57 protein-coding genes and 3 tRNA genes (2 of these 60 running past the window's edge) are annotated in these 55,711 nt (G+C 70.2%); 37 read left to right on the top strand and 23 right to left on the bottom strand.

The features are described 5' to 3' along the window. Together AC4D2C_RS01345 and AC4D2C_RS01340 are read left to right on the top strand one after the other, a co-directional pair. Positions 1–110 carry the final stretch of a spermidine synthase gene (locus AC4D2C_RS01345; RefSeq protein WP_490911849.1) on the top strand. The gene continues 703 nt to the left of window position 1, outside the view, so only the last 110 of its 813 coding nucleotides appear in the window; the start codon falls outside the window, past its left edge; it ends in the stop codon at positions 108–110. A gap of 87 nt (positions 111–197) precedes the next feature. Continuing rightward, positions 198–1,928, top strand: a complete 1,731-nt coding sequence (locus AC4D2C_RS01340) for a cation:proton antiporter (RefSeq protein ID WP_490911848.1) — start codon at positions 198–200, stop codon at positions 1,926–1,928. A 104-nt stretch (positions 1,929–2,032) separates the two neighbouring features. On the opposite strand, the gene AC4D2C_RS01335 is transcribed toward AC4D2C_RS01340, so the two are convergent. Continuing rightward, complete coding sequence (locus AC4D2C_RS01335) at positions 2,033–2,959, bottom strand: LysR family transcriptional regulator (protein ID WP_490911847.1); 927 nt, start codon at positions 2,957–2,959, stop codon at positions 2,033–2,035. Positions 2,960–3,052: 93 nt separating this feature from the next. Here AC4D2C_RS01335 and AC4D2C_RS01330 point away from each other — a divergent pair, with 93 nt between their 5' ends. Beyond that, positions 3,053–4,459 carry an MFS transporter gene (locus AC4D2C_RS01330; RefSeq protein ID WP_490911846.1) on the top strand — a complete coding sequence of 469 codons (1,407 nt, stop codon included), beginning with the start codon at positions 3,053–3,055 and terminating at the stop codon, positions 4,457–4,459. Beyond that, the gene (locus AC4D2C_RS01325; protein ID WP_490911845.1) at positions 4,456–5,241 is read left to right on the top strand and encodes a 3-hydroxybutyrate dehydrogenase; all 786 of its coding nucleotides are present in this window, start codon (positions 4,456–4,458) and stop codon (positions 5,239–5,241) included. The genes AC4D2C_RS01330 and AC4D2C_RS01325 overlap by 4 nt, the downstream gene beginning before the upstream one ends. 117 nt (positions 5,242–5,358) lie before the next feature. Here AC4D2C_RS01325 and AC4D2C_RS01320 read toward each other — a convergent pair whose 3' ends face one another. Beyond that, entirely contained in the window at positions 5,359–6,810 is a 1,452-nt protein-coding gene (locus AC4D2C_RS01320; RefSeq protein ID WP_490911844.1) for an NCS2 family permease, read from the bottom strand. A 124-nt stretch (positions 6,811–6,934) separates the two neighbouring features. Between AC4D2C_RS01320 and AC4D2C_RS01315 the strand changes: the two genes are divergently transcribed. Next, a complete protein-coding gene (locus AC4D2C_RS01315) occupies positions 6,935–7,546 on the top strand; it encodes a copper resistance CopC family protein (RefSeq protein ID WP_490911843.1) in 612 nt (203 codons plus the stop codon). Between the two features lie 34 nt (positions 7,547–7,580). On the opposite strand, the gene AC4D2C_RS01310 is transcribed toward AC4D2C_RS01315, so the two are convergent. Next, positions 7,581–8,234, bottom strand: a complete 654-nt coding sequence (locus AC4D2C_RS01310; RefSeq protein ID WP_490911842.1) for an FAD-dependent monooxygenase — start codon at positions 8,232–8,234, stop codon at positions 7,581–7,583. Positions 8,235–8,512: 278 nt separating this feature from the next. On the opposite strand from AC4D2C_RS01310, the gene AC4D2C_RS01305 reads away from it, so the two are divergent. Beyond that, positions 8,513–9,532: a universal stress protein gene (locus AC4D2C_RS01305; protein ID WP_490911841.1), complete on the top strand. Its 1,020-nt coding sequence runs from the start codon at positions 8,513–8,515 to the stop codon at positions 9,530–9,532. 9 nt (positions 9,533–9,541) lie between these two features. On the opposite strand, the gene AC4D2C_RS01300 is transcribed toward AC4D2C_RS01305, so the two are convergent. Both AC4D2C_RS01300 and AC4D2C_RS01295 read right to left on the bottom strand, forming a co-directional pair. Then, a complete protein-coding gene (locus tag AC4D2C_RS01300; protein WP_490911840.1) occupies positions 9,542–11,065 on the bottom strand; it encodes a C40 family peptidase in 1,524 nt (507 codons plus the stop codon). A gap of 151 nt (positions 11,066–11,216) precedes the next feature. After that, entirely contained in the window at positions 11,217–11,588 is a 372-nt protein-coding gene (locus tag AC4D2C_RS01295; RefSeq protein WP_490911839.1) for a metallopeptidase family protein, read from the bottom strand. 184 nt (positions 11,589–11,772) lie between these two features. Here AC4D2C_RS01295 and AC4D2C_RS01290 point away from each other — a divergent pair. The 10 genes from AC4D2C_RS01290 (at position 11,773) to AC4D2C_RS01245 (ending at position 16,379) form a co-directional block, all read left to right on the top strand. Next, positions 11,773–11,845, top strand: a tRNA-Glu gene (locus tag AC4D2C_RS01290). A gap of 87 nt (positions 11,846–11,932) precedes the next feature. Further along, positions 11,933–12,006 (top strand) — tRNA-Asp (locus AC4D2C_RS01285). A gap of 70 nt (positions 12,007–12,076) precedes the next feature. Next, positions 12,077–12,152 (top strand) — tRNA-Phe (locus AC4D2C_RS01280). Positions 12,153–12,374: 222 nt separating this feature from the next. Beyond that, positions 12,375–12,851 carry a hypothetical protein gene (locus tag AC4D2C_RS01275; RefSeq protein ID WP_490911838.1) on the top strand — a complete coding sequence of 159 codons (477 nt, stop codon included), beginning with the start codon at positions 12,375–12,377 and terminating at the stop codon, positions 12,849–12,851. A gap of 106 nt (positions 12,852–12,957) precedes the next feature. Further along, positions 12,958–13,440 carry an Asp23/Gls24 family envelope stress response protein gene (locus AC4D2C_RS01270; RefSeq protein WP_490911837.1) on the top strand — a complete coding sequence of 161 codons (483 nt, stop codon included), beginning with the start codon at positions 12,958–12,960 and terminating at the stop codon, positions 13,438–13,440. Positions 13,441–13,447: 7 nt separating this feature from the next. Next, on the top strand, positions 13,448–13,639 hold the full coding sequence (locus AC4D2C_RS01265; protein WP_490911836.1) for a DUF2273 domain-containing protein: 192 nt from the start codon (positions 13,448–13,450) through the stop codon (positions 13,637–13,639). Positions 13,640–13,671: 32 nt separating this feature from the next. Beyond that, entirely contained in the window at positions 13,672–14,052 is a 381-nt protein-coding gene (locus AC4D2C_RS01260) for a hypothetical protein (RefSeq protein WP_490911835.1), read from the top strand. Next, positions 14,049–14,657 (top strand): DUF6286 domain-containing protein, encoded by a 609-nt coding sequence (locus tag AC4D2C_RS01255; RefSeq protein WP_490904725.1) that lies wholly within the window; start codon positions 14,049–14,051, stop codon positions 14,655–14,657. The genes AC4D2C_RS01260 and AC4D2C_RS01255 overlap by 4 nt, the downstream gene beginning before the upstream one ends. Next, positions 14,654–15,301 (top strand): hypothetical protein, encoded by a 648-nt coding sequence (locus AC4D2C_RS01250; RefSeq protein ID WP_490911834.1) that lies wholly within the window; start codon positions 14,654–14,656, stop codon positions 15,299–15,301. The genes AC4D2C_RS01255 and AC4D2C_RS01250 overlap by 4 nt, the downstream gene beginning before the upstream one ends. Positions 15,302–15,368: 67 nt before the next feature. Next, complete coding sequence (locus AC4D2C_RS01245) at positions 15,369–16,379, top strand: LacI family DNA-binding transcriptional regulator (protein ID WP_490911833.1); 1,011 nt, start codon at positions 15,369–15,371, stop codon at positions 16,377–16,379. Positions 16,380–16,401: 22 nt separating this feature from the next. On the opposite strand, the gene AC4D2C_RS01240 is transcribed toward AC4D2C_RS01245, so the two are convergent. From AC4D2C_RS01240 to AC4D2C_RS01180, 13 genes are all read right to left on the bottom strand, one after another. Beyond that, positions 16,402–17,241, bottom strand: a complete 840-nt coding sequence (locus tag AC4D2C_RS01240) for a DUF8083 family protein (RefSeq protein WP_490912998.1) — start codon at positions 17,239–17,241, stop codon at positions 16,402–16,404. Between the two features lie 5 nt (positions 17,242–17,246). Then, positions 17,247–18,056, bottom strand: coding sequence for an exodeoxyribonuclease III (locus AC4D2C_RS01235; protein WP_490904720.1), 810 nt, complete (start codon positions 18,054–18,056; stop codon positions 17,247–17,249). Positions 18,057–18,082: 26 nt separating this feature from the next. Next, entirely contained in the window at positions 18,083–18,907 is an 825-nt protein-coding gene (nadE, locus tag AC4D2C_RS01230; protein WP_490911832.1) for an NAD(+) synthase, read from the bottom strand. A gap of 116 nt (positions 18,908–19,023) precedes the next feature. Next, positions 19,024–20,022: a sugar phosphate isomerase/epimerase family protein gene (locus AC4D2C_RS01225; protein ID WP_490911831.1), complete on the bottom strand. Its 999-nt coding sequence runs from the start codon at positions 20,020–20,022 to the stop codon at positions 19,024–19,026. Between the two features lie 23 nt (positions 20,023–20,045). After that, on the bottom strand, positions 20,046–21,233 hold the full coding sequence (locus AC4D2C_RS01220) for a Gfo/Idh/MocA family protein (RefSeq protein WP_490911830.1): 1,188 nt from the start codon (positions 21,231–21,233) through the stop codon (positions 20,046–20,048). A 32-nt stretch (positions 21,234–21,265) separates the two neighbouring features. Then, positions 21,266–22,105 carry a carbohydrate ABC transporter permease gene (locus AC4D2C_RS01215; protein WP_490911829.1) on the bottom strand — a complete coding sequence of 280 codons (840 nt, stop codon included), beginning with the start codon at positions 22,103–22,105 and terminating at the stop codon, positions 21,266–21,268. Then, positions 22,098–23,081: a carbohydrate ABC transporter permease gene (locus AC4D2C_RS01210; protein WP_490911828.1), complete on the bottom strand. Its 984-nt coding sequence runs from the start codon at positions 23,079–23,081 to the stop codon at positions 22,098–22,100. The genes AC4D2C_RS01215 and AC4D2C_RS01210 overlap by 8 nt, the downstream gene beginning before the upstream one ends. Before the next feature lie 71 nt (positions 23,082–23,152). Then, on the bottom strand, positions 23,153–24,478 hold the full coding sequence (locus AC4D2C_RS01205) for an ABC transporter substrate-binding protein (RefSeq protein ID WP_490911827.1): 1,326 nt from the start codon (positions 24,476–24,478) through the stop codon (positions 23,153–23,155). Between the two features lie 174 nt (positions 24,479–24,652). Continuing rightward, positions 24,653–25,570, bottom strand: coding sequence for a sugar phosphate isomerase/epimerase family protein (locus AC4D2C_RS01200; RefSeq protein WP_490911826.1), 918 nt, complete (start codon positions 25,568–25,570; stop codon positions 24,653–24,655). Between the two features lie 40 nt (positions 25,571–25,610). Beyond that, complete coding sequence (locus tag AC4D2C_RS01195; RefSeq protein ID WP_490905166.1) at positions 25,611–26,849, bottom strand: substrate-binding domain-containing protein; 1,239 nt, start codon at positions 26,847–26,849, stop codon at positions 25,611–25,613. After that, a complete protein-coding gene (locus AC4D2C_RS01190; RefSeq protein ID WP_490911825.1) occupies positions 26,849–27,943 on the bottom strand; it encodes an ABC transporter permease in 1,095 nt (364 codons plus the stop codon). The genes AC4D2C_RS01195 and AC4D2C_RS01190 overlap by 1 nt, the downstream gene beginning before the upstream one ends. Then, a complete protein-coding gene (locus AC4D2C_RS01185; RefSeq protein WP_490911824.1) occupies positions 27,940–29,013 on the bottom strand; it encodes an ABC transporter permease in 1,074 nt (357 codons plus the stop codon). Before AC4D2C_RS01185 ends, AC4D2C_RS01190 begins: the two co-directional genes overlap by 4 nt. Beyond that, positions 29,010–30,527 (bottom strand): sugar ABC transporter ATP-binding protein, encoded by a 1,518-nt coding sequence (locus tag AC4D2C_RS01180; protein WP_490911823.1) that lies wholly within the window; start codon positions 30,525–30,527, stop codon positions 29,010–29,012. Before AC4D2C_RS01180 ends, AC4D2C_RS01185 begins: the two co-directional genes overlap by 4 nt. 210 nt (positions 30,528–30,737) lie before the next feature. Here AC4D2C_RS01180 and AC4D2C_RS01175 point away from each other — a divergent pair, with 210 nt between their 5' ends. From AC4D2C_RS01175 to AC4D2C_RS01165, 3 genes are read left to right on the top strand one after another with little or no spacing between them, the layout of a single operon-like run. Beyond that, a complete protein-coding gene (locus AC4D2C_RS01175; RefSeq protein WP_490912996.1) occupies positions 30,738–31,877 on the top strand; it encodes an ROK family transcriptional regulator in 1,140 nt (379 codons plus the stop codon). Between the two features lie 54 nt (positions 31,878–31,931). Next, the gene (gene pyrE, locus AC4D2C_RS01170) at positions 31,932–32,507 is read left to right on the top strand and encodes an orotate phosphoribosyltransferase (protein ID WP_490911822.1); all 576 of its coding nucleotides are present in this window, start codon (positions 31,932–31,934) and stop codon (positions 32,505–32,507) included. A gap of 28 nt (positions 32,508–32,535) precedes the next feature. After that, entirely contained in the window at positions 32,536–33,576 is a 1,041-nt protein-coding gene (locus AC4D2C_RS01165) for a thioesterase domain-containing protein (protein WP_490911821.1), read from the top strand. A gap of 4 nt (positions 33,577–33,580) precedes the next feature. On the opposite strand, the gene AC4D2C_RS01160 is transcribed toward AC4D2C_RS01165, so the two are convergent. Next, positions 33,581–34,360, bottom strand: coding sequence for an HAD-IIA family hydrolase (locus AC4D2C_RS01160; protein ID WP_490911820.1), 780 nt, complete (start codon positions 34,358–34,360; stop codon positions 33,581–33,583). A gap of 103 nt (positions 34,361–34,463) precedes the next feature. On the opposite strand from AC4D2C_RS01160, the gene AC4D2C_RS01155 reads away from it, so the two are divergent. From AC4D2C_RS01155 to AC4D2C_RS01125, 7 genes are all read left to right on the top strand, one after another. Beyond that, entirely contained in the window at positions 34,464–35,108 is a 645-nt protein-coding gene (locus AC4D2C_RS01155; RefSeq protein ID WP_490905164.1) for a TrmH family RNA methyltransferase, read from the top strand. Between the two features lie 132 nt (positions 35,109–35,240). Continuing rightward, the gene (fbaA, locus tag AC4D2C_RS01150) at positions 35,241–36,260 is read left to right on the top strand and encodes a class II fructose-bisphosphate aldolase (RefSeq protein ID WP_490904698.1); all 1,020 of its coding nucleotides are present in this window, start codon (positions 35,241–35,243) and stop codon (positions 36,258–36,260) included. A 2-nt stretch (positions 36,261–36,262) separates the two neighbouring features. Next, on the top strand, positions 36,263–36,682 hold the full coding sequence (locus AC4D2C_RS01145; protein WP_490904697.1) for a DUF3151 domain-containing protein: 420 nt from the start codon (positions 36,263–36,265) through the stop codon (positions 36,680–36,682). A gap of 319 nt (positions 36,683–37,001) precedes the next feature. After that, positions 37,002–37,205 (top strand): helix-turn-helix domain-containing protein, encoded by a 204-nt coding sequence (locus tag AC4D2C_RS01140; RefSeq protein WP_334208541.1) that lies wholly within the window; start codon positions 37,002–37,004, stop codon positions 37,203–37,205. Between the two features lie 198 nt (positions 37,206–37,403). Next, positions 37,404–37,901: a DUF2975 domain-containing protein gene (locus tag AC4D2C_RS01135; RefSeq protein WP_490911819.1), complete on the top strand. Its 498-nt coding sequence runs from the start codon at positions 37,404–37,406 to the stop codon at positions 37,899–37,901. Then, the gene (locus tag AC4D2C_RS01130; RefSeq protein ID WP_490911818.1) at positions 37,901–38,218 is read left to right on the top strand and encodes a helix-turn-helix domain-containing protein; all 318 of its coding nucleotides are present in this window, start codon (positions 37,901–37,903) and stop codon (positions 38,216–38,218) included. The genes AC4D2C_RS01135 and AC4D2C_RS01130 overlap by 1 nt, the downstream gene beginning before the upstream one ends. After that, complete coding sequence (locus tag AC4D2C_RS01125; protein WP_490911817.1) at positions 38,215–39,087, top strand: oxygenase MpaB family protein; 873 nt, start codon at positions 38,215–38,217, stop codon at positions 39,085–39,087. The genes AC4D2C_RS01130 and AC4D2C_RS01125 overlap by 4 nt, the downstream gene beginning before the upstream one ends. 129 nt (positions 39,088–39,216) lie before the next feature. Here AC4D2C_RS01125 and AC4D2C_RS01120 read toward each other — a convergent pair whose 3' ends face one another. Continuing rightward, the gene (locus tag AC4D2C_RS01120) at positions 39,217–39,819 is read right to left on the bottom strand and encodes a hypothetical protein (protein WP_490911816.1); all 603 of its coding nucleotides are present in this window, start codon (positions 39,817–39,819) and stop codon (positions 39,217–39,219) included. 244 nt (positions 39,820–40,063) lie between these two features. On the opposite strand from AC4D2C_RS01120, the gene AC4D2C_RS01115 reads away from it, so the two are divergent. Next, entirely contained in the window at positions 40,064–41,353 is a 1,290-nt protein-coding gene (locus AC4D2C_RS01115) for an adenylosuccinate synthase (protein WP_490911815.1), read from the top strand. A gap of 81 nt (positions 41,354–41,434) precedes the next feature. Here the strand turns inward: AC4D2C_RS01115 and AC4D2C_RS01110 are convergent, their stop codons facing one another. Continuing rightward, the gene (locus AC4D2C_RS01110) at positions 41,435–42,205 is read right to left on the bottom strand and encodes a SurA N-terminal domain-containing protein (RefSeq protein ID WP_490911814.1); all 771 of its coding nucleotides are present in this window, start codon (positions 42,203–42,205) and stop codon (positions 41,435–41,437) included. Positions 42,206–42,350: 145 nt separating this feature from the next. Further along, positions 42,351–42,857 (bottom strand): DUF427 domain-containing protein, encoded by a 507-nt coding sequence (locus AC4D2C_RS01105; RefSeq protein WP_490911813.1) that lies wholly within the window; start codon positions 42,855–42,857, stop codon positions 42,351–42,353. An 81-nt stretch (positions 42,858–42,938) separates the two neighbouring features. Here AC4D2C_RS01105 and AC4D2C_RS01100 point away from each other — a divergent pair, with 81 nt between their 5' ends. The 10 genes from AC4D2C_RS01100 to AC4D2C_RS01055 all read left to right on the top strand — a co-directional run bounded on the left by AC4D2C_RS01100 (position 42,939) and on the right by AC4D2C_RS01055 (position 55,153). After that, entirely contained in the window at positions 42,939–43,745 is an 807-nt protein-coding gene (locus AC4D2C_RS01100) for a carbon-nitrogen hydrolase family protein (protein ID WP_490904686.1), read from the top strand. A gap of 76 nt (positions 43,746–43,821) precedes the next feature. After that, positions 43,822–44,832 carry a LacI family DNA-binding transcriptional regulator gene (locus AC4D2C_RS01095; protein WP_490912994.1) on the top strand — a complete coding sequence of 337 codons (1,011 nt, stop codon included), beginning with the start codon at positions 43,822–43,824 and terminating at the stop codon, positions 44,830–44,832. A gap of 152 nt (positions 44,833–44,984) precedes the next feature. Next, complete coding sequence (araB, locus tag AC4D2C_RS01090; protein ID WP_490911812.1) at positions 44,985–46,706, top strand: ribulokinase; 1,722 nt, start codon at positions 44,985–44,987, stop codon at positions 46,704–46,706. After that, on the top strand, positions 46,703–47,416 hold the full coding sequence (locus AC4D2C_RS01085) for an L-ribulose-5-phosphate 4-epimerase (RefSeq protein WP_490911811.1): 714 nt from the start codon (positions 46,703–46,705) through the stop codon (positions 47,414–47,416). The genes araB and AC4D2C_RS01085 overlap by 4 nt, the downstream gene beginning before the upstream one ends. Continuing rightward, positions 47,413–48,927, top strand: coding sequence for an L-arabinose isomerase (gene araA, locus AC4D2C_RS01080; RefSeq protein WP_490911810.1), 1,515 nt, complete (start codon positions 47,413–47,415; stop codon positions 48,925–48,927). Before AC4D2C_RS01085 ends, araA begins: the two co-directional genes overlap by 4 nt. Before the next feature lie 58 nt (positions 48,928–48,985). After that, a complete protein-coding gene (gene chvE, locus AC4D2C_RS01075) occupies positions 48,986–50,101 on the top strand; it encodes a multiple monosaccharide ABC transporter substrate-binding protein (protein ID WP_490911809.1) in 1,116 nt (371 codons plus the stop codon). A 116-nt stretch (positions 50,102–50,217) separates the two neighbouring features. Beyond that, a complete protein-coding gene (gene mmsA / locus AC4D2C_RS01070) occupies positions 50,218–51,747 on the top strand; it encodes a multiple monosaccharide ABC transporter ATP-binding protein (protein WP_490904680.1) in 1,530 nt (509 codons plus the stop codon). A gap of 4 nt (positions 51,748–51,751) precedes the next feature. Then, a complete protein-coding gene (mmsB, locus tag AC4D2C_RS01065) occupies positions 51,752–52,987 on the top strand; it encodes a multiple monosaccharide ABC transporter permease (protein WP_490911808.1) in 1,236 nt (411 codons plus the stop codon). Positions 52,988–53,201: 214 nt separating this feature from the next. After that, positions 53,202–53,756, top strand: a complete 555-nt coding sequence (locus tag AC4D2C_RS01060; protein WP_490904678.1) for an RNA polymerase sigma factor — start codon at positions 53,202–53,204, stop codon at positions 53,754–53,756. Beyond that, positions 53,753–55,153: a hypothetical protein gene (locus AC4D2C_RS01055; RefSeq protein WP_490911807.1), complete on the top strand. Its 1,401-nt coding sequence runs from the start codon at positions 53,753–53,755 to the stop codon at positions 55,151–55,153. Before AC4D2C_RS01060 ends, AC4D2C_RS01055 begins: the two co-directional genes overlap by 4 nt. A 127-nt stretch (positions 55,154–55,280) precedes the next feature. Here AC4D2C_RS01055 and AC4D2C_RS01050 read toward each other — a convergent pair whose 3' ends face one another. Further along, positions 55,281–55,711, bottom strand: the 3' portion of a protein-coding gene (locus tag AC4D2C_RS01050; protein ID WP_490911806.1) for a CoA-binding protein. 70 nt of this gene lie beyond the right edge of the window; 431 of the gene's 501 nt are visible here — the last part of the coding sequence; its start codon lies beyond the right edge, outside the window; it ends in the stop codon at positions 55,281–55,283.

Below are 55,711 nucleotides of genomic sequence, written 5' to 3'. Positions count from 1 at the left end.
AGAGCCCGGGGCTCGCCCGCGAGCTGCTCGGCGGGGGAGTGCCGGCACACCTCTGGCAGGACGCCCGCGTGCGCACCTTCGCCGCGGGAGCGCAGGTCCTCACGGACTGAGGCACGACGGCGTCGGGCCCAGCGCCCGCGATCGTCAAGCGCCGCACCCGGCCCGGGCCGTGCGCGCTCGCCCACTAGGCTGGCCGGGTGGAACTGGGATTGCTGGGAATCATGGGGGTCGCCGTCCTGGTCGCCGTCGCCGTGCTCTCGAAGCGCGTGGGCGTGGCGGCACCGCTGATCCTCGTCGTCGTCGGGATCGGGCTGTCCTTCGTGCCGGGCGTGCCGAGCTTCAGCATCCCCGACGAATGGATCCTCACGGGCATCCTGCCGCCCCTGCTCTACGCCGCGGCGATCAAGACGCCCGTGACGGACTTCCGCCGGAACGTCACCCCGATCGCCAGCCTCTCCGTGGCCCTCGTCGTCGTCTCGGCCTTCGCCACAGGACTGCTCCTCCACGCCCTGCTGCCCGGCCTCGGGCTCGCGGCCGCGATCGCGGTCGGCGCCGTCGTCAGCCCGCCCGACGCCGTCGCCGCCACCTCGATCGGCCGCCGCCTCGGCCTGCCCCCGCGGCTGCTCACCGTGCTCGAGGGCGAGGGCCTCGTGAACGACGCGACCGCCCTCGTGCTCCTGCGCAGCGCCATCGCCGCGTCCGCCGGTGCCCTCAGCGGCTTCGGTGCGGCGGTGGCCGACTTCGCCTTCGCCGTCGTCGTCGCGGTGGTGGTGGGGTACGCCGTCGGGGCCCTGACCGTCTTCATCCGGTCACGGCTCGACGACCCCGTCCTGGACACCGCCCTGTCCCTGGCCGTCCCTTTCATCGCGTTCCTGCCGGCCGAGGAGCTCCACGCCTCCGGGGTGCTGGCCGTGGTGGTCGCCGGCATCTACACGGGGCACTACAGCGCCAGCCGGATCGACGCCCGCGCACGCATCAGCGACAACGTGAACTGGCGGACCGTGCAGTTCCTGCTGGAGAACGGCGTGTTCCTGCTGATCGGTCTCGAGGTCCGCGGACTGCTCCAGAGCATCGACCAGTCGCTGCTGACCGTCGGGCAGACCATCATCATCGGCCTCATCGTCACGCTCGCCCTGATCCTGCTGCGCTTCCTCTGGGTGTTCCCCCTCGTGCTGCTCATGCGACGCCTGCCGAGCCGGGCCGAGCGCCGCACGCTGCAGTTGCGCCGCGGACTCGGCAGGCTGAGGAAGCTGCGCAGGCTCGACGCCCGGCAGGAACGACGTCGGCGCGCCCTCACGCGGCTGTACCAGCGCCGCAAGGCGGACCTCGATCTCGAACGGCGCGAGGGGCTCGGCTGGAAGGGCGCCACGGTGCTCGGCTGGTCCGGGATGCGCGGCGTGGTGACGCTCGCGGCCGCGCAGTCCCTGCCGGAGACGTTCGCGTACCGGGAGCAGCTCGTGCTGATCGCCTTCACCGTCGCCGTCACCACCCTGCTGGTGCAGGGCAGCACCCTGCCGGCGCTCATCCGCGTGCTGAAGATCCAGGGGATCGACGTCGAGGCCGACCGTGAGGAGTCCGCCACGCTGTTCGACGAGCTGCGCCAGGAGGGCCTGCGCGTGCTGGACGATCCGCAGGCCATCATGGGCGAGGACGTCGAGGTGGACGACGACGTGCTGGAGCGCGTCCGGACCGACACCGGGATGCGATCGGAGATCGAGTGGGAGAAGGCGCGGCTGCCCGAGCAGAAGCTCGTGCGCTCCCCGCACCGGCAGTACAGGGACCTCCGGCTCGCGGTCCTCGAAGCGGAGCGGCAGGCGCTGCTCGCCGCCAGGGCCCGCGGCACCTACTCCTCGCGTGTCCTGCAAAGGGCGCAGCGCGTGCTCGACGTCGAGGAGACGCGCCTCCGGCCGAGGGGCGGGGCCTCCTAGCGGCCCGTGGTCGCTTCCGACTGTTCGCGCCCCGTCGGACGACGGCAGGCGACGGCAGGCGACGGCAGGCGACGGCAGGCGACGCAGGCGACGGGCAGCGGCCGTCAGCGGCCCAGGAGCTGCGGCTCCATCGCCGCGGTCGCGTGCCGCAGCGCGTCGACGACTGCGGCGACCGCGGGCTGTCGCAGGGCGTCCGCCCGCACCACGAGCCAGTAGTCGAGTTCCTCCGCGACGTCGGCGGGAAGGAGCCGCACGAGGTCGCCGTGCCGGTCGGCCATGAAGCACGGCAGCAGGCCGAGCCCGGCACCCGCCCGGGTGGCTTCGACGTGGACGAAGACGTTGGTCGAGCTCAGGGCGTCGCGCATGGTGGGCAGGAGCCGCCGGGGCGCATCGAGGCTGTCCACCTGCAGCATCGAGTCGATGAAGTACACGAGCGGATGGCGCATGGCCTCCTCCAGCGTGCCCGGTGTCCCGTGGGCGGCGAGGTACTCCTCGGACGCGTACAGCCCGAGGACGTAGGTGCCCAGCCGCTCCGCCTCCGCCCGGTGGACCTGCGGTTCGCCGACCACCACCTCGAAGTCGAGGCCCGTCCGGGTCTGCGAGGCCCGCCGTGTCGCGGTGATGATCTCGATGCTGAGCCGGGGATGGGCGGCCCGGAGCCGGGCGAAGGCGGGAGCGGCGATGAGGGCGCTGAAGCCGTCCGTGGCGCTCATGCGCACCACCCCCGAGAGCGCGCCGTCGTCGTCGCCCAGCCGGGCGACCGCTTCCGCGACGGCGGCCGCCGCGTCCGCCGCCCGGCGGCCCAGGTCCGTCAGCTCCCAGCCTCCGCTGCCGCGGGAGACGACACGCCCCCCGAGCGCCTTCTCGAGCGCCGCGATCCGCCGGGACACCGTCGTGTGATTCAGCCCCAGCGCATCACCGGCCGTGGTGAATCGTCCGCTCTGCGCGACGGCGAGCAGCACCACGAGGTCCTGGGCATTGGGTGTAAGCACATCTGCAGTATTGCAGAGCGAGGGTGCCGATCTGGCCATTGGCGGACCGAAAGGGCGCAGGGATACTCGAAGAAACCCACCAGGGTCCCGACGTGCGGGCCCACCATGTCAGCGTCGACAGAGGAGATCTCCATGAGCGTCAATCAACGCTCGAACACCCCCGGTAACCAGCAGGGCGACGGGACAGCCGGCGAGGCGTCAGGCCTCAAGCGGATCGTCGCGGCCGCCATGGTCGGGACGGTCGTCGAGTGGTACGAGTTCTTCCTCTACGCCACGGCGGCGAGCCTGGTCTTCGGGACCTTCTTCTTCCCCAACGCGGGCTCCGAGCTCGACGGCATCATCGCGGCCTTCCTCACGTACGCCGTCGGCTTCGTGGCCCGGCCGCTCGGCGGGATCGTCTTCGGTCAGATCGGCGACAAGCTCGGCCGCAAGCACACGCTCCAGCTCACCATCATCCTCGTCGGCGTCGCCACCTTCCTCATGGGCTGCCTCCCCGGGTTCGACTCGATCGGCTACTGGGCGCCTGCACTGCTGGTGATCCTGCGCTTCATCCAGGGCTTCGCCGTCGGCGGGGAGTGGGGTGGCGCGGTGCTCCTCGTCGCCGAGCACAGTCCCAACCGATCCCGTGGGTTCTGGTCCAGCTGGCCGCAGGCGGCTGTCCCGGTGGGCAACCTCCTCGCCACGCTCGTGCTGCTGGGCATGAGCTGGATCCTGCCGCAGGACGAGTTCCTCAGCTGGGGCTGGCGCGTGGCCTTCTGGGCCTCCGCGATCATCGTGGTGATCGGGTACTACATCCGGACGCATGTCAGCGAGGCCCCGATCTTCCTCGAGGCACGCGAGAAGATCGAATCCGAGAAGGCTGTCAGCTACGGCGTCCTCGAAGTGGTCAAGCGGTACCCCAAGGGTGTCCTCGGAGCGATGGGCCTGCGGTTCGCCGAGAACATCCTCTACTACATCATCGTCAGCTTCACGATCGTCTACCTCAAGACCGTGCACCAGTACGACACCTCCCAGCTCCTGCTGGCCCTCCTGATCGCGCACGTGGTCCACTTCGCCGTCATCCCGCAGGTCGGAAGACTGTCCGACGCCTTCGGCCGCAAGCCGGTCTACCTCGTCGGGGTCGTCCTCGGCGCCACGTGGGCGTTCTTCGCCTTCCCGATGTTCGACACCCTGAACCCCTTCCTGATCATCCTCGCCGTCACGATCGGCCTCGTCTTCCACGCCTTCATGTACGCGGGACAGCCGGCCATCATGTCGGAGATGTTCCCGACGCGCATGCGGTACTCCGGCGTCTCCCTGGGGTACCAGGTGACGTCCATCCTCGCCGGATCCCTGGCGCCGATCATCGCGACGGCGCTCCTGCAGGAGTACGGCAGCTGGGTGCCCGTGGCCCTCTACCTCGTGGCCGCCTGCGGCATCACCCTGGTCGCGGTCCTGACCCTCAAGGAGACCCGCGGGGCATCGCTCCGCGAGGTCGATGCGGAGGACGCGCGGCGACACGGGCTGGACGAGCCGTTCGTGGGACAGGCCAGGCCATGAGCACGACGGCATCCCGGCCGACGGCGGCCCTGACCTCCGGACCCCTGTCCGGGCGTCGCGCCCTGATCACGGGCGGAGCGAGCGGGATCGGCGCGGCCTGCGCCCGCGCACTCGCCGGACGGGGAGCGCACGTCGTCGTCGCGGACCGCGACGAGGCCGGCGCGGCGGACCTGGCCGCCGACCTCGGCGGCGAGGCGTGGGCGGTGGACCTGCTCGACACGGGGGCACTCGAGACGCTGACCCTCGAGGCGGACATCCTCGTGAACAACGCGGGCATCCAGACCGTCAGCCCCCTGGAGGACTTCGATCCCGAGGACTTCCGGCTCATCCAGCGGCTCATGGTCGAGGTGCCGTTCCTCCTGATCCGCGCCGCCCTCCCGGGGATGTACGCCCGGGGTTCCGGCCGGATCATCAACATCTCCTCGGTCCACGGGCTGCGGGCCTCGCCGTTCAAGGCCGCCTACGTCACGGCCAAGCACGGCCTCGAGGGGCTCTCCAAAGTCACGGCCCTCGAGGGCGGCGCGCACGGCGTCACGAGCAACTGCGTCAACCCCGGCTACGTCCGCACCCCCCTCGTGGAGAACCAGTTGGCGGACCAGGCGCGCGTGCACGGCATCAGCGAGGAGGAGGTGCTCGAGCGGATCATGCTCACCGAATCGGCGATCAAGCGTCTCGTGGAACCGGAGGAGGTCGCCTCGCTCGTCGTCTGGCTGGCGGGTGACGATGCCGGGATGGTGACGGGGTCCTCCTACGTCATGGACGGCGGCTGGTCCGCGCGCTGAGCCGAGCCCGATCCACCCCGGAACCAGCGACGACGGCGGCCCCACCCGCCGTCGTCGCTCTGCCGTGCCGACATGCCGCGGCGACGCCCTCGGCCACGGCGCAGGCCGGCCCGGGGCTCAGATGCCGAGCAGCTGCTCGATGGGCCCGATGCCGAAGAACACGACGAACGCCGCCGCGACCGCCCACATCAGCGGGTGCACCTCGCGCCCGCGGCCCTGGATGGCGCGGATCAGCACGAAGGCGATGAAGCCGGCGCCGAGGCCGTTGGCGATCGAGTAGGTGAACGGCATGAGGGTGAACGTGAGGAAGGCCGGGATCGCGACGCCCCAGTCCTCGAAGTCGATCCGCCCCACCTGGGCCACCATCATGAAGCCCACCACCACGAGGGCGGGGGCTACGGCCTCGAACGGGACGAGGCTGATGAGCGGTGTGAAGAACATCGCGAGCAGGAACAGCAGGCCCGTGACGACGTTCGCGAGTCCCGTGCGGGCGCCCTCGCCGATCCCGGCGCCGGACTCGACGTAGATCTGGTTGGAGGACACCGAGCCCGCGCCGCCGGCGACCGCACCGAGCGCGTCCACCACCAGGACCCGGTTCACGCCGGGGATGTTGCCCTTGGCGTCGACGAGCTTCGCCTCGTTCGCGAGGCCCACCATGGTGCCCATGGCGTCGAAGAAGATGCTGAGCAGGATGGTGAAGGTCAGCAGGACGGCGGCGGTGCCACCGAGGTGGCCGAACGCGCCGAACAGGCTCACGTTGCCCACGAGGCTCAGATCGGGCACGCCCACCCACGATCCGGCGGGCAGCTCGGGGACCACGAGCGACCAGCCCGCGGGGTTCAGCTCCTGGCCCGGTGCGACGCTGGGGCCGACGTCGAACACGGCCTCGAGCACGACGGCGAGCGCGGCCGCGGCGAGCACGCCGATGAGGATGGCGCCGCGCACCCGGCGGACCACGAGGGCGATGGTCAGGATGAGGCCGAAGACGAAGACCAGGGTGGGCCAGCCGATGAGCACGCCGCCGAAGCCGAGGCCCACGGGCACCGTGGTGTTCGCGACGTCGGGCACGCGGCGCACGAAGCCCGCGTTGACGAGGCCGATCAGGGCGATGAACAGGCCGATGCCCACCACGATCGCGGTCTTGAGACTCTCGGGCACCGCGTTGAAGACCGCCGTCCGGAAGCCGGTGAGGACCAGCACGAGCATGGTGAGCCCGGCGAGCATCACGAGACCCATGATGTCAGCCCAGGCCAGGCCCGGGTTGGTCGCGACGGTGATGGCGACGAAGGCGTTGACGCCGAGGCCCGTGGCCAGGGCGAACGGGTACCTGGCCCACGCGCCCATGAGGATCGTCAGGATGCCCGCCACGAGCGCCGTCACGGCGGCTACGCGTTCGAAGCCGAGTTCCGTCCCGGAGGAGTCGGCGCCGGCGAGGATGAGAGGGTTGAGCACCACGATGTAGCTCATGGCGAAGAACGTGGCGAGACCGCCGCGGATCTCCCGCGAGAACGTGGACCCCCGCTGCGTGATGTCGAAGTAGCGATCCAGCGCGGAACCAGTTTTGAGCATGGGGGATCCTCGGGCGAAGGGGCGGGGACGGTCGGGGAAAGTCTATCCCGGGCCCCTCGAGGGACGCGGTTCGTGACGGCACCGGTCCCAGCGCCCGGTCAGGGACTCCACGTAGGCTTGGAACATGTCCGCCCTCCTGCACGCCCAGCGCCCCCGATCGACGCGTCGTCGCCCCTTCCGCTCCCTCACCCCGATCGTGCCCGCCGTCCTGCTCGTCCTCGCCGTGCTCCTCGGCACGGGCGGTGCGGCGAACGCGCACGACGAACTGACTGGCAGCGACCCGGCCGAGGGTGCCACTGTGGAGGTGCTGCCGCCCACCCTCGAGCTCGAATTCTCGAACGTCCCGTCCGGGATCGGCGCGCAGGTCCAGGTCCTCGACGAGGCAGGGACCGACTGGGCCGACGGCCCGGTGTCGATCGTGGACCGGTCCGCCAGCCAGCCGCTGCGCTCGGGCGCGCCGGCCGGCACATACACCGTCAACTGGCGCGTGGTGAGTTCGGACTCGCACCCGATCGAGGGCACCTTCGCCTTCCGGACCCAGCAGGGCTCGACGACGGTGCCGGATGCGGTGAGCACCGCCGGTCCCGTCGACGCGCAGGACGCGCCCGACAACGAGACGCAGACGGCCGGGGTGAGCGATTTCCCCTGGAGCATCGTGCTGATGATCGCGGCACTGGTGGTCATCGCCGTCGCGCTCGCGGTCACCGCCCGCCGACGGCTCGGCGCAGGCAAGTAGCACCGCCGGATGCCCCGTCCGCGGGGCCGGTGACCTACGCCCTCAGCGGTGAGATCGCCGCGCGGGGCGGAACGATCCGGTTGAGCGCTGCGGGCCCCTCGGCCACGATCGCGTCGCTCACGAGTTTCGCCTGGCGCACGATCTCGCGCGTGGTGGGCGTCAGCAGTTCCCCGACGCCGACGAGGTGCAGGCCGATCGCGCGCAGGGCGGCCTTCAGATCCCTACCGATCGCGATGCCCATGGAGCGCAGGAACCTCCGCAGCTCGTTCTGCGGGTACTTGGTCAGGACCACATGGTCGGCGAGGAGGACGCCGTCGGCGGTCTGCACGGCCCATTTCTTGCGGCCCACGGGGCCCTTGATGAGCTTCGGGTGACCGATGATGCTGAGGTGTTCCGCGACGGTGGTCTGCCGGACGTCGAGCCGGTGGGAGGCGGCATAGGCGCGGAGGAGACGCATGAGTTCGGTCCGCTCGGACAGGGAGACGGAGTCCGTCATGACGGTGCGCATCGCGCCGGAGTCGGAGCATTCGACGCTCTCGACCACGATCGAGCTGATACCGCGGCGGCTGAGTTCGCTGGCGACGGCCAGGCCGGAGAGTCCCGTGCCGATGACCACGGTGCTCGTGTGCTCCGCGGACGCGGGGTGCGTGGACGCAGAGCGGACCGGATCAAGGGGCAAGGGATCCACCGGGTCACCTCTCCACGGAGCAATGGTCCCGTACGGTCCGGCGCCTCTTCCGGACCGTACGGACTCTTGGCTGCGAACGGGTCAACCAAGAGCACTACGCACAGAGGCAACCGTCTCATGGCCCGGCCCCCGCAACGGGTCCTCGCAGCCTATATAACTTTTCGGGACATGAACAGACGATGAACAGACCGGTGGATAGACCGCGGCCGAGCCGGTGCGCTACAAATGATGGACCGGCCGCTACAGGCGGTGGGACACGCAATCGAGGGAGGCCTGCCGTGGGCAGCGAGCATGCAGAAGGTCTGTCGAACGGGCCGGCGCAGCACGGGATCGTCGTCGGCGTCGACGGGTCGGACCAGAGCACCTGCGCCCTTCTCTGGGCCGCGCGCGAGGCGGAACGGCGCGCTTCGCCGCTGTACGTGGTGACCGCGTACACGGTGCCGGTCTTCGCGGCCTCGAGCATGGACGCCGGCTACGCCACCGTGGACGACGACGTCATCCGGGAGAGTGCGCGGGCCGTCCTCGACGAGGCGCTGACGCACATCGAGGGTATGGGCGTGGACGTGCACCCCAGGATCGAGACGGGCGACGCCGCGGGCGTGCTCCTCGACCTCTCCGAGGAGGCCGAGCTCATGGTCGTGGGTTCGCGGGGCCGCGGTGGCTTCGTGGGTCGCCTCCTCGGGTCCGTCAGCAGCGCCCTGCCCGCGCACGCCAAATGCCCGACGGCGGTCGTCCCCGTGTGCACGGGTGCGCGCCTCGGCCATCCGGAGCTGGACAGGAAGCCGCGCAAGGACAGGGACCAGGCGGCCGCGCCGGTGGAGCCCGTCGTGGTCGTCGGCGTCGACGGCTCGGAACAGGCACGCACGGCCTCCCTGGCCGCAGCCGAGGAAGCACGCTCGAGAGGGCTGGCGCTGCGCGTCGTCTGCTCGGTGGCACCCTTCAACGGCTCCCTCGCGTGGGTGCCGGCGCCTGTGGACCGGGAGGCCCTGCACGCGGACCTCGCCGTCCAGCTCGCAGCGGGCCGCGACTGGCTCAAGAGCCACTTCCCCGACGTCGACATCCGTGTGGACCTCGTGGACGGGCCCCCGGCGGAAGTGCTCATCGAGGCCTCCGCCACGTCGGAGCTGCTGGTGGTGGGTACGCGGGGTCGCGGGGGATTCGCGGGGATGCTCATGGGCTCCACGAGTCAGGGTGTCCTGCACCACGCCCGCGGGCCGGTGCTGGTCGTCCCGGACAAGGCCGACCCGCGCCTCGAGGACCGCAGCTCCTTCGGACCGATGATCGCCCCGGTCCGGTAGGAGCAGCGCTCAGACGCGTCCCGCGGAGGGGTTCAGCGGTCCCATGCCACCCATCGAGGCGAGGTCCGTGACGAGGATGCCCTGCTCGGGATTCAGCGCGTTGATCACCCTGTTGCCGCCGAGGTAGATCGCGACGTGCCAGATGTCGGCACCGCTGCCCCAGAACACCAGGTCGCCCGGCCGCATCTGCGACAGCGGCACATGCTGCACGGCCGAGTACTGCTGCGCAGCGGTCCGCGGCAGGGCCACGCCGGCGGACGCGAAGGCCTGCTGGGTGAGCCCGGAGCAGTCGTAGCCGCGCGGGCCGTTGCCGCCCCAGGCGTAGTAGTAGGGGTCACCGGTCTTCGACAGCGCGTAGCTCATGGCGGCCACCCCCGCGCCACTTCCTGACGGCGGTGCGGGGGCCGGCGCCGGCGCTGGCGCGGGCCGGACCGGAGCGGGTGCTGGTGCCGGCTGAACCGGAGCCGGCGGGGCAGGAGCGGGAGCCGGCGGGGCAGGCGGAGCCGGAACGGGCTGCGCCGGAGCCGGTCGGACGGGTGCGGGCGCCGGCTGAACCGGTGCGGGCGCGGGCGCCGGCCGCGCAGGAGGCGTCGGCATGACCGCAGTGGACGGCGGCGTCCGGACGGGGGGCGCGATCGGAGCGGGCTCACGCAGCGGGGGGGTGTCCGTCGCCGCACCCGCGGGCCGACCGGGACCGGGTGCCGGGGCAGGCGCCGCGGCGGCGGATTCCGCGATGGTCCTTGCCAGGTCGCGCTCGCGCCGGGCCTGTTCGAGGCCCGCGACGCGCTCGTCCTCGAGCTCGGCGGTGGTGTTCCGCAGAGCGGCGAGCTGACCCACGAGGGTGGAGCGCTCGGCTTCCTTCCGAGCCACGAGCTCCTCGGCGTCCTCGGCCGCGTCCCGGGCGTCGTCCCCGGCCGCTGCCGCGAGGTCTGCCGCCTCCTGGGCCGCCTGCCGTGCAGCCTCCGCGTCCTCGGTCAGTGACACCCAGGCCTCACTGGCGGCCTCGGCGTCCTGCAGGGTGCGCGTGCTGCTGCTGGACAGTCCGTACAGCGTCGAGGCCCGGTACATGACCTCGTCGGGGCCGCTGCCGTCGAGCACGCTCTCGATCCCGGGGTTCATCCCGCCGGAGCGGTAGAGGTCACCGGCGAGCCGACCGACCTGCTGCTCGGCGGCGTCGTGCTTCCGCGCCGCCTCCGCCGCACGCCGGTCCGCCGCGTCGGCGGCGGTGCGGCGCTCCTGGAGGACGGCGAGGGCGACGTTGTAGGTGTTCTGGGAGCGGAACGCGGTCAGCTGCGCCTCCTGCAGCTGCTCGCCCGCCGCCGCGATGATGCCCTCGATCTCCGTGACGAGCCCTGCGGCAGCATCGGCGTCGTCCTGTGCACGCCGGATCTCGTCGGCGGAGGGGAGCGCGGTGGCGCGGGGCGGCTCGAGCGCGGGGGCTGCCAGGGCCGTACCGGCGGTACAGCCGATCAGGACCGCGGCGGCCAGGACGGGGGCGATCCTGCGGAGGAGGGTGGTTCTCGATGACTGCACGCTGCAACGCTCTTTCGCCCGGATCCGTCGCTGGCGGATGGCCAACACAGAGACGACCCTAGGGCGCACAAGTCACAATGGCAACAGGTGTCACCCCAGTATTATAAACAACATGGGTGTCATTTACCGCTGCCCCCGACGGCGTGTCCCGTCAGTTCCACCCGAGTTCGTGGAGCCGCTCGTCATCGATGCCGAAGTGGTGGGCCACCTCATGGACCACGGTCACCAGGATCTCCTCCACCAGTTCCTCGCGGGATGCGCACATACGCATGAGGGGTCCCCTGAAGATGCTGATGCGATCCGGAAGTGACCCGGCGTCCCACCACGAGTCGCGCTCGGTGAGCGGTGTCCCCTCGTAGAGGCCCAGTAGTTCGGTATCGGCGGGCTCACCCGGTGCCGGCTCGTACTCCTCCACCACGAAGATCGCCACGTTGTCCATGGAGCGGGCGAGGTCGTCCGGAATCAGGTCGATGGCGTCGTCGACGGCTTCCTCGAACTCTTCACGCGATACGTTGAACGGCACGCCCTGATCGTACCGATCGCCCGAGGCGGTCCCGCAGGACGCTGCGCCCCCCGGTCGGCCCGCCCGTCGGCGATTTTGTGTAATCACGGAAGTGCCCCTATAGTTTTATAGGTCCACGACAGGGAAAGATCCGCCGGAAATGCTTGCCCTCCGGAAGGTCGCAGGAACCCGAAGTGTGGTCCAGGCCCCCATCGTCTAGCGGCCTAGGACACCGCCCTTTCACGGCGGCGGCACGGGTTCGAATCCCGTTGGGGGTACGCAGGAGAAGCCCTCGCGGGCGGTCAACCGGTACGAAAAGTGCTGGTAGGCTGGAACTCTTGCAAACGAGCAAGTGAAGTTAGCAAGGCCCTGTAGCGCAGTTGGTTAGCGCGCCGCCCTGTCACGGCGGAGGTCGCGGGTTCAAGTCCCGTCAGGGTCGCTCAGGCGGCTGGATCCCTTCGGGGAGCCGGCCGGGCTGGATACGGTGATCATCATCGCGATGGTCGCAAGGCTCTGTAGCTCAGTTGGTAGAGCGTTCGACTGAAAATCGAAAGGTCACCGGATCGACGCCGGTCGGAGCCACCACAAAACCCCGTAGTTCCCCTCCGGAACGCGGGGTTTTTTCGTGCCCGGTTCCGATGCGGCCTCCGTTCTCCCAGCCAACGCGGTGGTTCGCGCCGTAGCATCACGCGGGACACCTCCCGCCGGACTCGCCGCCCTTCCGGTTGCCCGAGAGAACCACCCGGGAGAGTAGTGGAGGCTTCAAGCGTTGAACCTCCGGGATCGCGCCGAGACGAAAGGGCATCTGTGAGACTCCTGCACTCCGCAGCCGGGCTGTGCGCGCTCGCCGTGGTCCTCACCGGATGCGGTCCGGGTTCCCCCTCGCCCGAGGAGACCATGCTCACCATGCCGGCCAGCCCGTCGGCCGGATCGGACGCCGTCACCGGGGCGCCCTCCACCGCCGCGCCCGACAGCGGCGCCGGCACAGCGACCGCGACGGCGTCCGACCCGCACTGCGTGATCGTGGCCGGTGGGGTCACCACCGCCATGCTCGCGCCGCTGAGCCTGCGCCCCACCACGGATCCGGAGGAACTCCTCGCCCTGGAGCAGCAGATCCTCGATCTGAGGGACAAGGTCCCCGCCGAGCTGCACGACGACTTCACCACCCTCGCGTACTCCGTGGAGGCGCCCCCGAAAGGCTCCGGCACCTTCGACGAGAAGCGCTTCCGCCGCGCCATGGCGCCCGTGCAGGAGTGGCTCGGGAAGCACTGCACGCGCTCCTGAGGCCCTTGCGCCGCCCGGACGCCGGGCGGCGCAGGGCCGCGGGCCGTCCCGCCCGGCGCCGGGCGCGGTGGCTTAGGCTGGGCACAAGTGAAAGGGGTCCACGTCGATGATCGAGCAACCCATGGGACGGCCACTGCCCGCCCTCCCCGGCGCACCGGCCGGCCGGACCATCATCGGCGATCCCGCTGCCGTGAAGATCGCGACCATCGCCGCCCGCTCCGTGCCGGGCGTCCACGCCCTGGGTCCCGGTGCCGGGCGCGCGCTCGGGGCGATCCGCGACGCCGTCGGAGCGAGCGACCCGTCCCACGGCGTCAAGGTGGAGGTCGGGCAGACCCAGCTCGCGGTGGACGTCAGCCTCGTCGCCGAGTACGGCTACGCCCTCCACGCCCTCGCAGACTCCGTGCGGGCCGCGGTCTACGACGCCCTCACCGACCTGATCGGGCTCGAGGTCATCGAGGTCAACGTCGAGGTCCTGGACGTGCACGTGCCGCAGCCGGCCGAGACCAAGGCGGAGCGCGTCCGCACCACCGGACCCGCGGCACCCGTGGCGCACACGGGGTCCACGCAGACCAAGCCGGCCGTCGAGTGAGGAAGCCATGACACCCACCACCATCGGCATGGCCGCCGGAGCGGTCCTCGCCTTCGCCGCCCTGGTCTTCGGCTTCTGGGGCTTCCTCCTCACCCTGGTGCTGGTACTGTGCGGCGCCGTCATCGGCAGGATCGCCGAGGGCAAGCTCGATCTCCGTGGTGTCCTCGACGCCCTGTCCGGCCGACGCTCCTCCTCGTGACCACCGCGTCGTTCCCGGCAGCCCCCTCACCGATGACTCCGGCCCCACCCCTCCGGAAACCAGTGCCGCTCGCCGGCCACAACCGCATCACCACGCAGGCGCTCACGAGCCTCGCCCAGGGCGCTGCCGCCGATGTCCTCGCGGTGCCGCCCGGGCAGGTCCGCGCGTCGTTCTCCGACGACCGCGGACTCCTCGCGCTCCTCCTCGCCCTGTCCCTGCCCGTTCCGCCCCTCGCCCGCGTCCTCGACGACCCCGGGATCATCGACTCCTTCGGCGGCCCGCTCCTGAGCCGTGCCGAGGCCGCCCGCACCCCGATCCTCGAGCGGATCCAGGAACTCAGCGGAGCGCGGCTGAGCCGCGTGGACATCCGCATCATCGGCAGCACCGTGACCAAGGGGGCGAGGGTGCTGTGAGCGCCGACCCGCTCCAGCGCACACCACCTGCGCCGGCGTCGACGGCCCGGCTCGTGCGCCGGGAGCTGCATTCGTCACGCGCCCTTCCCTCGGTCGTCGTCGCCGTCCTCCTGATCGCCGGGTGCCTGGTCCTCCTGTTCGAGGCCGTGCTCAAGGCCGTGGGGGACGAGCCGTTCCTGCTCGACGTCGAGGCGGCGGCCGCATGGCTCGGCGCGCTTCCCTCCGGAGTCCCGGGATCGCTGCTCGGGGCGGCCTCCGTCCTGCTCCTGGTGGTCGGTGGTCTGCTGCTCCTCCTCGCCGTCCTGCCAGGGCGCCGCGCGCGCTACACCATCCCGAACGAGCGCACCGCCGTCGTCGTCGACGCCGAGGTGGTGGCGTCGTCCCTCGCCCGGCGGGCACGCGTGGCGGCGGGCGTGGCACCGGAGCAGGTCCTCGTCACGGTGGGGCGCAGTACCGTCACGGTGCAGATCAGGCCCACCTCCGGGGTGCCCGTGGACGCCGAGGCGGTCCGCGCGGCCGTCGCCGACGACCTCCGGCGCTCCAGTGTGGAACCCGAGCCGAGAATCGGCGTCGTCGTCGCCGAGTCGGGGGTGATCGGGCAGTGAACACCACGCCGCGGCTCCTGAACCGCCTCGTGCTCGCCGTCGCCGGGCTCGTCCTCCTGGCCCTGGGGGCCGCCGGACTCGCCCTCCTCCTGCTGCCCGCCGTCGCCGTGTGGTGGCGGTCCGCGGCTCCGCGCGCAGGTGAGGCGATCGAGGGGCTGCGGACCCGGACCACGCTCGAGGGCCAGACGGACACGTGGCTGTGGATCGCGCTCGCGGTGGTCCTGGTGTTCCTGATCGTGATGCTCGCCGCCTGGATCGCCGCCCAGGGGAGGGGCCGGACCGGCCTGTTCGCGACCGGTGCCGGGTCCGGGGCGGACTCCTCCCGCGGACCGGACGGGGACGAGGGCGCGACCGCGGGCTCCGTGACGATCACGGCGGCCGCGGCGGAGCAGGCGCTGAAGGCCGCCCTGCTCGAACGCTCCGACCTCGCCGGCGCGTCGGTGAGCACGTGGCAGATCCGGGGGGTGTCGGGGCTGCGGGTCCGCGTCTATCCCCGGAAGGGCGTTCCCCCCTACGCCGTGGCCGCGGAAGTCTCCCGCCTCGTCGAAGCCCTCGACGCCGTGACCGGTTCCCGTCCGCCGGTCCTCGTGAGCATCGGCTCGGGTGCCCGCGTACGCTTCACACGGCCCGAGCGGGTCAGCTAGCGTGTCCTTCGGGCTGCAGCGCTACTTCGTGAGGGGACTTCTGGCAGGCGGTCTGAAAGGCTGAGGCATGACAAGCATCGATGACGTCGCTGCGGCCCTCGGAGTCTCGACCGCCACGGTGTCCCGCGCACTGCGCGGGCTGCCGGGGGTCGCCGAGGAGACGCGTGCCCGGGTCACCTCGACCGCCAGGAGCCTCGGGTACGTGCCGTCGTCGGCGGCGTCCGGTCTGGCGTCCGGCCGCACCATGGCGATGGGCGTCCTCGTCCCGGCGATCGACCGCTGGTACTTCTCCGCCGTGCTCGAGGGCATCGACCGACAGCTCCGCGCCGCAGGGTACGACCTGATCGTGTTCAGCCTCGGCGGCGACGGCGTGAACCGCGACCGCGTGTTCCACCGCTCGATCCTGCGCAAGCGGATCGACGCCCTCGTGGTCATGTGCATGCACCTGACGGCCGAGGAACGGGAGGCCGTCCAGCAGCTCGAGTACCCCCATATCGTGGTGGGCGGCGCGGTGGAGGGCGTGCGGCACGTGGGGATCGACGACGCACGGGCGGCACGCGACGCCGTCGAGCACCTCATCGGCCACGGCCACACGAGGATCGCCCACATGCGCGGTGGAGGGTCGTTCGACATCGACTTCGAGGTGCCCCGCCTCCGTGGCGAGGCGTTCCAGCAGACCATGGCGGACCACGGCCTTCCCGTCCGCAAGGACTGGTCGGCGTTCGGCGACTTCACGTTCGCCACCGCGCGCGTCTCCGCCCTGGCCCTGCTCGCCGACCCGGCGGACCGGCCGACGGCGGTGTTCTGCTCCTCCGACGAGATGGCGTTCGGGGTACTGCGGGCCGCGGCGCAGCTCGGCATCGACGTGCCGGGCGAGCTGTCCGTCATCGGGATCGACGACCACGAGTTCGCCGAGCCCATGGGCCTGACGACCGTCCGGCAGGACCCGGGGGATCAGGGCGCCTACGCGGCGGACCTGCTGCTGGGAGAGCTGCTGCGGCACGAACCCGCCGAGTACCCTCCGTCGCGCCCCCATGTGCTCGTCGAGCGGGCGTCCACGGGGCCCGTCCGGCCCTGACCTCCCGCCGGCCGATGCGGGATCAGGAGGCGCGGGCGAGCTGGCGGATCGGGATCCACCGGGAGGCGAGGCGCCGGTAGGAGGCGGCCGCACCCATCATGTCGGCCTCGGCCAGGCTCTCGATGCCCAGGCGCACGTCCATCGGCGAGTCGTCGGGGAATACGCGGTCCGCCACCGGGCCGTAGTCGACCTCGACCACGGCGTCGCGCCGGAACACCTCGAGCCACTCGACGATCTCCGTGAGTTCGTCGAGGAGGTCCATCTCCGGCGCACCGATGGCCAGCTGAGCCACGGAGCGCCTGCCCCGATCGATGCAGTCTCCGATCCTCGCGGAGATCCGGACCGTGGACACCCGGCCGTCGTCCTCGACCACCTCCGTCAGGTCGTCCTCGTGGATCAGGACGAACCACGCGAACGGCACACCCCACGTGGCCGAGCGGGTGTGCAGCTTGGCGACGGTATCGGCGAACGTGTCCGGGTCCAGTCTCGCCTGGTGCGCCTCACGTGCCGCCTCGGGCACGAGGACGTCGATCAGGGGCCCGCGCAGGCTCTGGTCGAGCGACTCGGCGGCCAGCGTGGTGCGGACGGCCAGCTGGTTGGGGCAGTAGTAGGGCGCCATCGTGCCGCTGAGAGCGGGGAAGTGGGTGACACGGACGAGGTCCGGCTCATGGTGCGGGAAGGGGTCCGACACGCTGCGCAGGATGCGCCGGAGCGACTGCTCGTGCTCGAGCGTCTCGGTGAGCACCCGCTCCCGCGCGCGCTGCTCGAGGATCATCAGCTGCTGCGCGTCGGAGAACGCGTCCAGCGGCTCGTACACGCGCAGGTAGGAGACGTACGGGAACGGCCGGGCGGCACCGCCCATCGGGCTCACGGCCCGCTGAGTTCCACGACGACGGGAGCATGGTCTGAGGCACCCTTGCCCTTGCGCTCCTCGCGGTCCACGAACGCGTTCGTGGCGCGCCTGGTCAGCGCCGGCGAGCCGAGGACGAAGTCGATGCGCATGCCCTCCTTCTTCGGGAACCGCAGCTGCGTGTAGTCCCAGTACGTGTAGAGGCCGGGGCCCGGCGTGTAGGGGCGGGCGACGTCGGCGAATCCGGCGTCGAGGAACGCCTGGAAGGCGGCGCGCTCGGGCGGGCTGACATGCGTGTACCCGCCGTTGACGAAGAGGTCGATGTCCCAGACGTCCTCGTCCTGCGGCGCGATGTTCCAGTCACCCATGAGGGCGATCTGCGCCTCGGGGTCCTCGCTGATCCAGCGCTGCGCGTGGCCCCGGAGGACGTCGAGCCACTCGATCTTGTACGGCATGTGCGGATCGTCGAGCGCCCGGCCGTTCGGCACGTAGAGGCTCCAGACGCGCACGCCGCCGCAGGTCGCGGCGATGGCGCGGGCCTCCTGCACCGCCTCCGTCCCGGGTTTGCCGAAGGCGGGCTGGCCGGGGAAGGTGCGTTCGACGTCGTCGAGCCCCACGCGGGAGGCGATGGCGACCCCGTTCCACTGGCTCAGGCCGAAGTGCGCCACCTCGAAGCCGCTGTTCTCGAACAATTCCCAGGGGAAGTTGTCGTCCTTGCACTTCGTCTCCTGGATGGCCAGGACGTCGACGTCGGACCTGTCGAGCCACGCCTCGACGCGGTCGGCACGGGCTCGGAGGGAATTGACGTTCCAGGTGGCGATCTTCACGGACCCTACGTTACCAACGGCCGTGTTTACTCCCGCCACCAGGAATTGAAGATGGTCACCGGCACTGTGCGCTTGTGTCGCGTGATCCAGTAGCGGTGCTCGATGGCCTTCGCCGCGTCGGCGTCCACCTCGCGTCCCTCGAGGTAGTCGTCGATCTGCTCGTAGGTCAGCCCCAGCTCGTTCTCGTCGGCGCGGCCGGGCAGGTCGTCGAGCAGGTCCGCCGTCGGGATCTTCTCGTAGAGGGACGCGGGCGCTCCGAGTTCCTTCAGCAGGGCGCGGTTCTGGCGTTTGTTGAGGCCGAAGAGGGGCAGGATGTCCGCTCCGCCGTCGCCGAACTTCGTGAAGAAGCCGGTCACGGACTCGGCGCCGTGGTCGGTGCCGATCACGAGCAGGTTGTGCTGCCCGGCGATCGCGTACTGCGCCACCATGCGGGCGCGGGCCTTCGTGTTGCCCTTGGTGAAGTCTGAGATCTGCTCGCCGGTGGTGTCCGCGTACTCCTGCTGGAAGCCGTCCACGGCGGGCGCCACGTTGAACACCCTCGACGTGCGTGGCTGGATGAAGGCGAGGGCCGCCTGGGCGTCCTCCTCGTCCTTCTGGACGTTGTAGGGCAGGCGCATCGCGACGAAGTCGGCGTCGGCCCCCTCGGACCGCAGTTCGTCGACGGCGAGCTGGGCGAGCCTGCCGGCGAGGGTCGAGTCGAGCCCTCCGCTGATGCCGAGGACGAATCCGCGGGTACCTGTGGACCGTACATAGTCCTTCAGGAAGGAGACCCGGCTGCGAATTTCCGCAGCGGGGTCGATGGTGGGCTTGACACCCATTTCCTCGATGATCTGTGCCTGGAGTTCACGCATGGCCCAAGGCTACCTCGCTTCGATTTCTACGAGGTTACGAAAACCGGGGCATCTCCTGCGGGGAGGGGCCGCCGCGCCGGCTGTGCGAGCCCGGCGCGACGACCCCGAGCCGGAGGCTACTGGCTGAAGGCCGCGTCGAAGGAGGTCTCCGACGGCGCGAAGTCGAACTTCTTCAGGAAGGCCAGCGCCTCCGGTGCGCCCTCCAGACGGTCCATGCCGGCGTCCTCCCACTCCACCGAGATGGGCCCGGTGTAGCCGATGGCCGTCAGCGCCCGGAAGCTGTCCTCCCAGGGCACGTCGCCGCGGCCCGTGGAGACGAAGTCCCAGCCGCGCCGCGGATCCCCCCAGGGCAGGTGCGAGGACATGATGCCGTTGCGGCCCCCGCCCATGCGCATCTTCGTGTCCTTGCAGTCCACGTGGTAGATGCGGTCCTTGAAGTCGGAGATGAACGCCACCGGGTCGATCTGCTGCCACATGAAGTGGCTCGGGTCCCAGTTCAGGCCGAACGCGGGCCGGTGGCCGATGGCCTCGAGGGTGCGCTGCGTGGACCAGTAGTCGTAGGCGATCTCGGAGGGGTGCACCTCGTGGGCGAAACGGACACCGCACTCGTCGAAGACGTCGAGGATGGGGTTCCAGCGGTCGGCGAAGTCCTGGTAGCCGGCATCGATCATGTCGGCGGGCACCGGCGGGAACATGGCCACGTACTGCCAGATCGAGGAACCGGTGAAGCCGACGACCGTGTCCACACCGAGCTTCTTCGCCAGCCGCGCGGTCAGTTTCATCTCCTCGGCGGCACGCCGGCGCACCCCTTCGGGGTCGCCGTCGCCCCAGACCGTCGGCCCGACGATCGCCTGGTGGCGGAAGTCGATCGGGTCGTCGCAGACGGCCTGGCCCTTGAGGTGGTTCGAGATGGCCCAGACCTTCAGGCCGTTGCGCTCGAGGATGTCGAGCCGGTCCTGGATGTAGGCGTCGTCGTCCCACCGCCAGGCATCGAGGTGGTCGCCGGAGACGGCGATCTCGAGTCCGTCGTAGCCCCACTGGCCGGCGAGCTCGGCGACCTTCTCGAAGGGGAGATCGGCCCACTGGCCGGTGAACAGGGTGAAGTTGCGGGTCATGCAGTCTCCTTGGATGGGATGGACTAGTGGGCGGGGGTGGCGGAGCCGACCTGGACGACGGCGCTCTTGGCCGCCGCGCTCTCCTCGACGGCGGCGAGCACGCGCTGGATCTGCAGGCCGGTCTCGAAGGACGGCTGGACGGGCCTGCCCGTGCGGATGGAGGTGAGGAAGTCGCGCAGCTGGTGCGTGAAGGTGTGCTCCCAGCCGATGATGTGTCCCTGGGGCCACCAGGCCTCGAGGTAGGGGTGGCCCGGCTCGGTCACGAGGATGCGGCGGAAGCCCTGCTCGGTCACAGGACCGGTCGCCTCCATGAACCACAGCTCGTTGAGGTTCTCCAGGTCGAAGCGGAGGGCGCCGCGCTCGCCGAAGACCTCGATGCGGAGCCCGTTCTTCACCCCGGTGGCCACGCGCGAGACTTCGACCGTGGCGACGGCGCCGCCGGCGAGCTCAGCGGTGATCCACGCGGCGTCGTCGACCGTCACGGGTTCGGGACCGTCGGGGCCGGGCCGCTCCTCCACGAAGGTGCGCAGGCGGCCCGAGACCTCCGTGACGTTCTGGCCGGTGAGGAACTGCACCTGGTCCAGGGCATGGGAGGCGATGTCCCCGAGGGCACCGGATCCGGCGGTTTCCCGGCGGAGGCGCCATGTCATCGGGGACTCGGCGTCGACCAGCCAGTCCTGGAGGTAGGCGACGCGCAGCTGGCGGATGGCACCGAGCCTGCCGTCGGCGATGAGATCCCGGGCGTGGGCGAGGGCCGGGACGCGCCGGTAGTTGAACCCGACCATGGACTGGACGCCGTGCTCCCGCGCCCGGGCCGCCGCGGACACCATCTCGGTGCTCTCGGCGATGGTGTTGGCGAGCGGCTTCTCCACGAGCACGTGCTTGCCCGCCTTCAGTGCTTCGATGGCGATCTCGGCATGGAGGTAGCCGGGGGTGCAGATGTCCACGATGTCGATGTCGTCGCGGTGGATCGCCTCCCGCCAGTCCGTGGAGGAGTCCTCCCAGCCGTAGAGTGAGGCGGCCTCGGCGGTCCGCCCGGCATCCCGGCCGACGATGACGCGTCGTGCGGTGGCGGGGACGTCGAAGTGGCTGCCGACCGTCCGCCAGGCCGCGGAGTGCGCCTTGCCCATGAAGGCGTAGCCGATCATGGCGACGCCGAGGGGGCGGGACGCGGGACGATCCGGTACCTGACCGGAAAGGGGGGATGTCATGGTGTTTCTCCAGGGGTGCGAGGGGGCGCCGGCTACTTGACCGAGCCCGCGGACAGTCCTGCGACGAGGTGCCGCTGGACCAGCATGAAGCCGATGAGGACGGGAAGCGAGACGACGACGGATGCCGCCATGAGCTGGTTCCAGTAGACGTCGGTCTGGTTGGCGTAGGCCTGCAGGCCGATGGCGAGGGTCCGGGTGTCGTTGTTGGTCAGCACCGACGCGAAGAGGACCTCGCCCCACGCGGTGATGAAGGAGTACACGGCGACGGCGATGATCCCCGGCTTGGCCACCGGGATGACCACCCGGATGAAGGCTCCCGCGCGGCTCGTTCCGTCGATCATCGCCGCTTCCTCGAGTTCCCGCGGGATCGATGCGAAATAGCCGGCGAGCATCCAGATGGCGAAGGGCAGGGTGAACGTCAGGTACGTGATGACGAGTCCCGTGTACGACCCGTTGAGCTGCAGTCCCACCGTCCGCTGGATCTGCGTGAAGATCAGGAACAGCGGCAGGAGGAACAGGATGCCGGGGAACATCTGCGTGGACAGGACCACGAGGCTGAAGGACCGCTGGCCCCGGAAGTTCAACCGCGCCACCGCGTAGGCGGCCATGATCGCGATGATCACGGAGAAGACCGTGGCGAGGGTGGTCACGATCAGGCTGTTCTTGAAGTAGTGCCCCAGCGGGACGGTCTGCCAGATCTCGATGTAGGGCTCGATGGTGACCGTCGACGGCACCCAGGTGAAGAGGCCTCGGACGTCGGCGAGGGGTTTGAAGCTCGTCACGACCACCACATACAGGGGGAGGGCGACGAGGAGGAAGAGGAAGGTCAGGCCGATGCGACGGAACCAGCGGAAGCCCGGTGTCTCAATCAATGTCTTTTCCCTTCGGGAGGACCATGCGGACGTAGATCACGGAGGCGATGAACAGGAGGATGAGCAGCAGCACGCTCATGGCACCGCCGAGCCCGAAGTTCCAGTTCGAGAACGAGTGCTGGTAGATCAGCGGCGAGATGAGCTTCGCCGACTCCGGAGGGGCCGCGCCGAAGAGCACGAACGGCACGTTGAACTGGTTGAAGATCCACAGGCTCATGACGAGCAGCAGGACGCCGTTGGCGGGGCGGATCATCGGCAGCGTGATGAGGAGGAACTGCTTCCACAGTGACGCGCCGTCGATCGCGGCGGCCTCGTACACGTCCTTCGGGATGTTCTGCAGCGCCGCCAGGAGCATCAGGAAGGCGAAGGGCCACATCTGCCAGGCGGTCACGATCACCGTCACCCAGAAGGCGTTCCCACCGAGCAGCCAGAAGGGACGTTCGTCGAGGATTCCGAGGTCGTCCACGAGGATCTTGTTGATGGCGCCGTCGCGCTGGCTGAACATGAACGCCCAGGCGATCGTCGCGACGTAGCTGGGCAGGGCGTAGGGGATGAGGAAGAACGTGCGCAGGAAGCCGTTGCCCCGGAAGGAGCTGTGCAGCAGGACGGCGGCCATGATGCCGAGGACCCAGACGATGGCCAGCACGACGACGGTGAACACGAGGGTGCGGCCGAAGCTGGCGAGGAACTCGCCGCCGATGGGCCCGTTCGGGTCGAGGCCCGCGACGAAGTTGTCGAAGCCGACGAACGGCGCGCGGAGCCAGTTGCGGATGTTGAGCTGGCTGAGACCCAGAAAGGCGATCCAGACGCCCAGGACCATCGGGATGATATGGATCAGGAGCTCCATGATCACCGCCGGGGCGATCAGGACGTAGGCGAACAGGGACTTGCGCTTGCGCCGGGCCGCCGGGGCCGGGCGCTGCGGCCCCCCGGGCTCACTGCCTGAGGCGGGCGGCTTCTCGATGAGCTGGGACATCGGTGCTCCTTGGACTGAGCGGGATCAGGAGCAGGTGCCCGCCCGGGGGGCGGGCACCTGCGGAGGCTGGGTTACTGGGCGGCCGCCATCTGGCTGTTGGCGTCTTCGAGCGCCGTGCGGATGTCGTCCTCCGTGACGGTCCCCGTGGCGGCCTGCGCGAACAGGTTCTTGATCGCGGTGCCCACGAGGGTCTCCATCTGGCCCTCCTGGCTGATGAGCGGCATCGGCTTGGCGTTGTTCTCGAGGATGCCCTGCTTGAGCGTGATCTCGTCGGACTGGAACGCCTCGTCCTCGTACGCGGCCGACAGCACCGGCAGCGAGGTGAAGGACTTGTTGAGGTAGACCTGCTCCTCGTCGCTCGTGAGGTGCGCGGCCAGCTTCAGGGCGCCCTCCTCGTTGTCCGTCTCGTTGAAGATGCTGAGGTTGATCCCGGCGACGTGGCTCATGGTCGCCTCGTCACCCGTGGCGGCAGGGTCGGTCAGCGGGACGGGTGCGGCCGCGAAGTTCTCGAAGCCGCGGGCGTTGAGGGTCTTGGCGGGCGCCTGGTCGAAGAACATGGCCGCGTTGCCCGCGGCGAAGTCCTCCACCATCTGGCTGCCGCCGGTGAACTCGGCGTTCGACGGCGAGACGACCTTGTCGACGGCCATCAGGTCCACCCACTGCTTCACCCCGGCGACCTGCTCGTCGCTCGCGAACGTGGGTTCGCCGTTCTCGTCGAAGAGCGACCCGCCGGCCTGCAGGCCGCGGACGAATGCCTGGTGCGCGTTGTTGGAGATGGAGCTGCCCGCGAGGGAGACGCCCCACTGGTCGATCTTGCCGTCGCCGTCTGTGTCGATGGTCAGCTTCTTCGCGGTCTCGACGAACTCGTCCCACGTCTCCGGCGGCGCCTCGATGCCGGCGGCCGCGAACATCTCGGTGTTGTAGTAGAGCGAGTAGCTCAGGCCGTACAGGGGGATGGAGGTGGGGGCTTCGCCCTCCGCGCCGCCGGTCGACCAGCTGCTCTGGATGAAGCGGTCCTGGCCGCCCACGGCCTCGAGCGCGTCGCCCTCGAAGGGCAGGAACGCGCCGGTCTCCTGGAGCGTGGTGGCCCAGGTGTTGCCGATATTGAGGACGTCCGGGCCTTCGCCGCTGCTGACGGCGGTGAGGATGCGGTTGTAGAGGTCGGTCCACGGGATGACTTCGAGCTCCACTTCGGTGCCGGTCTCCTCGGTGAACCGGGCGAGCGACTCCTCGAGCACCTTGCGGTCGTCCTCGACCGTGGTGCCCTGGTTGGACGCCCAGTAGGTGAGGGTGTCTCCCGAGGTGGCTTCGCCGGATCCGGAGCCGCAGGCTGCGAGGCTCGTCATGCCGAGCCCCAGGACGGCGAGCGTGGACAGGGCCTTGACGGGTACTTTCACGGTTCATCTCTCCTTTGAGTAACTGCGATCGGCCGAGCCCACATCTCGACGGTTTCCGCGACACCTGACGTGCCGGACCCCTGTTGTGAGCTGGTTCCCTCCCAGTATGCCGAGCTTTTGACGAGCGTCAATCAAAAGACGCGCAAGTCTTGAGAAATCATGACATGTCGAGAGTCAGAACTCGGAGGAGGCGTCCTGCAGCGCGGCGCCCGGGGGATGCCGGCGCTGCCCGGCGCCCATCCGGCGCAGGAAGGCCAGCCCGTCCTCGGCCAGGCGGTCCTGGCTCGCGGCGAGCGGACGCCAGATGGACGCGGCGACCGCGATGCTCGCATTGTGGGCGGTGAAGCTCTCGATGTTGACAGGCCCGCCGTACCCGACGTCGTCGAGCGCGGCGAAGAGCGCCGGCCAGTCCGTCTGGTCGCCGCCCGGCGCGCCGCGGTCGTTGCCGCACACCTGCAGGTGCACCAGGTGCGGGCCGGCCGCCCTGATGGCCCCGGCCGAGGACCGCTCCTCGATGGCGAGGTGGTAGGAGTCGAGTGCGAGCCCCACGCCGCTGCCGAGCAGCGGCCCCAGCGCCTCGAGTGCCTGCTCCACGGTGTTCACGAGGGAGGTCTCGTACCGGTTCAGCGGCTCGATGCCGAGGACGACTCCCGCGGCGACCGCCCGGTCGGCGACGGGCGCGAGGTTCTCCCGCAGTTCGGCGTACGCCGCGGCGCGTTCGTCGTCGCCCATCCTCCATACGCGGCCCGTGGCGGAGTAGAACGGGCCGCACACGCTCCGGGCGCCGATCGCCTGCGCCAGGTCGATGCACGCGAGCAGGTAGCGCTGGGTCCTGCGGACGTCCGCGGGGGAGGCGCCGACCAGGTCCCGGCCCGGCGCCATCGCACCGACGACGGTGGCCGAGAGACCCGTCACGGCGAGGGCGTCACGCACCGCCCCGGCCGTGAGGTCCCCCGCGTTCTCGAGGGGGAGTTCCACACCGTCGAAGCCGAGGGCGGCGATCCGGGAGAGGAGGGGAGGCAGGTCCGCGTCCGTCAGGGGCGATGTCCATACCCACGTGTTGATGCCGATGGGGCGCACGCCGTCGTCCATGGTCCTGCCTCCTTCCCGATCCTTGTCCCGGAACGTCGCGTCAGGGGATCTGGCGCTCCTGCCACACCGTCGGGTACCCGGGCAGGTCCTCGCCGCCGAACTTGGCGTAGTGCCCGTCGGGCATGCCCTCGTTCGCGGTCAGGAACTCGGCGCGCTCGTCCTCGGTGATGGGGGACTGGGGGAGGACCCACTCGGCAGGGACCTCCTCACCGGCGAAGATCTTCTGCAGCGCCAGCAGCGGGGTGCGCCACTGGAAGTTCGAGTACACCGGCGCCAGGGCGTCGATGCCGGTCTCGTCCCACTTGCGCAGGAAGCTCATCTCGTCCTCGCCCGTCATGACGGGAAGGTCGGCCCCGGCGTCCTCGAACGCCTCGATCGCGGCGACGGCGCCGTCGCCCGCGTCCATCCACACGCCCTGCACGTCACCGGTGGCGAGTTCGTCCGAGATGATCGACTTGATCTCCACCGGATCGGCGCCGGTGAAGTAGTCCACGGCTTCGATGCCGTTCTCCTCGAAGATGCGCTCCGCCGCCGCCCAGCGCTGTTCCAGCACGTCGACGCCGGGGAGGATGCGCAGTGCCACCACCTTGTCACCCTCACCGAGCCGTTCGCTCAGGAACTCGGCGGTGTCGATACCCCAGGCGAAGCCGCCGATGGGGTGGATGAACGTCACGGCGCAGTCCGTCTGCACGCCGCGGTCGAACACGATCACGGGCTTGCCGGTCTCGCACGCGCGCTCGACGGCGGGCGTCATGGCCGCCGTGGAGTTCGGGGAGATGATGAAGGCATCGCAGTTGCCCTCGGCGATGAAGTAGTCGATGTCGGCGATCTGCGTGTTGTCGTCGTCCTGTGCGTCGCGTGTCTCCATCTCCGAGATGACGCCGGCCTCCTGCAGCACCTGGAGCTGCTGGTTCATGGTGATCCAGCCCGTCTGGCGCCAGGGGTTGGAGATCGAGGCGTTCGAGAAGCACGCCTTCTGCGGCCCCTCGGCAGCGAAGGCCGCGGTGTCCGTCATCTCCCCGTCGATGTACTGCAGGTACGGCTGCTCCGGGTCCCCTTCGAAGGTGGCCGAGCGCTGCGCGTCCTGCTCGTCGTAGACGGCCTGGTCGAACCACTCCGTGCTGTCCTCACTGGGCTGCGCGGCCTCGCTGGACTCCGCGCTCGCGCCGCCTTCGGCGGCCGGCGGATCCTCGATGGACGAATCGGTGGTGCAGGCCGTCAGGGCGAGCAGCGACGTCGCTGCGATCACCGTGACCTTGCCCAGGATGCTTGTGCGCATCATGTTCCTCCCTCATTGGTGCCCGGTGCGGGCGTCGGTGCTGTTAGTGGACGGTGCTCGTCATGGGCCTCGGCACTCGCGCCGCGGCGTCTGCGCTGCCAGTTCCGGGACGCGGCTGCCACGGCGACGATGATGATCGCGCCCTGGACGCTGTCGCGCCAGGTGGATTCGACGCCGAGGAAGTTCAGGAGGGTGAACAGCAGTTCGAGGGCGAAGGCTCCCGCGGCGGCGGAGAGGACCCAGCCGCGCCCGCCGCCGATCACCACACCGCCGAGCACGACGGCGGTGATCGCCGTGAACTCGTAGCCCTGGCCCACCGACGGGTGGACCCCGGCGTAGCCCACGAGGATCACGCCCGCCACGGTGGCCGCCAGCGAGGACAGCATGAAGGCCCGGGTCCGGATCCACCAGACGGAGGCACCGGTCAGGGCGGCGGCACGGGAGTTGTCGCCCACGGCCACGAGCGTGCGCCCGTAGGGCCTGCGCATGAGCCAGAAGGCTGCTGCGGCGACGACGGCGAGGATGATGACGGGGTAGGGCAGCACCTCGAGGACCGGGATGTCCTGGATGCCGCCGCGGCCGATCTGCCGGAAGCTGTCCGCCGGGTTGCCGGTGGCCGCACCGCCCGTCCAGAACAGCACGAGACCGAGCAGCGCCAGCATGGTGCCGAGGGTCACGATGAAGCTCGGCACTTTCAGGAGCGTCGTCGCCAGGCCGTTCACGAGTCCCACGAAGGCCCCGAACACGATCATCAGGGCGAGCACCGGAAGGACCCGCGACTCGTCCTGGCCGATCAGGTTGCCGGCGATGATGACCTGCGCGGTGACCACCGAGCCCATCGAGAGATCGAACTCGCCCGACACGATGACGAAGTACTGCCCGATCGCGGCGATCGCGATGGGCGCCGTGCGGCCGATGAAGCGGATCAGGGAGCTCGGCTCCCCGAAGGAGGGGTTCGCTGCCAGGACGGCGAGGAAGAGGACGGCCGTGAGGACGAAGACCGCCCCGCTGGGTGTGCGCAGGGCCCGGAGGATGCGTTCGCCCCGGGGCGAGCGGTTCTGCTGCAGGACGGCGCGTTCGGTCGCGACGCTCATGCCGGCACCTCGTTCCGCGCGTCCGTGCCGTCGTCGTGGGCCGGCCCGTCGCCCTGCGACGAGTCTCCCGGTCCCCGCGGTGGCGCGGTATCGCCCTGGTGGGTGCCCCGGCCGAACCGTGCGGGCCGGGGCACGGTCCTGCGCCGCGAGTAGACGGCCACGGCGACCACGATCACGATGCCGCGGACCACGTCCTTGAGGAACGGGTTGACCTGCAGCACGCTCATGATGTTGTCGAGCATGGCGAAGATGAGCACACCGCCGAGGGTGCCCACGAGCGAGCCCTTCCCGCCGGCCAGGAGCGTCCCGCCGAGCACGACGGCGGCGATCGACAGCAGGTCGTACCCGCCCTGGGACCCGATGGTCGGACTGCCGACGCCGAGGCGCGCGGCCAGCAGCAGGCCGGCGAGGCCCGCCATCGTGGAGCAGATCACGTGCGCCGCGATGACCGGTGTGCGCGTCCTGACTCCGGACATCCTCGCCACGGCGGAGTCACCCCCGACGGCATACATGGCGTGGCCGAGGCGGGTGGTGTTCAGCATGACGAGCACGACGGCGGCGCAGGCCAGCATGATGAGCGTGGAGACGGGGACCGGTCCGATGCCCGTGGCCCCGATGAGGCGGAACGCGAGCGGCGCCTGCCCCGCGCTGCCCTGGTAGGTGGAGCCGAGGTATCCGCTCACGATCAGCCCCATGCCGAGGGTCGCGATGAAGCCGTGCACCCTCAGCCCCGCCACCACCGCACCGTTGGCCAGGCCGATCAGGGCGGAGACGAGCAGCGCCAGGAGTACCCCGGGCACGATGTTCCCGGCCTGGTTCGCCATGACCCCGGCCCCGATGAGGCTCGAGAGGCTGATGACGTAGGGGACGGAGAGGTCGAGGCTGCCCACGAGGATGACGAGCGTCTGGCCGATCGCGATGAAGCCGAGGATGCTCGTCCCGGTGAGGATGTCGGAGATGTTGCCGGTGCTGAAGAAGTTGCGGCCCGTGGTCCCCACGAGGACGGTGCCCGCGATGATCGTCGCGAGGGCGACGAGGTAGACGATGTGCGTCGAGCTCAGCCGGTTCACGGGGCCACGCCCCGGGCGCCGGTCGCGAGCTGGAGGACCTGTTCCTCCGACGCCGACGGCGGGATGTCTCCCGCGATCCGCCCGTCCCGCATCACGATCACGCGGTCGGACATCCCGAGGACTTCGGGGAGTTCACTCGAGACCATGAGGATGGCCTTGCCTTCCTGCGCCAGCCGGCGCATCAGCGAGTAGACCGCGACCTTCGCGCCGACGTCGATCCCGCGCGTGGGTTCGTCGAGCAGCACCACCTGCGGGTCGATCGCGAGCCACTTCGCGAGGACGACCTTCTGCTGGTTCCCGCCCGAGAGGAACTGCACCTCCTGGTCGAGGTCGCGGGCGACGACCTCGAGGGACGAGAACACGCCCGGGGCCTGGCGGCGGGCGAGCGCGGTGCGGCGGGGGTCGACGGACCGGACGACGCTGAGGGCGTTGTCGAGGATGGACTGGTTCAGGCTGAGTCCCTGGGCCTTGCGGTCCTCGGTGATCAGGGCGATCCGGTGCCGGATGGCGTGCCGCGGCGATCGTGGCCGGTACGGCCGGCCGTCGAGGGTCATCTCCCCGCGGGTGAAGCCGGCGGCCCCGAAGATCGCCTCGACCAGTTCCGTCCGCCCCGAGCCCTGCAGTCCCGCGACCCCGACGATCTCGCCCGCGTGGAGGGTCAGGTCCACGCCGTCGAGCTGGTCGTTGCCGCCCCCGCCGACCTGCAGCAGTGCGCCCCCCACAGTGGTGCCGGGTAGGGCCTCGGGGAAGTAGGCCGAGATGGGCCGGCCGACCATCGCACGGACCAGCGAGGCGTCGTCGAGCCCGGACGCGGGCGACGAGGTGACGATCCGGCCGTCCTTGAGCACCGTGATGGTGTCGCACAGGTCGAAGATCTCCTTGAGCCGGTGCGACACGTAGAGGATGGCCGTCCCGCGCTTCCGGAGCCGGTCGATGATGCCGTAGAGCAGGTCGACCTCCGGGCCCGCGAGCGCCGCGGTGGGCTCGTCCATCGAGATGATCCTGGCGTCGTAGCTCACGGCCTTCGCGATCTCCACGATCTGCTGCTGCGCCACGGAGAGCGAACTGACCGACGCGGTGGGGCGGATGCTCGTGATGCCGAGCTCCTCCAGCAGGTCGGCGGCGGCCCGGTTCATGGCCCGGCGGTCGACGAGCAGCCCCTTCCGCGGCTCCCGACCGAGGTAGATGTTCTGGGCGACGGTGCGCTCGGGCAGCAGGTTGAACTCCTGGAACACCGTGGACAGGCCGGCCTGGTGCGCCTGCACGGGATGCGTGAACTCGACCGGTTCGCCGTCGAGCTCCACCCGGCCGGCATCGCGGACGTAGACGCCGGCGAGCAGCTTCATGAGGGTCGACTTGCCGGCCCCGTTCTCGCCGACCAGGCCATGGACCTCACCCGGGAAGAGGTCGAGCGAGGCGTCCTGCAGTACGGGCACTCCGAAGAAGTTCTTCGAGAGCCCTGTCACACGCAGGATCGGGGTGGAAGCCCCTGAGGTGTTGACTTCATCGTCCACGCGGCCACTGTGACACGGCCTCCCCCTTTTGTCGAGAGACCGTCAAAAGATGCTTCGCGAATGTTATGAGATGTCGAAGGCGCCATTGGAAGTGCCGAGTGGTTTACTGAAAGGGTGTCCATCACGTCATCGACCCGGCTGCCCAGCGATGGGGGATTCGCCCCGCGGCCGTCGGCGCCGGGCCCATCCGGTGCCAGCGAAGTGTTCCAGATGCTGCGTGACGGCCAACCACGCACCCGGGCGGAGCTGGCGCAGCTGACGGGCCTCGCCCGCTCCACCGTCGCCGCCCGGATCGACACGCTCATGTCACTCGGGTTCGTCGCCCCCTTCGGCGGTGCGGCGTCCACGGGCGGCCGTCCGCCGTCGCTGTTCGCGCTGAACCCCGGGGCGCGCGTGGTGATCGGTGCCGATCTCGGTGCCACCCACGCGATCGTCATCCTCGCGGATCTCTCCGGCCGGGAGCTCGGGCGCGCCCAGCAGCAGATCAGCATCGGCGACGGACCGGAGGCGGTCCTCGGCTGGTTGGCGTCGGCCATCACCGGCCTGCTGGAACGCGACGGCCGCACGGCCGACGATCTCGCCGCCGTCGGGATCGGCCTGCCCGGGCCGGTGGAGCACGACACCGGGCGGCCCATCAACCCGCCCATCATGCCCGGCTGGGACCGGTTCGACGTGCCCGGTTTCATCCAGCGCGACTTCCCCGTCCCCGTCCTGGTGGACAACGACGTGAACATCATGGCCCTCGGCGAACTGAACGCGAGCTGGCCCGAGGTGGCGGACCTGATGTTCATCAAGGTGGCCACGGGTATCGGGGCCGGCATCATCCTGGGCGGCGTGCTGCAGCGCGGTGCGCAGGGTACGGCGGGCGACCTCGGGCACGTGCGGGTGGCGCGGGGAGGGGAGACCATCTGCCGCTGCGGCAACGCGGGATGCCTCGAGGCCATCGCCGGCGGGCCGGCGCTGGCCGCAGCACTGAGCACATCCGGGGAGCCGGCCCTCTCGGGCAGCCAGGACGTCGTCGAACTGGTCCGGTCCGGTGACATCCAGGCGCTCCAGGCGGTACGGCAGGCGGGCCGGGACATCGGCGACGTCCTCGCCACGTGCGTCAACCTCGTCAACCCGTCGGTGATCGTCGTCGGCGGAGCCCTCGCGCAGGCCGGTGAGCACCTCCTCGCCGGCATCCGGGAGGTCGTGTACACGCGCTCGCTCCCGCTCGCCACCGAGCACCTGCGCATCGTCCCCTCGGTCTCGGGGCAGAATGCGGGCGTCGCCGGGGCAGCCGTGCTCGCCATCTCGCACGTTCTCTCGCCCGAGGCGATCGATGCGGCGAGCGCGAGCCTGGCCGGCTGATCCTCCCGCCCCGGCCGTTTCAGGACGCCGCCGGCCCGTCGATAGACTGGCCGCATGACCGCCGAGACCTCCGCGCAGACCACCGACCGCACCCGGCTCCTCGAGCTCATCAGGGAACTCGCCGTGGTGCACGAGAGCGTCACGCTCTCCAGCGGTGTCGAGGCCGACTACTACATCGACCTCCGCCGCATCACGCTGCACCACGAGGCGTCCGCCCTCGTGGGCCGTGTCATGCTCCGGCTCCTCGACGACGCCGGCATCTCCTTCGAGGCCGCCGGCGGCCTGACGATGGGCGCCGACCCGGTGGGCACCGCCGTGATGCACGCCGCCGCGCAGGACGGCCGCCCGATCGACGCGTTCGTGGTCCGCAAGACCCAGAAGACGCACGGCATGGGCCGGCAGGTCGAGGGGCCCGACGTCGCGGGGCGCCGCGTGGTCGTGCTCGAGGACACCTCGACCACGGGCGGCTCCGCGCTCACCGCCGTCGAGGGCGTGCGTCGTGCCGGCGGCGACGTGCGGGCCGTCGCGGTGATCGTGGACCGGAGCACGGGCTCGAAGGAGCGCATCGAGTCCGAGGCCGGCGTGCCGTACCTGTTCGCGTTCGGCAAGGACGAGCTGGGACTCGCCTGACGAAGGCCAGGGCCGCGGGGGACGGCAGGTGAAGGATGACGACGCCCGGGCCCTGCTGCGGGCGCGGGCCTTCCGTGAATCCTCCCGCCGGTCCTTCCTGATCGGTTCGGCGGCCGCCGCGCTGGTGACCACGGACCTCGTGGTCACGCGCGTCATCCAGTCGCAGCGGGAGCAGACCCGCATCCTGCCGCTCGACGACGACGCCGCACGGGCCCGGTTCCCCAACGACCGCTGGATCCTCTTCCCCGGCTACAAGACCAGCTGGGAGGAGGGTCTCTGGATCCTCAACGCGCTGCGCCCCGTGCTGTCGAAGCGGGCGCAGCTGGCCGTCATGGGCTACTCCAACCGCGGGCTGGACATCAACAACATCGTGGCCACCATGAACCGCTACGTGGAGAACTTCCGCCTGGAGAAGCTCTACTTCTACGGCCACAGCTTCGGCGGCATGGTGGCCGTCGAAGTCGCAGCACGCCTGCGTGACCGCGGGATCCCCGTGGAGCTGATCCTCCTCGACTCCTCCCCGTCCAGCCGGTACGACGTGAGGGACCAGCGCATGTTCGACGGCGTGGTGCGCCTCTACGAGGCCGGTGTGCGGGTACCCATCAGTGTGCGGGGGACCTATGAGCTGGGCGAGCGGATCGTCCACAAGAACGAGCGGACCTGGAACCAGATCGTGGACCAGACCCTCGAGCAGCTCTCCCCGCTGGCGCCCAGCAGCGAGCTCATCCAGTCGGAGTCCTCGTACATCTACCACTTCGACGTCACGCGGTTCCGGCTGTCCCTCGGCGACACGAAGGTGGTGTTCGCCGGGAACCCGGCCGACGGCGTCGTCGACTACGCGACGGCGCGCGCCGGCTGGGCGCGGGAGCTGCCGGACAATGTGATGTCCGTGGACCGCGTGACGGAGGGCGCCCTGCCCGCGCACGCCAGTCCGCAGTGGAATCCGGGCATCTACCAGGGCATCCTCTCCGCGGTGCAGCGCGAGTACATCCCCGTGCCGCGCGGCGGCGGCTCGAAGCGCGCCTTCGAAGCTCTCGGTGCGCCGGAGGGGCGGCCGGCTCGGACCTGACCGGTCACACCTGGTCGATCAGGTCCGCCACGGACGTGCAGATCTGCGCGGGCCGGAACGGATAGGCGTCGATGTCCTCCGGCTGCGTGATGCCGCTGAGGACCAGGACGGTGTGCAGGCCCGCCTCCATGCCCGCGATGATGTCCGTGTCCATGCGGTCGCCGATCATCGCCGTCGTCTCCGAGTGGGCGTCGATCCGGTTCATCGCCGAACGGAACATCATCGGGTTCGGTTTGCCCACGACGTACGGGTCGCGGCTCGTCGCTGCCGTGATCATCGCAGCGATGGCGCCCGTGGCGGGCAGCGGTCCCTCCTTGGACGGCCCGGTCACGTCGGGGTTCGTCGCGATGAACCGTGCGCCCTCAAGGATCAGGCGGACCGCCTTCGTGATGGCCTCGAACGAGTACGTGCGGGTCTCGCCGAGCACCACGTAGTCGGGGTTCGTGTCGGTGAGGACGAACCCGGCCTCGTGCAGCGCCGTCGTCAGGCCGGCCTCGCCGATCACGTAGGCCCTGCCGCCCGGCAGCTGGTCCTTCAGGAACTGGGCCGTGGCCAGCGCCGAGGTCCAGAGGTTCTCCTCGGGTATCTCGAGCCCTGACGCCTTCAGGCGCGCCGCGAGGTCGCGCGGCGTGTAGATGGAGTTGTTGGTCAGGACGAGGAACCGTTTCGACGTTGCCACCCATCGGTCGATCAGTTCGGCGGCACCGGGGATGGCATGGTTCTCGTGCACCAGCACGCCGTCCATGTCGGTGAGCCAGCACTCGATGTGTTCGTTCTCGCGCATGGGCGTCCTTCCGGGGGAGTTGACCGTCCTGGGCCAGTCTTCCATCTCCGGCGCCGTCTACGCTTGAACGGTGCAACAATCCCTCCCGAACACCGGCCCCGACCTGCCCGCCCCCGACGCACCGGTGGTCGGTGATGCACCGACGGTCGGCGTCGGACCGTGGGAGGGCGAGTGGCCGGACGGCGACCGCTGGGACCGCGACCTCCTGGCCGCCGGGGACACCCGCAACGTCACGGACGGGTACCGGTATTGGACGCACGAGGCGATCGTCGCCGACCTCGACGAGCGGCGCCACGGCTTCCACGTGGCGATCGAGAACTGGCAGCACGACCTCAACATCGGTTCCGTGGTGCGCACGGCCAACGCCTTCCTCGCCAGGGAGGTGCACATCATCGGACGACGGCGGTGGAACCGGCGCGGCGCGATGGTCACCGACCGCTACCAGCACGTCCGCCACCACCCCACGGTGGCGGACTTCACGGCCTGGGCTGCCGCCGAAGGGCTGACGGTGATCGGGATCGACAACTTCCCCGACTCGGTGCCGCTCGAGACCTACGACCTCCCGGAGCGCTGCGTGCTGGTATTCGGGCAGGAGGGTCCGGGCCTCACCCCAGAGGTGCACGAGGCGGCCGAGGCCACGCTCTCGATCGCCCAGTTCGGGTCCACGCGGTCCATCAACGCCTCGGCGGCCGCGGCGATCGCCATGCACGGCTGGGTGCGCCGGCACGTGTTCGGCCAGCGCGTCTGAGGAAGCCTGGCACCCCCGTCGGGCGGCGCCCGGCCGACGCCCTCGAATGGGGTCCCGACGGCTCCTCCTGCGCCCGGCAGACCCGCTCGCTAGGATGAAGCCAGCACTTCCCACCACTAAGGAGTCCTCAGCATGCCTATCGCAACCCCTGATGTTTACGCCGAGATGATCGACCGCGCGAAGGCGGGCGGCTTCGCATTCCCGGCTGTGAACGTGACCTCCTCCCAGACCCTCAACGCGGCGATGCGCGGTTTCGCCGAGGCCGGTTCCGACGGCATCGTGCAGGTCTCCACGGGCGGCGCCGCCTACTGGTCGGGTGCGAGCGTCAAGGACATGGTTGCCGGTTCGCTCGGGTTCGCGGCCTTCGCGAAGGAGGTGGCGAAGAAGTACGACGTCAACATCGCCCTGCACACCGACCACTGCCCGAAGGACAAGCTCGACGACTTCGTGCTGCCGCTGCTCGCCGCGTCGGAGGAGGCCGTGAAGAACGGCCACGACCCCGTCTTCAACTCGCACATGTGGGACGGCTCCGCCGAGACCCTCGAGGAGAACCTGCGGATCGCCCGCGAGATCCTCCCCCGCGCCGCGGCCGCGAAGATCATCCTCGAGGTGGAGATCGGGACCGTCGGCGGTGAGGAGGACGGCGTCGAGAACGCCATCAACGACAAGCTCTACACCACGGTGGACGACGCCCTCGCCACCATCGACGCCCTCGGCGCCGGCGAGCACGGCCGCTACCTCACGGCGCTGACCTTCGGCAACGTCCACGGCGTGTACAAGCCCGGCGGCGTCAAGCTCCGCCCCGAGATCCTCAAGGACATCCAGGACCAGGTGGGCCGGAAGCTCGGCAAGGACAAGCCCTTCGACCTCGTGTTCCACGGGGGCTCCGGCTCCTCCGAGCAGGAGATCGCCGACGCCGTCTCCTACGGCGTCATCAAGATGAACATCGACACCGACACCCAGTACGCGTTCACGCGCCCGGTGGCCGACCACATGCTGAAGAACTACGACGGCGTCCTGAAGGTCGACGGCGAGGTCGGCAACAAGAAGACCTACGACCCCCGCGTGTGGGGCGCCTCGGCCGAGGCCGGCCTCGCCGCCCGCGTGGTCGAGGCCGCGGCCTCCCTCGGGTCCGCCGGGAAGAAGCTGTAGCCATGTCCGACGAATTCCGGAAGAACCTGCTGGGCCCCGAGCCCACCCTCCTGCCCGAGGAGCCCGACGTCGTCGGCCGCCTCGCTGCCGGTGACGAAGCCGTGGACCTCGCGGCGAAGCACCCCACGTCGTCCCTCGTCTGGGCGATCCTCGCCGACGAGGCGTACGCCGAGGGCCGGACCATCGAGTCCTACGCCTACGCCCGTACCGGCTACCACCGCGGCCTCGACGCGCTCCGGCGCAGCGGCTGGCGCGGCGCCGGCCCCATCCCGTACTCGCACGAGCCCAACCGCGGATTCCTCCGCGCGCTCTACGCACTGGGGCGGGCCGCGGCGTCCATCGGGGAGATCGAGGAGGCCGAGCGGATCGCGGTGTTCCTCAGGGAGTCCGATCCCGAGGCGAGCACGCAGCTGGCGGGCTGAACCGCCTACCGCCCGCCCGCATCGGGGCAGCAGCAAGGACGGTCTCCGCTCCTGGAAGGCCGTCCTTCCTGCTGTCCCGGGTCCTGACGGGGCGGTCCGCACGCTCCCGTCCGGCGCCCCCGCCTCCGAGAGCGTCCGGAGCCCCCGCAGGACCGACACCCGGCCCACGCGGAGGTCCCCGACGCGGGCGCTGCCCGCACGCGATACTCGATGGGCCCTGTGATAAACGAGTAGTCCTTGTCCTTGTGCCGCTGTTACCAGCGCGACCAATGTTAAAGGCTCCACAGACCGTGGTGAGGCGAAGGGAAGTGGGGCTGACATGGCCACGAGCACAAGCACGGGACAGCTGTACACGGTGGCGGAAGTGGCCGCCATGATGCGCGTCTCGAAGATGACCGTCTACCGGATGGTGCAGTCCGGCACCATCCACAGCATCCGGTTCGGGCGGTCCTACCGCGTGCCGCAGAGCGCGGTCCGGGACTACATCGACGCCGCGAACCCCGGCTCGGACTACACGATCTGATTCCTGCGCGGCGGGTCGCGGACGTCACCGCGGCCCGCGGACAGGGCAGGACGCTGCACAGCAGGAACGGACAGGCGCCGCGGGGCGATCGTATGCGTCCGCCCCGGTCCGGTGAAGCACACCCACTGATATCGATATCCTTGTGAATAGTGTCGATTAACGATAGCTTCGTACTGGAAATCGGTAGGAGGAGCTGTCATGGGAAAACTTGCTGTCCTGGCGCTGCGGATCGTGTTGTGCATGATGTTCGCGGGGTCCGTCTTCATCCAGGTGGTCATGGTGCCGCTGGTGGGCGTGGACCTGGAGCAGGCGGATCCGGATGTGGCGCTCATCCGGACCCCGCTCGTCGTCCTCACCGTCCTGGTGATCCTCGCCCTGCAGGTCGCGGTGGTGTGCGTCTGGGGGCTGCTGACCATGGTGCGGCAGGGGACCGTCTTCTCGGGTGGGGCCTTCCGGTTGGTGAACGTGGTGATCGGCGCCTTCACCGCCGCGAGCCTGCTGACCTTCGGGCTCGGCGTGGCACTCGCCCCCGGAGAGGCCGTCGCGCCGGGCGTCGTCCTGCTGATCGGCGGGGTGGCGGTGTCGATCGCGGCCGTTGCGTTGATCGTCCTGGTCCTGAAGGCACTGCTGGTGCAGGCGGTGGACCGGGACGCCGAGGCCCGCCAGCTGCGCACCGAACTGGACGAGGTGATCTGATGCCGATCGTGGTGCGGATCGACGTCGAACTGGCGAAGCGGAAGATGAGCGTCGGCGAGTTCGCGGAGCGGGTGGGCCTGACGCCTGCCAACGTGGCGGTCCTGAAGAACGGGCGGGCCAAGGCCGTCCGCTTCAGCACCCTCGAGGCCATGTGCCGGGTGCTGGGCTGCCAGCCCGGTGACCTGCTCGAGTGGACCGACGACGGCGCCTCGGAGGACGGGTCCGGCGACTGGTCCGATGGCGAGGGCGCGATCCCGCGGACGGAGGGTGGCGCCGACACCGGCAGCGCGGCCCTGCGGACGGAGGGCGGGGCATGAGAAGTAGCGCCGGATACTTCCCGGCGGCGCCCGCGCCCGGCGCCGCGGGAGATGCCGGGCTGTTCGGCCCTGACTCGGCCGCCTGGACGATCGCCCGCGAACGGCTGATCGTCGCCGGCGGCCCGGCCGCGCTGCTGCTGCAGGTCGCACACCCGCTCGTCGCCGAGGGGGTGCGGGCCCACAGCGGGTTCGCGACCGACCCGCTGCAGCGCCTGCGCGGGACACTGGATGCCGTCCTCACCGTCACGTTCGGCGACCGGGCCCAGGTACGCGCCGCCGCCGGCCACGTGGCCCGCAGGCATCGCCCGGTCCGCGGGACCCTCCCTGATCCCGGCGGACCGATCCCCGCCGGAACGCCCTACAGCGCGACCGACCCGGAACTGTCCCTCTGGGTGTTCTCGACCCTCGTCTGGTCGGCGATCGAGGTGACGCACGCGTTCCTTCGGCCGGTCCCGGCGGGAGAGCGCGACGCCTACTACCGGGACATGCGGCAGTTCGCCCATTTCTTCGCCGTGCCGGATCGGCTCCTGCCCGGCGACTACGGCGGGCTCGAGCAGTATGTGGAGCAGCAGGTCCGCACCGTGCTCCACGTCGGCGGGGCCGGGCGGCAGATCGCCCGGCAGGTCCTCGCGCCGGACCCGCCGATCGTGCCGTGGCCGCTGAGGGGCATGCCGTCCCTGCTGGCCGCGGGCGTCCTGCCGACGGTCCTGCGGGAGGCCTATGCGCTTCCGTGGCGCCGACGCGAACGGGTCGTGTTCGCCGCCGTCCGCCTCACCGCCCGGCTCGCCGTGCCCTTGCTGCCCGGGCCGATCCGGTACTGGCCGCATTACCGGGTGGCGCGGGACCGGGTGGCGCGTGCGGACGGCTGACGGACCGGCGTCCGGCCTGCGGGCTCGTCGTGCACGGGTTCCCGGCGCCTCGCCGGGAGGCGGAGTGTCGTGGCACTGCCCGCCGTCGACCCGCCGAGACGTGTGGACGGAGCCCGGGAGGCGGGCCGGTCACTCCTCCGGGCGGCGGATCGTCGTCGTCACCGTCACCAGTTGCGGACGCGCAGGGGCGGAGCTGAAGCCGAACCGCACGGGCGGGCTCACCGGGGCCAGGGTGCCGAGGTCGGCACCGCGCCATGTCGCCGTCGCGCCGGCGATCGCCCGGGCGGAGGTGACGCCGTAGTACTCGGTGCGCCCGTTCCCCGCGGACCCGGCCGTCGCGACGCCCTTCACGAGCCGTGACGCCACCGGACTGATGGGCCCGAGCCAGCGCGGGTGCGTGGCGAGGCGCCGCGGGACGAGGCCGAGGAGGCGGCCGAGAAGGGTGGCACGCCCGATCCCGGCCCGGACCCGTAGCTCTCCGGCGTCGACCACGAGCCGGTCACCCGTGAGCGTCGAGGCCACGGGTGTGAGCACGACGTCGTCGAACGTGTAGGTGGCCCGGACGTACTCCGCGATCTCGCGGCTGGGCGCGAGCAGCGTCCGCCGGCCGGAAGCGTCCTCGAGCATGACGTCCGTGAACGCCCCGAACGGCGAGGCGTCCCACCGTCCGATCACCAGCCGCGTGCCCGACGTGGTGCCGATCCCGGCGATGTGTCCTTCGAAGCGGTCCATGACCCCATTGTGCACGGGCCGCCCGCGCACCGGACCGGGGCGCCGGTGGACCGCCCGGCACCACCTGCGGCCGCCCGCGGCCGTCACGGTCCGCTTATTTCGCCGCCGCTCGGGCCGCTCGGCTAAACTCGGACGGTAAGAGCCCCAGTGGTCGCACGTCGTGCGGCCGGTTGGGGCGTTCTGATGCACGGCGTGCCTGCCGCGGTTGCGTGGCGAGGACCCGTGCCGAATGGGGGAGGATCCCATGCCAGCAATCGTGATCGTCGGAGCCCAATGGGGCGACGAGGGTAAGGGCAAGGCCACGGACCTGCTGGGCGGCCGGGTCGACTACGTCGTGAAGCCGAACGGCGGCAACAACGCCGGCCACACCGTCGTGGTCAACGGCGAGAAGTACGAGCTGAAGCTCCTTCCCGCGGGCATCCTCAGCCCCAACGCCGTCCCGATCATCGGCAACGGCTGCGTGATCAACCTCGAGGCGCTCTTCGAGGAGATCGACGGGCTCCAGGCGCGCGGCGCCGACACCTCGAAGCTGCGCGTGTCCGCCAACGCACACCTCGTGGCCCCCTACCACCAGGTGCTGGACAAGGTCACCGAGCGCTTCCTCGGCAAGCGCGCCATCGGTACCACGGGCCGCGGTATCGGCCCCGCCTACATGGACAAGGTGGCCCGCCTCGGACTGCGTGTGCAGGACGTCTTCGACGAGTCGATCCTGCGCCAGAAGGTGGAGGGCTCCCTCAAGCAGAAGAACGAACTGCTGGTCAAGGTCTACAACCGCCGTGACGTCGAGGTCGAGGAGGTGGTGGAGTACTTCCTGTCCTTCGCCGAGCGCCTCAAGCCCCTCGTGATCGATTCCACCTTCGTGCTCAACGAGGCGCTCGACGCCGGCAAGGTGGTCCTCATGGAGGGCGGCCAGGCCACGTTCCTCGACGTGGACCACGGCACCTACCCGTTCGTGACGTCGTCGAATCCCACCGCGGGCGGCGCGTCCGTCGGCTCGGGCATCGGGCCCACGCGCATCTCCCGCTCGATCGGCATCATCAAGGCGTACACCACGCGTGTAGGCGCGGGCCCGTTCCCCACCGAGCTGTTCGACGACATGGGCATGTACCTGCAGACCAAGGGCGGTGAGTTCGGCGTGAACACGGGCCGGCCGCGCCGCTGCGGCTGGTACGACGCCGTGCTGGCGCGCCACGCCTCCCGCGTCAACGGCTTCACCGACTACTTCGTGACCAAGCTCGACGTCCTCACGGGCATCGAGAGCATCCCCGTGTGCGTGGCGTACGACGTCGACGGCGTGCGGCACGACGAGATGCCCATGACGCAGACCGAGTTCCACCACGCCAAGCCGATCTTCGAGTACTTCGACGGCTGGACCGAGGACATCACGGGCGCCCGGACCATCGAGGACCTGCCGGACAACGCGCAGACCTACGTGCGGGCGCTCGAGAAGCTCTCCGGCACCCGGTTCTCCGCCATCGGCGTGGGCCCCGACCGCGACCAGACCATCGTGGTCAACGACCTCATCGGCGGCTGACGCGCATCCCGCAGCACCGTTGCGGCCTGGACACACGAAGGGCGGCTCCCGCGGGAGCCGCCCTTCGCCGTGCACCGGGTGCTAGAGGTTGACCGTGATCTCGGCGCTCTCGCGGAGCCTGCCGATGAGCGCCTGCGCGGCCTCCGAGGTCTTCCCGCCCCGTAGCTGCTCCTCGACCTGCGACCGCACCTCCTCGAGCGGCGGGATCGCCGTGGTGTCACCGCCGGACTCCTGCTGGGCCACCGCGGCGTCGTAGGCGTCCTGGATCTCCTGGTCCGTGGGCGTGGTGTCGCCGGCCTCCTCGGCGAGGAGCGCGTCGAGCTTCACCTGGTCGGAGAGCTGGCGGTCGAACGCGGCGTCGTCGAGCCCCTGCTCGGCCGCTGCCGCACGCAGTTCCTCCTCCGAACCGAGCCCGCTGGACTGCAGGAGCTCGTCGATCGCGGCGGCGCGGGCCTCCGGCGTCGCCTCGATCCCGCGGGCCTCCGCCTCCTGCCGGAGCAGTTCGGTGCTGACGAGGTTGTCCGCGACGGTGGTCTTCAGCTGGTCCTGGTCGACCTCCTGGCCGCCGGCCTGTGCCTGGCCCGCCGCCTGGCTGAACTGGCCCTCGTAGGTGGTGGTGAAGAGCTCGCGGCTGATCTCCGTGCCGTTCACCACGGCGACGACGTCCGGGATGCCCTCGAGATCGGGCTCGGGGAGTGCCGCCTGCTCGGGCGCCTCTGAGGGCGCTGCGGTCGACGCCGCCGTGTCCTCGGGTGCTTCCGCCGAGCCGCTGCAGCCGCCCAGGAGGGCTGCCGAGGCCACGAGGGCCGCGGTGAGCAGCCGTGCGCGCCACACTGATCGTGAGATGGCCATGAGAGATGTCCTGACGTTGCGTACGGGGTCGGCCAACAAGCCTAGCAACGCAGCATGTCCGCGACCTCGGTGGACCCTGAGCGCGCGCTGGGCGCCCGCGGGTACCAGCCGGGCACCAGTCGGGCATCAACCGGGCACCAGTCCGTCACCAGCCCCAGGTGCCTGCGCCCCCCTTGAACGGTCCCACGATCGCCGCCGTGATCCAGCCCCCGTAGAAATCACCCTCCTGCGCCTGCACCGCCTCACCGTCCACGGTGCAGCTGTCCATCCGCGACGGGTAGAGGGCCGCTCGTGAGGCCAGCTCCCCGTACTCCTCCACCGGCGAGGGGTACGTCCACGCGCCGCGCGGGCTCCGCGCGCTGCCGGCGACGACGTCGAAGTAGCTCGCGGCGCCCTTGAACTCGCAGTGCGTGGTGCCCTCGACAGGGACGAGGACGCCCGGCACGAAATCGACGATCGGCAGGTAGTAGACCGGCGGGTGGCTCGTCTCGAGCACCCGGACCGCGCGGTCCGTGGTGACGATCAGCTGCCCGCCGAAGCGCACCTCGATCGTCGCCGTCGCCTGCTCCACCCGCGGCGGCCTCGGGTAGTCCCACACGGATTCCTGGCCGGGACCCGGCGGGGTCCGCCTGCCCTGCATCGGGTTCCTCATGGTGAGAAGGCTACTCCGGCGTGGCGCCCGGGGAGTCTGTAGGCTGGTCGAAAGGCACGGCATACACGTGAGGGCGGCAACATGTTGGTCAGCGTCGGGCAGTTCCGGCCGGGTGGGGATGTCCCGGCGAATCTGGCGGTCATGCGGGAGCTCGCCGCGGAGGCCTCCTCCGAGGGCTCGGCGCTGATCGTCTTCCCCGAGGAGTCCATGCTCTCCATCGGGCAGGTCGAGGGTCCGCTCCAGCAAGCGGTCGAGGCCACCTGGACGTCCTTCGTGCAGCAGCTGTCCTTCATCGCCGCCGAGCACTCCCTCGGCATCATCGCCGGCGGGTACGAACCCAGCGGCGAGGAACGGCCCTTCAACACGCTCGTGCTGATCGACGCGACCGGCCGGATCGTGGACACCTACCGCAAGCTGCACCTCTACGACGCCTTCAGCTACCAGGAATCGACACGCATCAAGCCGGGCGACGGCGGCATCACGGTCGCCGAGATCGGCGACGTCCGCGTGGGGCTCATGACGTGCTACGACCTCCGGTTCCCCGAGCAGGCGCGTGCGCTCGCCGACGCCGGGGCGGACCTCCTGTGCGTGCCGGCGTCCTGGTTCAAGGGGGAGCACAAGATCGAGCACTGGGAGACGCTGCTGAAGGCCCGCGCCATCGAGAACACCCTCTGGGTGGCGGCCGCGGGCACCTCCAGCAGCCACACGATCGGCCACTCCGCCATCCTCGACCCCATGGGGATCCCGCAGGTCCACCTCGACGACGAGGAACGCGGCGTCGTCACCACCGAGGTGTCGCACCGCAGGGTCGACGACGTCCGCGAGTTCCTGCCGGTCCTCAGAAACCGTCGCTTCGGCCGGAACGACACCATTGTCGACGCCCACTGACGCCCAGGACGCCGCGGCGACCGGCCCCGCCACGGGGCGGCGCAGCCGGCCGACGGAGCCGGGCCGTGCCGCCAACATCCGTGACGTTGCACGCCGGGCCGGCGTCTCCCACCAGACGGTCTCGCGGGTGATCAACGGGCATCCGAGCCTCCGCGTGGAGACCCGCGACCGCGTGCTGGCGGCCATGGACGAGCTCAGCTTCCGCCCCAACCGTGCCGCGCGGGCCCTCGTGACGAGCCGGTCCACCACCGTGGGCGTGCTCGTGAGCAAGGGCTTCGAGTACGGCCCGGCCGCGAGCCTGCAGGCAATCGACAGCGCGGCCCGCGTGGCGGGGTACGCCCTCGACGTCGCGCACCTCGACGACGCTGAGGGCGGCTCGATCCGCGCAGCGCTGGACCGCCTCCTGGCGCACAACGTGGACGGCCTGATCATCCTGGCGCCGCAGACGCAGACGCTCGCGGAGATCGAGCGACTCTCCATCACGCTGCCGTTCGTGACGGTCCACTCCGCCCGGGCGTACGACGACCACCGACTCTCCGTGGACCAGTCGGGCGGGGCCGCCCTCGCGACGCGCCACCTGCTCGAGCTCGGGCACCGGCGGATCGCGCACATCTCGGGCCCCGACGGCTGGTTCGAGACCGAGGCGCGCGTGCGGGGATACCGCGGTGAGATGGAGGCCTGGGGGAGCCGGCCGGAAGCGCTGCTCTCCGGGGACTGGACGGCGGAGTCGGGCTACCGTGCGGGACTCGCCCTGGTGGGGGACCCGGGCGTCACCGCCGTCTTCTCGTCGAACGACCAGATGGCACTCGGACTCCTCCACGCGTTCCGCGAGCACGGACGCCACGCGCCCCGGGACATCAGCGTGGTGGGATTCGACGACGTCCCGGAGGCCGCGCACTACTGGCCGCCCCTGACGACCGTCCGGCAGAACTTCCCGGAGCTGGGCAGGCGTTGCGTGGCACGCCTGCTGGGTCTCATCGGCGAGGACACGGCCCGGTCGGGCGCACAGGGACCACCCGCGGGTGCAGCGCCGGATGTCGTCCCGGAGCTGGTGGTCCGGGCCTCCACGGCGCCTGCGGCGCCGTGACCGCGGGGGTTGTCCCGCCCGATCGTTGACACGCACCACCACTTCGCGCCTACACTGGTGTCCGCGAATGTGAACGGTCACATGACTGCGAGCATCGACGATCCACCAGAGCACTGCTTTGCGGTCTCGAGAAGAACGAAGAGGTCCTTCCCTTGAGTGACTCCATCCCGGGCGCAACTGCCGCACCGACCGGCCGGCCCACCTACGTCATCGGCGTCGACTACGGCACCCTCTCCGGGCGTGCCGTCGTCGTCCGCGTCTCCGACGGCGCCGAACTCGGCGCCTCGACGCTCGAGTACCCGCACGCCGTCATGGACTCCACGCTCGCCGCCACGGGCGAGCAGCTCCCGCCCGAGTGGGCCCTCCAGGTGCCCTCCGACTACGTGGACGTGCTCCGCACGGCCGTCCCGGCCGCCGTACGGGAGGCGGGCATCGACCCGCACGATGTCATCGGCATCGCCACCGATTTCACGGCCTGCACCATGGTGCCCACCCTCGCCGACGGCACGCCGCTCAACGAGGTGCCGGGCTACGAGGGGCGTCCGCACGCGTACGTGAAGCTCTGGAAGCACCACGCCGCGCAGGGCCAGGCCAACCGGATCAACGAACTCGCCGCGGAACGGGGCGAGGCCTGGCTGCCCCGCTACGGCGGGCTGATCTCGAGCGAGTGGGAGTTCGCGAAGGGGCTCCAGCTGCTCGAGGAGGACCGCGAGCTGTACGACCTCATGGACCACTGGGTCGAGGCCGCCGACTGGATCGTCTGGCAGCTGACGGGGCAGTACGTGCGGAACGCCTGCACCGCCGGGTACAAGGGCATCTACCAGGACGGCGCCTACCCGTCGGACGAGTTCCTCGCCGCGCTCAACCCCGATTTCGCCGGGTTCGCCCGCGAGAAGGTGGAGCACACCATCGGCGCCCTCGCGTCGAGGGCAGGCTCCCTGTCCGAGGAGGCCGCCGGCTGGACCGGGCTGCCCGCCGGCATCGCCGTCGCCGTCGGGAACGTGGACGCGCACGTCACGTCGCCCGCCGCGCAGGCCACCGACCCCGGCCAGATGGTCGCCATCATGGGCACCTCCACGTGCCACGTCATGAACTCCGACCGCCTCGCCGAGGTGCCCGGCATGTGCGGCGTGGTGGACGGCGGGATCGTGGCGGGCTTCTACGGCTACGAGGCCGGCCAGTCCGGCGTCGGCGACATCTTCGCGTGGTTCGTAGCAAACCAGGTACCGGGGGAGATCAAGGACGCCGCCACCGCCCAGGGCCTGAGCGTGCACGAGTACCTGACCGAGCAGGCGCAGACCGAGCCCGTCGGGGCCCACGGCCTGGTGGCACTGGACTGGCACTCCGGCAACCGCTCGGTCCTCGTGGACCACGAACTCTCCGGCACCATCGTGGGCCTCACCCTCGCCACCAAGCCCCACGAGGTCTACCGCGCCCTGCTGGAATCGACGGCGTTCGGCACACGGAAGATCGTCGAGACCTTCAACGCCTCGGACGTCCCCGTGACCGAGTTCGTGGCCGCGGGCGGGCTCATCCGCAACCCGTTCCTGATGCAGGTCTACGCCGATGTGCTGAACATGCCCATCTCCGTGATCGGCAGTTCCCAGGGCCCTGCCCTCGGGTCCGCGATCCACGCCGCCGTCGCGGCGGGAGCCTACGAGGACATCCACGCCGCTGCCGCCGCGATGGGCCGGCTGGACCGCGCCGCGTACATCCCCGACCCGGAGCGCGCCGAGGCGTACGACGCGCTCTACCGCGAGTACACGCAGCTCCATGACTACTTCGGCCGCGGCGCCAACGACGTCATGCACCGGCTCAAGGCCCTGCGCCGCTCGGCCCGGACCGCTCCTGCACAGCAGGCGGTGTCCGCATGAGCCGGTTCACCCCCGACGTGGAGGCCGCCATCGCGTCGGTCCGCGAGGACGTCGCCGCCCTGCACGCCGAACTCGTGCGCTACGGACTCGTGGTCTGGACCGGCGGCAACGTCTCCGGCCGCGTGCCCGGCGCCGACCTGTTCGTCATCAAGCCCTCCGGCGTCAGTTACGACGAGCTGACGCCGGAGAACCAGATCCTCTGCGACCTCGACGGCAACGTCATCGAGGGGACACCCGGATCCGAGCGCTCGCCCTCGAGCGACACCGCGGCGCACGCCTACGTGTACCGCCACATGCCCGACGTCGGCGGCGTGGTGCACACACACTCCACCTACGCCGTCGCCTGGGCCGCCCGCGGCGAGCCCATCCCGTGCGTCATCACCGCCATGGCGGACGAGTTCGGCGGGGAGATCCCGGTCGGTCCGTTCGCGATCATCGGCGACGACTCGATCGGCCGGGGCATCGTCGAGACCCTCACCGGGCACCGCTCCCGCGGGGTCCTCATGAAGAGCCATGGCCCCTTCACCATCGGCAGGGACGCGAAGGACGCCGTCAAGGCCGCGGTCATGCTCGAGGACGTCGCCCGCACCGTCCACATCTCCCGCCAGCTCGGCGCGCCCGCCGGCATCCAGGCCGAGCACATCGACTCCCTTTTCGACCGGTACCAGAACGTGTACGGTCAGTCATCGACCCCAGGAGCCCCTGCATGAGCCCCCTCAGCACCACCCTCGACGCCTACGAAGTCTGGTTCCTCACCGGCAGCCAGGACCTCTACGGCGAGGAGACCCTGCAGCAGGTCGCGGAGCAGTCCCAGGAGATCGTACGGATGCTCGGCGACGCCGGCCTGCCCGTGAAGGTCGTCTGGAAGCCGACGCTCAAGGACTCCGCCTCGATCCGGCGGATGGCGCTCGAGGTCAACGCGGCGGACAACGCGATCGGCGTGATCGCCTGGATGCACACGTTCAGCCCGGCGAAGATGTGGATCGCGGGCCTCGATGCGCTGCGCAAGCCGCTGCTGCACCTGCACACGCAGATCAACGTGGCCCTCCCGTGGGGCGAGATCGACTTCGACTTCATGAACCTCAACCAGGCCGCCCACGGCGACCGCGAGTTCGGGTACATCCAGTCGCGCCTCGGCGTGCCGCGGAAGACCGTCGTCGGGCACGTCTCCAGCCCCGACGTCTGCGCGAAGGTCGCCACGTGGCAGCGCGCCGCCGCCGGCTGGGCCGCCGTCCACGAGCTCAAGGTCGCGCGCTTCGGCGACAACATGCGCAACGTCGCGGTGACCGAGGGTGACAAGACCGAGGCCGAGCTCCGGTTCGGCGTCTCGATCAACACGTGGGGCGTCAATGACCTCGTCGCCGCCGTCGAGGCGCAGTCGGAGGACGACGTCGATGCCCTCGTGGCCGAGTACGAGGAGACGTACGACGTCGTCCCCGAACTCCGCCGCGGCGGCGAGCGCCACGAGTCGCTGCGCTACGGCGCCCGGCAGGAACTCGGCCTGCTGTCCTTCCTGGAGGAGGGCGGCTTCGGCGCCTTCACCACGAACTTCGAGGACCTCGGGGCGCTGCGGCAGCTGCCCGGCCTCGCCGTCCAGCGGCTCATGGCCCGTGGCTACGGGTTCGGTGCCGAGGGCGACTGGAAGACCGCCGTCCTGGTGCGGGCCGCGAAGGTCATGGGTGCGGGGCTGCCCGGCGGGGCCTCCCTCATGGAGGACTACACGTACCACCTGGTTCCGGGGGAGGAGAAGATCCTGGGGGCGCACATGCTCGAGATCTGCCCCACCCTGACCACGTCGAAGCCCACGCTCGAGGTGCACCCGCTGGGGATCGGCGGCAAGGAGGACCCCGTGCGGCTCGTGTTCGACACCGATTCCGGTGCCGGCGTCGTCGTCGCGATGTCGGACATGCGGGACCGCTTCCGCCTGACCGCCAATGCCGTCGAGATCGTCCCGCCGGACGCCCCGCTCCCCAACCTGCCGGTCGCGCGCGCAGTGTGGAAGCCGGAGCCGAGCCTCGAGACCTCCGCGGCGGCCTGGCTGAGCGCCGGCGCCGCGCACCACACCGTCCTCACCACCGCGGTGGGCCTCGAGGTCTTCGAGGACTTCGCGGACATCGCCGAGGTCGAACTGCTGCGGATCGACGCCGACACGAAGCTGCGGGACTTCCAGCGCGAACTCCGCTGGAACGCGGCCTATTATCGGCTGGCGCAGAAACTGTAGGAGCCACTCCCCGAAAGCCGGCACTGCCGCCGGAAACCACTCACAAGAAAGTTTCACCATGAATCGGAAATACCTGGCCGGCATCGCGGCCGCCAGCATCCTGACCCTCAGCCTCACCGCATGCGGTGGCAGCAGGGGCGGCGGCGACGCCGCCGCCGAGGGCGGGTCCAACGAGGGCGCCAAGATCGGCGTGGCCATGCCGACGCAGCAGTCCGAGCGCTGGATCGCCGACGGCGAGAACGTCAAGAGCCAGCTCGAGGACCTCGGCTACGAGGTGGACCTCCAGTTCGCCAACGACGACATCCCCACGCAGGTCAGCCAGATCGAGAACATGATCAACGGCGGCGTGAAGGCCCTCGTCGTCGCGTCGATCGACGGCACCACGCTCACGAGCGTCCTCGACCAGGCCGAGTCGCAGGACATCCCGGTCATCGCCTACGACCGCCTCATCAACGAGTCCGACACCGTCGACTACTACACCACCTTCGACAACGAGGAGGTCGGCGTCCAGCAGGCCACCTCGCTGCTGACCGGCCTCGGCATCCTCGACGCCGAGGGCAAGGAGACCGGCGCGGCCGGTCCGTTCGACGTCGAGCTCTTCGCCGGCAGCCCCGACGACAACAACGCGACGTTCTTCTGGGACGGCGCCATGAAGACCCTGCAGCCCTACCTCGACAGCGGTGTGCTCCGCGTACCCAGCGGGCAGACCGACTTCGAGCAGGCGGCCATCCTCCGCTGGTTGCCCGACACCGCCCAGGACCGCATGGAGGACCTGCTCACCGTCGGCGGCGGCGAGCGCCTCGAGGGTGTGCTCTCCCCGTACGACGGTCTGTCCATCGGGATCATCTCGGCGCTGACCTCCGGCGGCTACGCCACCGACGACCTGCCCGTCGTCACGGGTCAGGACGCCGAGGTGGGTTCGGTGAAGTCCATCATCGCCGGCGAGCAGTACTCCACGATCTTCAAGGACGTCCGCGAGCTCGGCAAGCAGGCCGTCACCATGGTCGACGCCCTCATGAAGGGCGAGGAGCCCGAGGTGAACGACACCGAGACGTACGACAACGGCGTCAAGGTCGTCCCGTCCTACCTCCTCGAGTCGCAGATCGTCACGGTCGACAACTACGAGGCCGCGCTCGTCGAGACCGAGTACTACACCGAGGACGAGCTCAAGTAGCCGTCCCGCAGCACCCCTGATGCCTGTGGCTCCGGACCGTTCCTGGTCCGGAGCCACAGGCGCTGTACCTCGCCCGGCCCTGCCGGGACTTCCACTCAAGTAAGCGAGGCTCGACCATGGCGGAGAACATCCTTCGGATGCGCCGCATCACCAAGACCTTCCCAGGCGTGAAGGCACTGCAGGACGTCAATCTCGACGTCGAGCGCGGAGAAGTCCATGCGATCTGCGGGGAGAACGGGGCCGGGAAATCGACCCTCATGAAGGTGCTGTCCGGGGTCTACCCGCACGGCACGTACGACGGCGACATCGAATTCGAGGGCGGTGTCGTCGAGTTCAAGGACATCCGCGACAGCGAGCGCGACGGGATCGTCATCATCCACCAGGAACTGGCACTGTCCCCGTACCTGTCCGTCGCGGAGAACATCTTCCTCGGCAACGAGCGGGAGAAGCGCGGGTTCATCAACTGGAACGAGACCAATGTCGAGGCGGCCAAGCTGCTCCGCCGCGTGGGGCTGGACCTCAACCCGGTGGTCCGCGCCGGTGACATCGGCGTCGGCAAGCAGCAGCTCGTGGAGATCGCCAAGGCGCTGTCGAAGAACGTCAAGCTGCTGATCCTCGACGAACCCACCGCGGCCCTGAACGACGAGGACTCCGCGCACCTCCTCGGGCTCGTCAAGGGCCTGCGGGCCGAGGGCATCACCTGCATCATCATCAGCCACAAGCTCAACGAGATCCGGGCCATCGCGGACTCGGTGACCATCCTCCGCGACGGGCGCACGATCGAGACACTGAGCCTCCACGACGGGTCGGTGACGGAGGAGCGCATCATCAGGGGCATGGTGGGGCGCGACATGGAGAGCCGCTACCCCGAGCGCACGCCGGTCATCGGTGAGGAGGTCCTCCGCGTCGAGGACTGGACGGTGCACCACCCGCAGGAGAGCGCGCGCGTGGTCGTCGACGCCGCGAACCTCTCGGTCCGTGCCGGTGAGGTGGTCGGTATCGCCGGTCTCATGGGTGCCGGGCGGACCGAGCTCGCCATGAGCATCTTCGGGCGCAGCTACGGCTCGCACATCACGGGCACCCTCTACAAGAACGGGACCCCGATCACCACGCGCACCGTGGGCGAGGCGATCCGGCACGGCATCGCGTACGCCACGGAGGACCGCAAGCGGTACGGGCTGAACCTGATCGACGACATCAAGCGGAACATCTCCGGTGCCGCGCTCGGCAAGCTCGCGAAGCGCGGCTGGGTGGACGGCGGCCGGGAGGCCGTGGTCGCGGGCGACTACCGGATGTCGATGAACATCAAGGCGCCCTCCGTCGCCGCCATCACGGGGAAGCTCTCCGGCGGCAACCAGCAGAAGGTGGTGCTCTCCAAGTGGATGTTCTCGGACCCCGATGTCCTGATCCTCGACGAGCCCACACGCGGGATCGACGTCGGCGCCAAGTACGAGATCTACACGATCATCAACCGCCTCGCCGCAGAGGGGAAGGCGGTGATCGTCATCTCTTCCGAGCTGCCCGAGCTCCTCGGCATCTGTGATCGCATCTACACCCTCGCCGAAGGCCGCATCACCGCGGAGGTGCCCATCGGGCAGGCGACCCCGGAACTCCTCATGCAGTACATGACCAAGGAAAAGGACTGATTCCATGGCTACCACCGTCAAAGACCCCGCAGTGACCGCACCTCCGCCTCCCGTCAAGCACGGGCTGGCCTTCCTCACGAGCCGGCTGCGGCAGATCGGCATCTTCGTAGCGCTCATCGTCATCGTCGCCCTGTTCCAGGTGCTGACCGGGGGCGCGCTGCTCATGCCGGACAACGTCTCGAACATCATCGTGCAGAACAGCTACATCCTGCTCCTGGCCATCGGCATGGTCATGATCATCGTCGCCGGGCACATCGACCTGTCCGTCGGGTCCGTGGCGGCCTTCGTCGGCGCGATGTCCGGCATCATGATCCAGGACTGGGGCTTCACCTGGTGGGTGGCGTTCATCGCCTCGCTCGTGATCGGCGGGCTCGTCGGCGCGTGGCAGGGCTTCTGGGTGGCCTACGTGGGCATCCCCGCCTTCATCGTGACGCTCGCAGGCATGCTCGTGTTCCGCGGCCTCACGCAGATCGTTCTCGAGAACCAGCGCATCACCGGGTTCCCGGAGGAGTACCGCCAGCTCGGCGGCGGCTTCCTCTTCCCCGGGCTCTTCCCGCCGGAGACGAACCTCCTCGACTGGACCACGGTGGCCCTCGGCGTCCTCGCCGTCGTCCTCCTCATCGCCAGCCAGCTCCGTGGGCGCGCCACCCGCGCCCGCCTCAAGCTCGAGGACGAGCCCGCGGCCTGGTTCTTCACCAAGCTCGCCTTCATCGCCGCCATCATCCTGGGCCTGACCTACCTGCTGGCCGGCTCGCGCAGCGGTACGCCGATCGTGCTCGTCGTCCTCGGTGTCCTGATCGTCGCCTACAGCCTGGTCATGAGCAACAGCGTGTTCGGCCGCCACGTGTACGCCCGCGGTGGGAACCTGCAGGCTGCACAGCTCTCGGGGGTCAACACCAAGCGCATCGACTTCATGCTCTTCGTCAACATGGGTGTGCTCGCAGCCCTGGCGGGGCTCATCTTCACCGGTCGCCTCAACTCGGCCGGCCCAGGGGCGGGAAACCTCTTCGAGCTCGACGCCATCGCCGCGGCATTCATCGGCGGAGCGGCCGTCACCGGCGGCGTGGGCACCGTGATCGGGGCCATCACGGGCGGCCTGATCATGGGCGTGCTCAACAACGGGATGTCGCTGCTCGGCGTCGGCATCGACGTCCAGCAGTTCATCAAGGGCATGGTGCTCCTATTGGCCGTCGGCTTCGACGTCTTCAACAAGCGCCGCGCCTCGAGCGCCCTGAAGTAGGGCCGGGAGGACGCCGGAAGAAATTCCGGCGGCGGCGTAACTTTTGCGTCCCTCCGGTCGATTACCCAGATGTAAGCGCCGCACCGAGGCTTATCCCCCAACGGGCCTCGGTGCGGCCTTTTCGTGTCGCGGCACAGGTGCGGCCCGCGGCAGGACGGTCGAGGCCAACGGTTACGATGGTCACGCCGCCCCGCTCGAGCAAGGAAAAGACACCGTGGTCCCACCGCTGCCTGATGATGCGCTCGACCGCGCACGGGCCGGAGAACCTGCGGCACTCTCACTGATCTACCAGGAACTGAGTCCGAGCGTGCTCGGCTATTTCGCGGGCCGGGGAACTGAGGACCCGGAGGCACTCACGCAGGAGGTCTTCCTCACGGTCTTCTCGAAACTCGACTCCGTCTCCGGCGGGCTGCGGGGGCTGCGCACCTTCACCTTCTCGGTGGCGCACGCCCGGCACGTGGACGAGGTGCGGAGGAAGGTGCGGGCACCGGTTCTCGTGGGCTACGAGGCCGACGGCGACACGCGCACCGTCGAGTCTGCGGAGATGGTGGCGCTGGGGAACCTCGATGCCGGAGAGGCCACGGGCATGCTGGCACAGCTCAATGCGGAGCAGCGCGACGTGCTCCTGCTGCGCATCGTGGCCGAACTGCCGATCGAGCAGGTCGCGGAGATCCTCGGCAGGTCGGCAGGATCGGTCAAGCAGCTGCAGCGGCGGGGACTGCTCAAGCTGAAGGAACTCGTACACCCCAACGAATCGGACGCACAATGACTGGACGCGAAACGCCGTCGCCGGACTCCGTGCCGCGCATCCTCGAGGAGGCGGGCATCGCCGAGGACCCGGCGCTCGTCCACGCCGTCCGGAGCATCGCGGCGCTGAACGAGCGGTCCGCACCGGACGCCTCCGCCGAGCTCGCGCAGCTCATGGCCGACGGCGGCAGGGCGCCGCAGAGCCGCCGGAACAAGCGCCGCATCACGTTCATCGGTGGTGCCCTCGCGGTGTCCATGGGTGCGGGCATGTCCGGGGTCGCGGCGGGGACGCTCCATTTCCGCGACGGGTTCGACGACGCCGTCGTCTCCATCACCCGCTTCACCGTCCGCGATGACGTCGACCGGGCCGAGCCCGCCCCGGGACCGCTCGCCGACGCGGGCCGACGCCATGTTCCCACCGGTGTCCCGGGGGCGCCCACTCACGCCCACGCCCCGGCGTCGTCCGCCTCTGCGGACGCCGGCGGTCCCCCCGTGCCGGCTCCCGCTCCCGCGTCGCCCGATGCGGGCGTCGCTGCCGCTGCCCCGACAGCGCCGCCCGTCGCACCGCAAGCCCGGCCACCGGCCGGCACGGCGTTCCCAGCAGACCCCGCGGCCCCAGCGCCGGATGGGCCGCAGCCGCGCGCGGTCCCGGTGACGCCACCCGCGACGGGAACGGCGCCCGGCGCGACCGGCCGACCCGATCAGGCGAGGGCCGGTCAGGGTCGGTCGGGCCAGGGCATGCCCGGGCAGCGCACGACCCCGCCCCGGCCCGTCCAGGAGAAGCCCGGTCCGGTCACGCCGGGTCAGGCCAAGCCCGGTCCGGCCACGCCGGGCCAGGTCAAGCCCGGACAGGTCAAGCCCGGACAGGTCAAGCCGGGCCAGGTCAAGCCCGGACAGGTCACGCGGAGTCAGGTCACGCCCGGCCAGGTCACGCGGAGTCAGGTCACGCCCGGCCAGGGCCGGGACAGAAGCGTGCCGAAGGAGAGCACCGGCACCGGTCCGGAGACGATCAGAGGTGACACGCCGGCTCCTGTCCACCACCGCAGGTCGTGGCTCCGCGCACCGGCCGGTCCTGCCGACGCCGCGTTCCTCCTCGACGCACCGATCGCCCTGGACGCCGAATGGCTCGCGCTGTTCCCTGCCGATGCGCTCTTCGATCCGGCGGACCCGGCGCCGGGGCTTCCGGCCGAACCGGCCGAACCGGCCGAACCGGCCGAACCGGCCGAACCAGCCGACGCTCTGCCCGCCCACACCCTGCCGGAAGTCGCTCTGCCGGAAGACGCCCTGCCGGAAGACGCCCTGCCGGTGGAACCCGTCGAGCCGTTGGAAGCTGAAGCCCAGGACAGCTCCGGTGCCGACGTCGTCTCCGGTCCCGACGTCGTCGTGCCTGCGGAGTCGACGGACCACCACGCGGAATGACGCCGGCTCAGGGTCTCCCGCCCCGATCCAGGGTCGCCGTCTCCGAGGCCTGACCCCGATCAGTGGGAATGTGTCACCATTCCCACTGATCGGAACCGAGAGCCGGGAGGGAAGGGCAGGCGGCGCCCTATGAGGTGATCTGCCGCTTCGAGGAGATCACGCCGGTGTTGAACCCGGCGAGGTTGAGCCCCCCGTGGAAGCGCGCGTGCTCGATCTTGATGCAGCGGTCCATCACCACGTCCAGGCCCGCGGCCTCCGCGTCCCGCGCGACCTCCTCGTGCCACGAGCCGAGCTGCAGCCACAGCGTCCTCGCGCCGACGTCGAGCGTCTCCGCCAGCACGGAAGGCAGATCGTCGTGCTTGCGGAACACGTCCACGACGTCGGGCACCTCGGGCAGGTCCTTCAGGGACGCGTAGGCCGGCTGACCCAGGATCTCCTTCGCCACGGGGTTCACGAAGTACAGCCGGTAGGGCGAGGAGGACTGCAGGTAGGTCGCCACGAAGTAGGAGGCCCGCGAGGGCTTGTCCGATGCTCCGACGATCGCCACCGACCGCGCGT

The organism is Arthrobacter sp. TJ-240, from assembly GCF_058269195.1.
Note: the sequence above shows the minus strand (reverse complement) of the source record. Positions and strands in the feature narration are given on the sequence as shown.

Excerpts from the sequence above, each read along its gene's own strand:
- AC4D2C_RS01335 (WP_490911847.1), bottom strand. The coding sequence starts at position 2,959 with ATGGCCAGATCGGCACCCTCGCTCTGCAATACTGCAGATGTGCTTACA.
- AC4D2C_RS01330 (WP_490911846.1), top strand. The coding sequence starts at position 3,053 with ATGAGCGTCAATCAACGCTCGAACACCCCCGGTAACCAGCAGGGCGAC.
- AC4D2C_RS01325 (WP_490911845.1), top strand. The coding sequence starts at position 4,456 with ATGAGCACGACGGCATCCCGGCCGACGGCGGCCCTGACCTCCGGACCC.
- AC4D2C_RS01320 (WP_490911844.1), bottom strand. The coding sequence starts at position 6,810 with ATGCTCAAAACTGGTTCCGCGCTGGATCGCTACTTCGACATCACGCAG.
- AC4D2C_RS01315 (WP_490911843.1), top strand. The coding sequence starts at position 6,935 with ATGTCCGCCCTCCTGCACGCCCAGCGCCCCCGATCGACGCGTCGTCGC.
- AC4D2C_RS01270 (WP_490911837.1), top strand. The coding sequence starts at position 12,958 with ATGATCGAGCAACCCATGGGACGGCCACTGCCCGCCCTCCCCGGCGCA.
- AC4D2C_RS01265 (WP_490911836.1), top strand. The coding sequence starts at position 13,448 with ATGACACCCACCACCATCGGCATGGCCGCCGGAGCGGTCCTCGCCTTC.
- AC4D2C_RS01260 (WP_490911835.1), top strand. The coding sequence starts at position 13,672 with ATGACTCCGGCCCCACCCCTCCGGAAACCAGTGCCGCTCGCCGGCCAC.
- AC4D2C_RS01245 (WP_490911833.1), top strand. The coding sequence starts at position 15,369 with ATGACAAGCATCGATGACGTCGCTGCGGCCCTCGGAGTCTCGACCGCC.
- AC4D2C_RS01240 (WP_490912998.1), bottom strand. The coding sequence starts at position 17,241 with ATGGGCGGTGCCGCCCGGCCGTTCCCGTACGTCTCCTACCTGCGCGTG.
- nadE (WP_490911832.1), bottom strand. The coding sequence starts at position 18,907 with ATGCGTGAACTCCAGGCACAGATCATCGAGGAAATGGGTGTCAAGCCC.
- AC4D2C_RS01225 (WP_490911831.1), bottom strand. The coding sequence starts at position 20,022 with ATGACCCGCAACTTCACCCTGTTCACCGGCCAGTGGGCCGATCTCCCC.
- AC4D2C_RS01220 (WP_490911830.1), bottom strand. The coding sequence starts at position 21,233 with ATGACATCCCCCCTTTCCGGTCAGGTACCGGATCGTCCCGCGTCCCGC.
- AC4D2C_RS01210 (WP_490911828.1), bottom strand. The coding sequence starts at position 23,081 with ATGTCCCAGCTCATCGAGAAGCCGCCCGCCTCAGGCAGTGAGCCCGGG.
- AC4D2C_RS01200 (WP_490911826.1), bottom strand. The coding sequence starts at position 25,570 with ATGGACGACGGCGTGCGCCCCATCGGCATCAACACGTGGGTATGGACA.
- AC4D2C_RS01195 (WP_490905166.1), bottom strand. The coding sequence starts at position 26,849 with ATGCGCACAAGCATCCTGGGCAAGGTCACGGTGATCGCAGCGACGTCG.
- AC4D2C_RS01190 (WP_490911825.1), bottom strand. The coding sequence starts at position 27,943 with ATGAGCGTCGCGACCGAACGCGCCGTCCTGCAGCAGAACCGCTCGCCC.
- AC4D2C_RS01175 (WP_490912996.1), top strand. The coding sequence starts at position 30,738 with ATGCTGCGTGACGGCCAACCACGCACCCGGGCGGAGCTGGCGCAGCTG.
- pyrE (WP_490911822.1), top strand. The coding sequence starts at position 31,932 with ATGACCGCCGAGACCTCCGCGCAGACCACCGACCGCACCCGGCTCCTC.
- AC4D2C_RS01160 (WP_490911820.1), bottom strand. The coding sequence starts at position 34,360 with ATGCGCGAGAACGAACACATCGAGTGCTGGCTCACCGACATGGACGGC.
- fbaA (WP_490904698.1), top strand. The coding sequence starts at position 35,241 with ATGCCTATCGCAACCCCTGATGTTTACGCCGAGATGATCGACCGCGCG.
- AC4D2C_RS01145 (WP_490904697.1), top strand. The coding sequence starts at position 36,263 with ATGTCCGACGAATTCCGGAAGAACCTGCTGGGCCCCGAGCCCACCCTC.
- AC4D2C_RS01140 (WP_334208541.1), top strand. The coding sequence starts at position 37,002 with ATGGCCACGAGCACAAGCACGGGACAGCTGTACACGGTGGCGGAAGTG.
- AC4D2C_RS01135 (WP_490911819.1), top strand. The coding sequence starts at position 37,404 with ATGGGAAAACTTGCTGTCCTGGCGCTGCGGATCGTGTTGTGCATGATG.
- AC4D2C_RS01130 (WP_490911818.1), top strand. The coding sequence starts at position 37,901 with ATGCCGATCGTGGTGCGGATCGACGTCGAACTGGCGAAGCGGAAGATG.
- AC4D2C_RS01125 (WP_490911817.1), top strand. The coding sequence starts at position 38,215 with ATGAGAAGTAGCGCCGGATACTTCCCGGCGGCGCCCGCGCCCGGCGCC.
- AC4D2C_RS01120 (WP_490911816.1), bottom strand. The coding sequence starts at position 39,819 with ATGGACCGCTTCGAAGGACACATCGCCGGGATCGGCACCACGTCGGGC.
- AC4D2C_RS01115 (WP_490911815.1), top strand. The coding sequence starts at position 40,064 with ATGCCAGCAATCGTGATCGTCGGAGCCCAATGGGGCGACGAGGGTAAG.
- AC4D2C_RS01110 (WP_490911814.1), bottom strand. The coding sequence starts at position 42,205 with ATGGCCATCTCACGATCAGTGTGGCGCGCACGGCTGCTCACCGCGGCC.
- AC4D2C_RS01105 (WP_490911813.1), bottom strand. The coding sequence starts at position 42,857 with ATGAGGAACCCGATGCAGGGCAGGCGGACCCCGCCGGGTCCCGGCCAG.
- AC4D2C_RS01100 (WP_490904686.1), top strand. The coding sequence starts at position 42,939 with ATGTTGGTCAGCGTCGGGCAGTTCCGGCCGGGTGGGGATGTCCCGGCG.
- AC4D2C_RS01085 (WP_490911811.1), top strand. The coding sequence starts at position 46,703 with ATGAGCCGGTTCACCCCCGACGTGGAGGCCGCCATCGCGTCGGTCCGC.
- araA (WP_490911810.1), top strand. The coding sequence starts at position 47,413 with ATGAGCCCCCTCAGCACCACCCTCGACGCCTACGAAGTCTGGTTCCTC.
- chvE (WP_490911809.1), top strand. The coding sequence starts at position 48,986 with ATGAATCGGAAATACCTGGCCGGCATCGCGGCCGCCAGCATCCTGACC.
- mmsA (WP_490904680.1), top strand. The coding sequence starts at position 50,218 with ATGGCGGAGAACATCCTTCGGATGCGCCGCATCACCAAGACCTTCCCA.
- mmsB (WP_490911808.1), top strand. The coding sequence starts at position 51,752 with ATGGCTACCACCGTCAAAGACCCCGCAGTGACCGCACCTCCGCCTCCC.
- AC4D2C_RS01055 (WP_490911807.1), top strand. The coding sequence starts at position 53,753 with ATGACTGGACGCGAAACGCCGTCGCCGGACTCCGTGCCGCGCATCCTC.